Here is a 57671-nt window from a genome sequence, read left to right on the forward strand (position 1 = left end):
GAATAGACGTAATATTAAGGATAGCAAACTTTCAGATAGTGAGATAATTACTATTAGTATAGTTGGAGAACTTTTAACTATTGACTCAGAGAAATCATTTTTTAGTTTATTAAAAAGAGAATATAAAGAACTATTTCCAAGATTAGGAGATAGAACTAGATTTAATAGAACTAAAAGAAATTTACATTTAGTAATATCTAAAATAAGAGGATATATATCTGAATTTATGCAACTTTACTCTAACAATATAAGAGTTATAGATAGTATGCCTATTCCTGTATGTGAGTTTGGAAGAGCTCATTTTAGTAAATGTTTCAAAGGCGAAGCCTCCTATGGAAGATGCGCTTCTAAAAAAGAAACTTATTTCGGATTTAAATTTCATGCACTTACTACTGTAGATGGATTTTTAACTGATTATGTTATAACTCCAGCAAACATATATGATAGAAATGTGGTATAGGATTTATGCGATAAATATAGATCTATCTCTATAATCGGAGATAAAGGATATATTAACAAAAGGCTAACGCCTGAATTAAAAAGTGAAAGAGATATAGATTTACTATTCTTAAAAAGGGAAAATAGTAGAGATAACTATCCAAAAGAAGTAAGACAACTATTATTTAAAGTTAGAAGAAGGATAGAAACTAGTTTTTCTCAATTAACAGAGTAATTAAATTTAAATAAGGTTAAAAGTAAATCAATGCTAGGATTTATTACTAGAACCTCAATAAAAGTTTTGGCTCATAATATTTCATTTCTAATAAATAAATTGATGAAAAATGATGATTCTATGGCTAAGATAAAAAGATTAGTATTTGGTTAATATTTACAAATACTAATCTTTATTGGATATTATTTTTTGAAAAAAGCAATTTACTTTATTTGAAAAAAATTTTAACTAGCACAACAGATTAATTAATACAACTATTTATAATAGAAAATTCGCTTTACTCCAAAATATCATTTAAAGTCTTATTCTTCATCATCTACATATTCTAATATATCCCCTGGTTGACAATTCAATATCTTACATAATTCATTTAAGGTTGTGAATCTAACTGCTTTTGCTTTGTTATTTTTAAGTATGGAAAGATTTGCCATTGTAATACCAAGCTTTTGAGATAATTCTGTAGAACTAATTTTCCTCTTTGCCATTACTACATCTAAGTTTACTATAATAGCCATACTACTCTCCTTATATAGTCTTATCATTTTCTTCTTTTATTTCTATAGCCATATCAAATAATTTACTTAATACTAAACTTAAAAATCCTATAGCTAAAGAAACAAATGAAACTATAATTGCTAATATAATAGTTAGTCCATATAAGTATATATCAAATATATAATATAATAATACTTGTACAATATTATATATTAAAATTTCACTAAATGCACATATAGATATTTTTTTTAAATATTTAGGTATATCTCTTGAGAATGGTTGCTTTATCGCTACAATTTTACATAGTTTTTTTAATATAAATAGTGCTATTACATAAGGAGCTGCACATATGTAAATTACTATTGATATATTCATAGGTAAACTACTTCCAACTATTCCTAAACCACTTTTTAACATAGCAGTTAATATAAGTGGCATTGCTAAAAGTGCTATTAACGTTAAAATAATTCCTATAACCACAATACTATTTAATATGTTTGAACTATAGTCCTTTTTCATAAATCTTACCTCTGCTTTCTAAGTAAATATAAATATTCTAAATATCTTTTATTAGGCATTTCCTTTTTTTATTTTTTATATATAACAATATGTTTACTACAATGCCAATTAAGAAAAATAACCATGCTATTGGTATTAAATAAAAAGATTCAGAAAGTGTTCCATCTGGTAGTACTTCAGATCCTATAATGTTATAAGATATTATAGATATTACTGTAATAATAAATGGTATTAATTTAAGATATATTTTTTCATTTTATGACCTCCATCTATTTGTTCAATTTGAGTATATATTAGCATATTATTTTTTTAAAAGCAATATACTTTTATTGTTATTCAATAAATTTTTTTCTTTTTACAATATTTAGTTTTCGTTTTATATAATGGCTATGTTAGACAATTGTGTTATTAATTATATAGAAAATAGGTTATAATATAGGTAGAAACTATACTTCACCATATTATATAGAAAGGATTACTTATATTATGCAAAAAGCAGATATAAAAGCCATAGTTAAAAATTTAAATAAAGAAGAACTTAGAGACTTAATTTCGGTAGCACAAGGAGTTAATTTAACTAGATTTTCTATATCTCCAGTTTTAAGAATTGACTTAAACTCTTCATTTCTTTTTCTATCATCATCTATCCAAATAGTTTCACTATTAGGCATACTATTTATTAATGTAGTCACCTCTCCTTTAGAAAGTATTTTTCTCATTGGAACTTTTTTATTATCTGTTGGTATTTTTATTATAGTATCATTAGAGTAGATATATTTTAATACATAATATTCCTTTTGTAAGTTATCTATAAAACTTTCTTTTGTTATATCTACAACTTGACATACTCCTGTCATTCCATACATAATATAGTCATTCACTTTAAACATTAAAATCTTTCCTTTCTAAAAGAATAGTTTTTGATTTATAATAAAAAAAGTAGCTTTGACAACAGGACTTACGTTATCAAAACTACACGTTGTATATTTATTTTATCACATTTCAAAATTTTAATGTAAGTAAAAACTTTTTATTTTTAAAAAGATTTAATTATATATCTATATTAAATACATATGAAATTATATCTTAAGCATAAAGTTTTATTTAGTATTAATAGTCACTTTTTGATGAGTTATCTCCACTTACTATAGCGATTGAAGCACTAGCCCCTATTCTAGTAGCTCCAACATCTATTACTTTAACTGCATCTTCTTCACATCTAACACCACCAGATGCTTTTACACCTATATTTTCTCCTACAGTTTCTCTCATAAGTTTTATATCATCTGGAGTTGATCCTCCTATTCCAAACCCTGTAGAAGTTTTTACATAGTCAGTTCCTGCTTTAACTGCAAGTTCACAAGCTATTTTCTTTTCTTCATCAGTTAAATAGCAAGTTTCTATTATAACTTTTACTAAAGCTTCTTTATTTGCTGCATCTACTACTGCTTTTATATCTTCATATACTAATTCATAATTTTTATCTTTTAATGCACCTATGTTTATAACCATATCAACTTCATCTGCACCTTTAGCTATTGCATCTTTAGTTTCAAATGCTTTAACAGCTGAAGTATTTGCACCTAGAGGGAAACCTATTACTGTACATACCTTTACATCGCTTCCTTTTAGTTCTTCTTTTGCTAATTCTATATTTGCTGGATTTATACAAACTGAGAAAAATCCATATTCTTTTGCTTCCTTACATATTTTAACTACATCTTCTTTAGTTGTTGTAGCTTTTAGTATTGTGTGATCTATCATTTTCGCTATTTGTGTACTATTCATATCTATCCTCCAAAATTAATATGTATAATATGAGTAATCGATTACTCAGCTAAATAAAATATAAACTATTTTGACATAAAAATTTTCCTTGCGTAATCGTTTACTCATTTCTTTATGACTTGATTATCGCAGAATTATTTCTAACTGTCAATATTTTTTCAAACAAACTCTATGATTATTTACTTTATATCTTAACTTTGATATTATAACTTTATGATTACGGATAATTTCTTACCTAATGAAGGAGAACCTATGAAACAAAACAAAAATATTTCTATAAAGCAAATTGCAAAACTTAGTGGAGTTTCTGTTGCTACAGTATCTAGAGTTATAAATAACAATGGTCGCTTTTCAGAAGAAACGCGTGAAAGAGTTATGAAAATAATAAATGAATACAATTATACAACTAACATGGCTGCTAAAAGTCTAAGGGTCAGCAAGTCAAAAACTATTGGTGTAATAGTACCTGATGTTAATAATGGTTTTTTCTCTGAATTAGTTTTAGAAATAGAAAAATACTTTTTTAGTCATGGTTATTCTGTGTTTATATGTAATACCAATCAAGATGAAGCTAAAGAAAAAAGCTATTTTAGAAGTTTAGATTCTAAGTTAGTAGATGGTATCATTTGTATTTCTGCTATTTCTATTGATCCGGCTAAGTGTATTAAAAGAAATATACCTGTTGTATTTATAAATAATAAGGATTATAAAGACTACTATTGTGTTGAATCAGATCACTATAAAGGTGGATTTTATGCAACTGAAGAACTTATAAATAATGGTTGTAAGCACATAGTTTTACTTACTAATAATAGAAATTCATCTTCTGTTGATAATAAAATTAAGGGTTTTAAAAGTGCTATGGAAAAGCACAATATACCTATATATAAAGATCTTACATTAAGGCTTGATTTAAAAAATGGAAGCTTTGAAGATGCTATGCAAGCTATAAATAACTTAATTGATAATAATATAGAATTTGATGGCATATTTGCTACTAATGAATGGAGGGCTCATGGTGCTTTAGTCGCTTTACAGCACCATAACATTTCAGTTCCTGATAAAGTTAAGATTGTTGGATATGATGGTACTTATGTATCTAAATACTGTAATCCTCCTATAACTACTATTTATCAAGATAAAAAGGAATTAGCTTTTAAATCCTCTGAGTTATTGCTTAACTTAATCAATGAAGAAACTGTAGATAGTAAAAAGGATATTATAATTCCTATTAAACTTATAAAGCGAAAAACTACTTAAAAAAGATGAAAGTAAATTTATTACTTTATAATTTACTTTCACCTTTTTATTACTATATTTTATATATTTGACTTTATATATTTTGTCAATATTTTTGCTATAGGTACTCCTATAACAAGTCCTATAACTATCTGAGTTATATTACCTGGTATTGAAAGCATTGCTTTTGCATGATTTCCATAAAGTATCATTTCTGTTACATAGTAACCAAATATCATCCATACTCCAGATATTATTATTGCAAATATATTAGTTTTAATACTTTCACCTTTTTTGTTTCCTGACCAAGCTATACTACCTATTATATATCCCATTACCCCTCTTACCACAAATGTAAATGGTGCCCATATTGCCCATTCTGATAATAAGTCAAATAGTCCCATACCAAAAGCTCCAGCTATAGCACCTTTTCTTTTTCCAAATACAATAGCTGCTATAAATAGCATTGTATTTCCTAGATGAACAAGTCCTCCTGTTGAAGCCAGTGGTAATCTTATATTTATAAATCTAGTTGCTATAAATACTAATGCTATTAACAGTGATGTTTCTGCTAAGTCTCTTGTTGTAAATTTATTTTTTTTATATGAAGTTATATCTTTAGCCATTGTCGAATTACTTGGTATTTCTATAAATTCTTTATTATTTGATTTAGTTGTAGTATTCATTTTATCCCCCTAATTCTCTTAAATTACCTATTTTTTGATGTATGTTTTTATACAAAATCTATATCTAATAGATTTAAGTAGTGTTTATTAAATAATTCAACCAAACTTCCGTTTCCATCAAATCCAAGATCTTTTAAACTTTTATCTATAACATTTAATACATATATTATAAATTCTAAGTTTGCATTTTCCCCCATATGTCCAATTCTTAAAAGCTTATCTTTGTAATCACATAAAGATGTAGAAACTAATGTGTTGTATTTTTCTAACATATGCTTAGTTAAATTTAATGCACCAATATTTTCTGGTATTTCTACTGCTGTTACTGTATTTGAATAACCACTTTCTAAATATAACTTAAGACCATATTCAGTAAATGCTTTTCTTGTTGCACTTGCTATTTTTTCATGACGAGCTAGTACATTTTCTAGTTTTTCTTCTAATATATTATCTATAGCTCTATCTAGTCCTATTATTTCATTAATTGGCATAGTATATGGGAACCATTTATTTTCATAGTAATTTTCCCATATAGTTAAATTTAAATAAAATCCTACTATAGGCATTTTTCTATTTTTCATAGAATTTTTAGCATCTTCACTTATACTTACTATAGTAAGTCCTGCTGGTGCAGATATTGCTTTTTGTGAACCACCTAAAGCTATATCTATTTGCCAATCATCTACTCTTATTTCTTCTCCAACCATAGCCGCTACTGAATCTACCACAGTTAATATGTTATATCTTTTAAGTAATGGACATATTTTACTTAGATCATTTAATACTCCTGTTGGAGTATCACAATGTACTACTGTTGCGTATTTAAAATCATTTTCTTTTTGTAGAAATTTTTCTAATTCTTCTATATCTATCTCCTTAGTATAATCTCCTGAGAAATATACAACTTCTCCACCATACATTTTTACAAAATCATCAAATCCTCTTCCAAATATACCATTATCTATAACAAGAACTTTATCTCCTGGCTCTGTCAGTGATGCACATGCAGCTTCAAGTCCTAATATTCCTTCTCCGCTTAATATATAAACATCTTTTTCTGTGTTTAATATAGATGACATCTTTTTACAAGTATTTTTATAAAACTCACAAAACTCTACATCTATATCTGGATTAGTTGTAGACTTAGATATTGCTAATCTTACGTTTTCTCTTACTCTAGTAGGTCCCGGTGTATAAACAAATTTATTATTCATATGTATCCCCCTCTTTATAATTAACTTTTATAAAGCTTATTATATATTAATATTGTTTTGTATGGTATAATTTGAATTAATTTTAAAATTGTATGGGTACATTAATATATACAATCTAAATTATAAAGCTAAATTGTTTATAGTCAATTAAGTATTTCAAAATACATACTAGACTACGAGTTATTCACATAATAAAAGAGTTGTACTATATACTTTAATACAACTCTTCATTATCTGATACTACTCTTAATAATTTTCTTATTTTATTTAAATAATTCTGAAATACTATATCTATCTTTAGCTATAATTATTTTTGCATATGGTTTTAATATTTTTAATATTTTTACCATAGTATCTTCATCAACGCTAACACATCCATGAGTCGGTCCATTAGTTGATACATGAAAAAATATAGCTGATCCTTTTCCCTTTATTATATTTTCAGTATTGTAATTTATAACTAATCCATACTTATACGCTATTTTATGGTCATATAAATGTTCTGCACTTTTAAAGTCTTTATCTACTTCCATTATATCTACCCATTTATTGTAATATTTTGAATTTGGATCATCAACCCAATAATCATTTTTATTTATTTGTTTGTATATTATATTTGTACCTGGATTTTCAGCTAAACAAAATGCTATATCAAATCCATATATTCCCGATGGAGTTTTCCTATCTCCTTCTTTTTTATTATCTGTTATACCATTTTTTCCAACATATCCATCTACACTTAATCTTTTCGTCCAAGTTTTATCATCTTCTTTATCATATAAATATATTTTTGCATTGTAGCCCTTAGTACCTACTACAAATATTATTTGATTACTATCTTTAGTTTCTTCATTTGTAATTATCTCTTTATTTAAATACCTTTTCAATAATGTAGACAAAGGTATCATTTTATCTATTCTATCTAATAATTTATACATTATTAATCCTCCAGCTGCTAAGTGTACCTCTGCCTTTTATATAGTATAATAAAAACTTACATATTAACAATAAAAAATACTTATTATTACATATGTATTTATTTCAAGAACAGTGATTAAATGTAAAAATTTTATTTATAAAAAATTCGCTTCGCTCATGTCGCCAACGACTTCGTCCGTTGCTCAAAATCTTTTTTACGCTCAAAACCAGTTTATTGATCTTACTTACATTCAGAAGTTATCCACATTTTTTAAATATTATAATATCCTTAAGCGTAAAAAATACACCAGATATTTTACTGGTGTATTTTTTATTACTTATTCATATTTTCTTGTTGTGCTTTTTTTACACCTTCTAGCTCTTTTACAAATTCATTTCCTTGATTATAGTCTATGTATAAAATACATGATATATCATCATTTTTTTCACTTATTCTTGTTGTTATTCTTATGTGATCTTCAAGCTTTTTTGTTTCAAACTTATATATTAAATCAAGGTGTGCACTTTCACCATTTATAATTATATTTATATCATCTTGAGGTATTTCTACTTCTACATCTCTTTGTGTGTCACTCTTTGATATATTTCCAAATTTAGTATATTTATATGAATGACCTTTATAATCAAATCTATTACTTTTCTTTATTTGTTCTAATATATAATCTCCCTCTTCTACTTCTTGTGAAAATTTATCTTCTTCATAAAAATAGTACTTTGAAAAATAATCTAATCTATATTTTCCCATAGCTTCCTCCTAATTTTAATATAAATTAGTATTTACAAAATAAATATATTTAACACAAATATATTTATTTATAGCGTTAAAAAGTATACTTCATATAAATATCTTTCTTAGCATAAATTTTAATTATAAATAATTTGTTAATATATCTATGGATTGTGGGGTGACATAGTATGTTTCATATAGGTATTGATATTGGCTCTGTAACAGTCAAAACAGTTATTTTTGATACTAATAATAATATAGTATATAAAGAATATAAAAGGCATTTTTCTGATGTAAAAAAAGCTTTAAGTGAGGTTTTGGTTAATATATATAATAAACTTAAAAATTCAAAAGTTACTATAGTTATAACGGGTTCTGGTGGTATTGATATATCACAAAAACTTAATATAAAATTCATTCAAGAAGTTATTGCATCTACTCATGCTATAGAGTATTTTTACCCTGAGACAGATGTTGTAATTGAGCTTGGTGGAGAAGATGCTAAAGTTACATATTTAACAGGTGGAATAGATCAAAGAATGAATGGAATATGTGCAGGTGGAACAGGAGCTTTTATTGATCAGATGGCTTCTCTTTTACAAACTGATACATTTGGATTAAATGAATTAGCAAAAGACTATAATGTAATTTACCCTATTGCGTCTAGATGTGGTGTATTTGCTAAAACAGATATTCAACCTCTTATAAATGACGGTGCTAAAAGAAGTGACATTGCCATGAGCATATTTAATGCAGTCGTTGTTCAAACTGTAAGTGTTTTATCTTGTGGTAGAAAAATCGAAGGTAAGGTTGCTTTTTTAGGAGGTCCCCTTCATTTTTTACCTAGTCTTAGAGATCGTTTCAAAAGCGTATTAAAGTTAGATGATAAAGATATAATATTCCCTAAAGATGCACAATTATATGTTGCTATGGGAGCTAGCTTGTTATCAAAAAAAGAAGAAGCCATAAAGTTAGATGATTTAATAAAAAAAATACAAAGTTTAAATATTGATGACTTAAATACTACAGATAAATTAGATCCATTATTTAAAGATGAAAATGATTATAATGAATTTATAAAAAGACATAATAAAAACACTATAAAAACTTGTGATATAAGTAAATTTAATGGAAATTGTTTTTTAGGAATAGATGCTGGTTCTACTACAACTAAGGCAGCCCTAATAGATGACAAGGGTAACTTATTATATACTCATTACAGTAGTAATGAAGGTAAACCATTAGAGGTGGTTATAGATATAATGAATAAAATATATAATATTTTACCATCTAATAGTAAAATAGTTTCTTCTACTGTAACAGGATATGGAGAAGGGCTTATAAAAAAGGCTTTAAAAATAGACTATGGAGAAATTGAAACAATTGCACATTTTAAAGCTGCAAAATTCTTTAATAAAGATGTAGACTTTATCTTAGACATTGGCGGTCAAGATATGAAGTGTCTAAAGATAAAAAATGGTGTTATAGATAGCATAGTTTTAAACGAGGCCTGTTCTTCAGGATGTGGATCTTTTTTAGAAACATTTGCCACTTCTCTATCTATGGATATTAAGGAATTCTCACATATAGGTATTTACTCTAAGTCTCCAGTAGATTTAGGTTCTAGATGCACAGTATTTATGAATTCTAAAGTAAAGCAAGCTCAAAAAGAAGGAGCAAATGTTTCTGATATTTCTGCTGGTCTTTCTTATTCTGTAATAAAAAATGCTTTATTTAAAGTTATAAAAATAAGAGATATAAACGATTTAGGAGATAATATAGTCGTTCAAGGTGGAACTTTCTACAATGATTTAGTTTTAAGAGGCTTTGAAAAATTAACTAAAAAGGAAGTTATAAGACCTTCTATAGCAGGTATTATGGGTGCTTTTGGCGCAGCATTAATATCTTTAGAAAAATATAGCGATGGATATAAAACTACTTTATTGAAGCAAGATGAATTAAGTAATATAAATTTAAATGTAGAAGTAGATAGATGCCGTGGTTGTTCTAATAATTGCTTATTAACCATAAATAAGTTTTCAGAAAATGAAATATTTGTATCTGGAAACAGATGTGAAAAAGGTGAAATGATTTATAATAAAGAAAAAAAGCCAGCCAATCATATAAATTTATTTAAATATAAATATAATAGATTATTTAAGTACAAATCATTATCTAAAGAAAAAGCTATAATGGGTGAAATAGGTATTCCAAGAGCTTTAAATATGTATGAAGATTATCCATTTTGGCACACTTTCTTTACTGAACTTGAATTTAGAGTTGTATTATCAGATAGAACCTCTAAAAATCTATATGAAAGTGGAATAACTTCAATAGCTTCAGAAACTGTATGCTACCCTGCTAAACTTGTTCATGGTCATATAGAAAACTTAATAGAAAAAGGTATAAAATATATTTTCTATCCTTGTATTGTAAATGAGAAAAAAGAAGATATGTATGCTAATAATAATTATAACTGCCCTGTTGTAATATCATATTCTGAAGTTATAAAAAATAATGTTGATGGAATAAGGAAAAATAATATAACATACATAAATCCATTTTTAAGTTTAAATAATAAAGAAAAATTAAAATCTAGATTATATGATGAACTTTCAATATATTTTAATATTTCAAAATCAAATATTAATAATGCTGTAGATAAAGCAACAATCGAACAAGAAAACTTCAAAAAAGATATTCAAACTCAAGGAGAAAAAGCATTAGAAAAAATAAAAGAAAATAATTTAAAAGCTATTGTTTTATGTGGAAGACCATATCACCTTGACCCTGAAATAAATCATGGAATCCCTGAACTTATAAATTCTTTAGACATGGAAGTTCTTACAGAAGATTCTATATCTCATCTAGGAAGCGTTGAAAGACCTCTTAGAGTTGTTGATCAATGGGTATATCATACAAGACTTTATAATGCAGCTAGCTTTATTAAAGATCAACCTAATTTAGAATTAGTTCAGCTAAACTCTTTTGGGTGCGGGCTAGATGCAGTTACAGTTGATCAAGTTCAAGAAATATTAAATCAAAGTTCAAAGATGTATACTGTTATAAAGATAGATGAAGGAAATAATTTAGGTGCAGCTAAAATTAGACTTCGTTCCTTAAAGGCTGCAATACTAGAAAGAGATACAAATAATAAAACTGAAATTATTAATAATGAAAAAATAGAATATAAAAAAGGTACTTTAAATAAAAATCACACTATCTTAGCACCTCAAATGTCTCCTATGCATTTTCAGTTTTTCGAAAAAACTGTAAATTTAAGTGGTTTTAAATTAAAGGTTTTAGATAATACCAAAAGAGATATTATAGATACAGGACTTAGATATGTAAATAATGATGCATGTTATCCTGCAATAATTGTAGTAGGGCAAATTATAAGTGCTCTTCAATCTGGAGAATATGATTTAGAAAACACATCAGTTGTAATAACTCAAACAGGTGGTGGCTGTAGAGCTACAAACTATATAGGATTTTTAAGAAAGGCAATGTATGATGCTGGATTTAAAGATATACCAGTAGTATCTTTAAGTATTAATGGTATCGAAAAAAATGGAATTATGAAAAATGTCACTCTACAACTTATAAATAGATTATTTATGAGTGTGATTTATGGAGATTTATTAATGAAGGTATTATACAGAGTAAGACCTTATGAAAAAGTTAAAGGTAGTAGTAATGCCCTTTATAATAAGTGGATAAAAATATGTTTAGATTCTTTAGATAAAGCTAATATATTTACTTTTAATAATAATATAAAAGAAATAATACACGATTTTGATACCTTAGAAATGAATGATGATATAAAACCTAAGGTTGGATTAGTGGGCGAAATACTAGTTAAGTTTCATCCACTTGCTAATAACTCTTTAGTTGATATTATAGAAAAAGAAGGTGGAGAGGCTGTTGTCCCAGAACTTATAAACTTCTTCTATAGCTGTTTCTTTAATACTTTGTATAAGTATAAGTATCTAGATGGCAAATGGATAAATAAAGAATTTGGAAAATCTGCTATCTGGATTATGGAAACTTATCAAAAAACTTATAAAAAGTATCTTGATAAAAGTAGTCGATTTAGTTCTCCTAAAAGCATAAATGTTCTAGCTCAAAGTACTCAAAAGGTTATCTCACCTTGTAATCAAACTGGTGAGGGTTGGTTATTAACTGGTGAAATGATAGAGCTTATTGAGGATGGAGTTAAGAATATTATATGTATGCAACCTTTTGGATGTTTACCTAATCATATAACTGGAAAAGGTCAAATTAAAGAACTAAAAAGAATTTATAAAGATGCTAATATAATTCCAATTGATTATGACCCGTCAGCTAGTGAAACCAATCAGTTAAATAGAATAAAATTAATGCTTTCAACTGCATTTAAAAATATATAAAAAGACTCTCTTTTGAGAGTCTTTCGAAGTCTAAACTGTCTATAATTATAATATAGTTATGTTAGCTGCTTGAGGTCCTCTAGCACCTTCAACTATATCAAAGCTTACTTTTTGTCCTTCTTCTAAAGTTTTGAATCCATCAAGATTTATAGCTGAGAAATGAGCGAATACATCATCTCCACCTTCAACTGATATAAATCCAAATCCTTTTTCACTGTTAAACCATTTTACTATTCCGTTAGTCATTTTAAAATTCTCCATACCTTAAATATAAGGCTTTCTTTAATATTTAGTGCTTTTTAGCACAAAATAATTATATACTATAATAATAAAAAAAGATACATTTTTTTGATTTTTTACTTAATTTTAACTATTACAGTTCCATAAAAACTATTATTTTCATATACTAACAGACCATTGTTAAATTGAAAAGTGGTATTATGAGGTAGTTGTAAATCACTCCATTTTATAATATTTCTTTCTTTATCATAGATTCCAGTATTTAAGTTTGTTATATTTATCTTATTATCATTTCTATCTTTTAATAAATTTAAATCTAATTCATAAGTATTTTCTGATGTAGCTTTGGCATTAACAATTATAATTTGATCCCAAGGAAAAAATCCACCTTCTAAGTTTAATTCTGATAACTTAGATAAATCATTTATCATATTTTTACTTATACCTAACATTTTTAAATTTTTTAAGTTTTGTAATACTTCTACATCTTTTATTTTATTATAATTAAGTCCAAGGTACTCTATATTAACTAAATTCTTTAATGAATTTATGTCTTTTATTTTATTATTATTTAGGTATAAATATTTTAGATTTGTCAAATTTTCTAAAGCTTTTATATTATCTATATAATTATAGCTAGCCCAAAGTGTTGTTAATTGATTTAGATTTTTTAATGGTTCTATACTTATTATTTTATTATCATCTAACTCTAAGTGCTTTAGGTTTTGTAAATTACCTAATGGACTTATATCTTCTATTTTATTATGCCATAAGATAACTTTTTCTAATTTGCTTAAGTACTTTAATTCATTTATATCACTTATATTATTATATGGAAAATTTATATAATTTAAATTTTTTGCATACCTTAATCCTGTTAAATCATTTATTCCACAACTATCAATATATAAAGATGTTATATTTAATATTTCATCGTCTGTTATATCTTGAAGCATTTCTCTCTTTCCTAGTAATTTAACTAATTCTTCATTTATAGCTTTTTTTAATTTAATGTCTGGTATATATATATACTTCATTGTATCACCTCATTAAAACCCTATATTCAAATTAATATCTTAAACTATATATCCTTGCTATAGCTTTAGATAAATCTGTTACTCGAAACTCTATTTTCTGTTATTAATTAAGTTATGTTACTTAACATATAAAGTTCTTTATAATAAAAAATTTACTTCGCTTGAGAGACGTGTCGGCGAAACGCTTCATTTCGCCAATGATATATCCTTGCTTACACTACGGATACATCCATTGCTCAAAATAAAAATTCTAAATTTTATAGTGCATTCTATTTTTATCAATTAAATATTGATAAATTTTGCTTCTCCATATATAGTAAAACGTTTCCCTTGTCATAAGGTGTAATTTATTGAATGATACAACATATTTTAATTCATTTAATTATTTTATTTTGTTTATAATTATTGTAATATAAATAATATATAATACTTATATTTAATGGAGAGATTTAATATGGAAGATATAACTGTTTCAGTAGAAGAAATGATAAATTTTATATTCAAAAAATGTGGTGAATCGGTGGATAAAGATACTATAGCTATGATCCTTGATATACAAGAAGAATTTTTAGCTTCTTACGGTCTTATTGATATAGATGAAGATGATATTTACTAAAAAATTCACTTCGCTCATGTCTCCAACGATATAACATACTTTATCTAAATAAATTTTCATATCTTAGTTTTCTTATACGTAAAAAATAAGGTGTCGGAATTTCCGACGCCTTATTTTTTATTTTATAATTTTAATTAAATTATACTCTCTTTAATTTTAAATACTCTTCTATTGAATTTGCAACTTTTTTAGCATTAGCTACTGCTTCAACTACAGTTTTTGCTCCTGTAACAACATCTCCTGATGCAAATACACCTTCTCTTGTTGTATGACCTTCATCATCTGTAACTAAAAGACCATATTTATTAGTATCTATATTCTTAGTATTTGATACTATATTATTTTTAGGACTTTGGCTAATTGCAATTATAACTGAGTCTGCATTTATCAACTTCTCTGATCCTTCTATATTAACCATAGTTTTTCTTTCATCATCTAGCTTTTTAGTGTCTATAAATATAACACCTTCATCAATTATTTCAACTGGAGCTTTAAATAATTCAAAGTTTACTCCATCTTCTTTTGCATCCTTTATTTCAGCTTTTGTAGCTGTCATATCTTCAAAACCTTTTCTATATACAACTGTAACATTACTTGCTCCATGGTTTTTTGCAGCATCCATTGCAACATTTCCTGCACCAATTATAACTACATTATCACCTAGTCTATATGAGTTTGGTGATTTTAAATAGTCAATTGCATAGTGTACATGTCCAAATGTTTCCCCCTTTATATTTAAAGGCTTTGGATTCCATACACCTGTACCTATAAATATTGCATCATACCCATCTTCAAATAATTTGTCTATTGTTATTACTGGCCCTACTAGCGCATTATATCTTATTTTTACATTTAAATCTAATAACATATTTTCTATGTCATCTAAAACTCCTACTGGTAATCTAAACTTTGGAATACCATATCGTAAAACTCCACCTATATGTGATCTTTTTTCAAATATAGTTACTTTGTATCCCTTTTTAGCTAATATTAAAGCTAATGATATTCCAGCTGGACCTGAACCTATTATAGCTATTCTTTCATTTAACTTATTTTCTTGTTTTAATTTAGTATTTTTTAAATACTCCCTAGATATAAAGCTTTCTATTTCGTAAAAATTTACTGGTTCATCTTTTATTCCTCTTATACAGTTTCCTAAACACTGATCTTCATGTGGGCAAACCACTCCACAGATTGCTGATAATGGGTTATTATTAAATAATATCTCCCCTGCTTCATCTATTTTATTTTCTTTAAATAATTGTATTACTGCTGGTATTTGTGTATCAATTGGACAGTATTTTTTACATTTTGGAACTTTACATAAAAAACATCTATTCGCTTCTTCCTTTAATTTATTAATGTCTATTGCTTTCATGGTTACCTCCTATAAATCAAAGTAAGATTTAATATATATCTTTCTTTAATTCTTATTCTTTTGGCTACATTTTATTAGCATTAACCCACCTAAAAACTTATATTTCTATATGCTTATAAAGTTTTTAAGTGTTTTTCATTTTACTCAACCAAATATACTTGATTTTATATATTAAGTTTTATTTTGTAATTTATTGTAATATTTTAATATTATTTATTATACTATCTCTTTTATAAAAAGTCTTTAATGTATATTAATTTTGCCTCAATTATATTTATATAAATTATTTTCATTAAAAAAGTTATGGGTTATCCCATAACTTTATATACTATATATATCAGAAAATTCTATATTACATTTCTCAACGTGATAGTCCTTATTGTCACATGTTAGTATAACATTTTCTTCTTCTAAAATTTTAATAGGTATATTAAATACAAATTCACTTCCCTTACCTATTTCACTAAATACTTCTATTTTACCACCATGCATTTCTACAATTGATTTTACAATAGATAGTCCTATCCCACTTCCTTCACATCTTCTAGAAAGAATATCATTTGCTTGTCCAAATCTATCAAATATCAATTCTAACTTATCATTTGGTATTCCTACTCCACTATCTTTTACAGATACAACTACATCTTCATTTACTTTATTTAAAGACACATATATATCTCCATTATCGTCTGTATACTTAATTGCATTTGATAATAAATTTAACATTACCCTTTCTATTTTATCTGGATCACAAGCTAATGTTATTTCTTCAACGTCTGTATTAAATATCAGGTTTATTTTTTTATGTTTAACATATTCCGCTATTGATAAAGTTATATCTTCTATTACTTTTACTATATTGTAGTTAGAAGGTTGTAAATTATAATATCCTATGTCAATTCTACTTATATCTATTAAATTATTTACTAGTCTTAGTAGCCTATAAGAATTTTGTTTCATAATATCTACATGTCGTATTAAATTCTCTTTAGTTATATTATCTAACTCTATATTTTTATCTATTAATTGAACAATTCCAAGTATTATATTTAATGGTGTTTTAAATTCATGAGATATATTTCCAAAAAATTCATTTCTTATACTTTCTAGTTGAATAGTTTCTTCTAATTTTTTCTTTTCTTCTTCTACTTCTTTTCTTTTTGTAACATCTATGCCTGTAAATATAAATACATTTTTATCTTTTACATACTTTGCACTTAGTTCTATCCATTTATAACTATTATCTTTACATAAAAATCTAATAGTTAAATGCTTTATTTCTTCTACTATATAATTTGGATCATATAAATATTCCAATATAGAAATATCATCAGGATGTATTAAGTCACTATAGTGCATAGCTTTTATTTCCGCTTTACTCCAACCAAGTACTTTTTCCCACGAATCATTAGCTTTAATAATATACCCATGTATATTTGATGTTGCTTTTAAATCTGCTGACACATCTAAATAAAGACTCAGTTCTTCTTCTGATTCTTTACGTTTTTGATTTTCTAATTTTAATTCTTGAGATAATCTATAATTTTTTATAAGCATTGCAATTTTATATGCAATTTCTTCAAATAAAGTATCTTGATTATACTTTGGTGCGTCTTCCTTACTATAAGTCATAGAGAATGTACCTATTAATTCATTTCTTACTATCATAGGATATATACAAAGATATTCTAAACCATTTATAGCATCTATATCTACATCTATTTCTTCTATGTCAGTCTTTGTTCTTATTTTATTTATTCCTTTAAACCCTCTATAAGTTTTTCCATCTAAAATAGCCTTTTCTTCATTTTTACTAATCCTTATTTTATCAACTCTAGCAAGTACTTTAGCTGCATTTTTTAGTGTTATATACGGTTTTAATTCTAGATTACCTTTATCATAAAGACTTATAGCTAAGCCTTTAGCATTTGAATGTTCTATTATACTATTTGATATACGATTTAATAACTCATATAAACTATCTTGCCTTTCATCAGCATTAATAGCAATAGCTTTACTATAATGTTTAAATATTTCATCTTTAGCTATATTTTGTAAACTAGTATCTTTACATGATCCTACTATATATTTCAAGTTATTATTTCCATCATATATAGGAAGCTTATAAGTTTCATATGTAACTTTTTTTCCAAATATATTTATTTTATCCTCATATAATTTACCCACTTTACTCTCTATTACTATTTTATCTGTTTCTTTGAAAGTTTCTACAATATTTGATGGAAAAATCTCCTCATCACATTTACCTATAATTTCATCTCTAGATTTACCAAAGAATTCACATAAAGTTTTGCTAAAATATAGATATTTTCCTGAAGCATCTTTAATAAATGCTCCTGTATATATATTATCTAATAATAATTCTATGTGTTCTTTTGTAAAATTAGATTCATTTATACCTTTTGATATTATAAATAAACTTCTTTTACTTTTAAATTCATCTATAAATATGTTACTTTCTAATTTTATTTTTTCACTATTTTTTGTTATAATTTCTAGTTCTTTACTTACTCCATTTTTATAAGCTGATATTTTATCTATTTCTAAATACTCATTAGCTATAACTTCATTTATATTTATATTACATAATTCATTTTTTTTATATCCGAATTTTTTTAGAAATTTACCATTAGCAAAAATTATTTTTCCATTGTAATCTACTATTAAAATATACTCATCCACTTTTTCTAATAAAATTTCCATTTATTCCCCCTAAATTTGCACACAATAATTAAAATTATAACATATTTTTCCCTTTTTTTCATTTTTAGATATAAAATTAACATAAAAATTCGCTTCGCTCATGTCGCCAACGACTTCGTCCGTTGCTCGAGCCACTGCGTGGGCGAAGCATTTCAAAATCTTTTTTACGCTCAAAACCAGTTTATTGATATTACTTACATTCAGAAGTTATCCACATTTTTTTAAATATTATAATATCCTTAAGCGTAAAAAAGTTATGAGAAGATATCTTCTCATAACTTTTACATTTTTTAATAAAATTTACTTTTTAAAATACCTACTGCACAACCAATTATTCTTACATCATCTATTGGCATTACAATTGGTTCGTACTTATTATTTTCTGGAGATAATATAGCATATTTTCCGTCTATATTTATTCTTTTTATCGTTGCATATCCATCTATATCGACAGCAACTATTTCTCCATTATATACTGCATCTTGCTTTTTTATAACGACTAAATCACTATCATGTATGTTGGCATTTATCATACTATCTCCATTTATCTTTAGCATAAATGTATCTTTTGATGATTTTACTAACCAACTTGGAAGATAAAAGTTCCCTTCTATTTCGTCATTTATATAAATTGGCATACCTGCTGCTATTTCACTATATACAGGTATTTTAGTAACATCTTCTTCTATTTCATTATCTTCAAATATTATTTCTTCTATTTTACTAGGGTCTCTTTGAAAATTAATTTTTCTTCCCTTTTTTAAATCTATATACTCATAACTTTCAATAAATAATGAAAGTTCCATTTGAAAACTTTTCATCTATTAATCCCCTTTCTTAAATTTATTTATACCTATTTATTTATCTATTTAAACATATATCATAATCAAATTCTTATTATATACATATTAATACTTCTATTATACCTATAAATACATTTTCTGTGGTAATTTATTTATATTTGATCAAGGATATATCGTTGGCAAAATGAAGTGTTTCGCCGACACGTCGCTCAAACAAAGCGAATTTTTTATAAATAATTATTAATATGATTAAAAATATCACCTTTGGTGTATATACCATATGTAGTGTTTAAACTGCAAACAAACTACTATATATAGTTTTAAAATAACTTGACAAAAGGTGGATTAATATGAATTGGATAAAATTGAATAATCAAGTAATAATTAAGGATAATGAGGGTAAGTATCAACTAGATAAAGATAAAGAAGCTTTAAATAGTTATTTAGATGAATATATTTCTCCAAAGATAAAAAAATTTAATAATTTAGAAGAAAAATTGCAATATTTAATAGAAAATGAATACTATTGCAAAGATACATTAAATAAATATAGCTTAAGCTTTATAACAAATTTATTTGACTTTATAAAAAAACATAATTTTGAATTTAAGTCTTATATGAGTGCAAACAAATTCTACCAAAATTATGCATTAAAAACTAATGACGGTAAAGAAATATTAGAAACTTATAATGATAAAGTATTAATAGTATCTTTAGCATTAGCTGATGGTGATGAGAGCTTTGCATTTGATTTAGCTGAAAAATTAATAAAACAAGAGTTTCAACCTGCTACTCCAACATTTTTAAATGCTGGTAGAAAAAGATCTGGTGAATTAGTTTCATGCTTTTTATTATCTGTAGAAGATAGTACAGAAGGTATATCTTATGCAATTTCATCAGCAAACCATTTATCTAAAATAGGTGGCGGTGTTGCTTTAAACCTTTCAAGATTAAGAGCATCAAACGAACCTATCAAAAATATTGAAGGAGCTGCTGGTGGTGTAGTTGGTGTAGCTAAAATGTTAGAACAATCATTTTCATATTTTAATCAAATGGGTGCTAGGCAAGGTGCTGGAGCTGTTTATTTATCAGTATTTCATCCTGATTTTGAACTTTTGATGGATACTAAAAAAATAAATGCAGACGAAAAAATAAGACTAGCTTCTCTTTCATTAGGTGCCATTATTCCTGATAAGTTTATGGAACTTGCTGAAAAAAATGAAAAAGCTTATGCCTTTTATCCTCATTCTGTATATAAAAAGTATGGTATCAACTTTGATGATATTGATATTAATGAGTGGTATGATAAATTAGTAAATGATAATGATATACGAAAAAAAGAAATAAATCCAAGACAAATGTTAACTAAAATAGCTCAAATGCAACAAGAAAGTGGATATCCATATGTTGTATTTTTAGATACTGCAAATAAAGAACATACTTTAAAGGATGTTGGAAGAATAAAAATGTCAAATTTATGTTGTGAAATATTCCAATATCAAACTCCATCAGATATTAATGGGTACTGTGGTAACAATAATTGGGGCCAAGATATAAGTTGTAATTTAGGCTCTTTAAATATAGCAAATGTTATGGATAATAAAGATATAGAAAGAACTGTAAAAACTTCTATTCGTGCATTATCATTTGTATCTGATAAAACTAGTATAGATAAAGTTCCAACTGTTAAAAATGGAAATGATTCTTCTCATTCTATTGGATTAGGTGCTATGAATTTACATGGGTACTTAATGAGAGAAAATATATTATATACATCTGATGAAGCTATAGATTTTTCAAATGTATTTTTCGCTATAATAAGATACTACTCTATAAAAGCATCTATGGAATTAGCTATAGATAAAAATGTTAAATTTAAAGGCTTTGAGAAATCTGAATATGCAAAAGGAAATAAAAGTAAAGTTCTTTCAAAATATTATAATGAATCTTTCTTACCAAAAACAGAAAAAGTATCTAAATTATTTGAAGGTATATATATTCCAACTAATAAGGATTGGGCCGACCTTTTAGATAAAGTTAAAATAAATGGTTTATATAATGCTTACTTATTAGCCATTGCTCCTACTCAAAGTATTAGTTATGTTCAAAATGCAACTTCAAGTATAATGCCTATTATGGAACCTGTTGAAGTTAGAACTTATGGTGATTCAACTACTATATACCCTATGCCATTTTTAACTAATGAAAATATGCTATACTATCAATCAGCATATAGAATGGATATGAGAAAGGTTATAGACTTAGTAGCTACTGTTCAAAAACATGTTGACCAAGGTATATCTACAACATTATTTGTCACAGATGATAAAACAACTAGAGATATAGCAAGGTATTATATATATGCATATAAAAAAGGTCTTAAAAGTTTGTATTATACAAGAACTAAAATGACTAGAGAGAATAATGAATGTTTAAGTTGTTCAGTTTAAGGGGGTAAAATATTATGACATTTAATTTAAAAAGAATTCACAAGGCAGTTAACTGGAACAAAGAAGATGATGGCTTTACACAAGCGTTTTGGGAACAAAATGTTAAGCAGTTTTGGCTTCCCGAAGAAATATCTGTATCTAAAGACTTAAAATGTTGGAGTATGCTAAGTGAAAAAGAAAAAGAATTATATAAAAAGGTATTGGCAGGGCTTACATTATTAGATACAAACCAAGGAAATAATGGAGTACCATCTATGATGAATTTAACAGAAAACTTACAAAGAAAAGCTGTTTTATCATTTATGGGTACAATGGAAGAAATTCATGCAAAGAGTTATTCATCAATATTTATGACATTACTTTCTAATGATCAAATAGATGAATTATTCAATTGGATAGAAAATGAACCAACTTTACAGAGAAAAGCTGATTTAATATTAGCTCAATATGAAAATACTAATGACAATGAAAGCTTATATCTTTCTATGGTAACTAGTGTATTTTTAGAAAGTTTCTTATTTTACTCTGGATTTTTCTATCCTCTATACTTAGCAGGACAAGGAAAAATGGTTGCTAGTGGTGAGATAATATCCTTAATACTTAGAGATGAGTCTTTACATGGCAAATATATTGGACTTTTGGCTCAAGAATTATTTAATTCTTTTGATAAATATAAAAAAAGTGAATTAAAAAATAAAGCTTATTCTATATTTGAAAGTCTTATGGAAAATGAAATTAACTATACTAAGACGATTTATGATGGAACTGGTTTTACTAATGAAGTTATAAACTTCTTAAAGTACAATGCTAATAGAGCTTTAGAAAACTTAGGCTTTGAAAGCTATTATGAAGTTTCAGATATAAATCCAATAGTTTTAAATGGTTTAAGTACAGAAACTAAATCTCATGACTTCTTCTCTACTAAAGGTAATGGATATCAAAAAGGTATTTATGAAGAGTTAGAAGATGAAGATTTTATAATATAAATTACATTAGATAAATAAAAATCCTAAAGATTTACAATAAATCTTTAGGATTCTTATTTTATCTGTATTATAAAAATTAAATAAGCTAATGATTCTATTATATTATTATATCCCTACTTGTTGTTTTTTAACCATGTTATAGCACTGTGAGCATGTATAGCAGCTCCAGTTGGTAATATATCTTCATTGAATACTACTTTTGAGTTATGCATTGGAACACCGAATTCTTCATTTTCATTCTTAGCTCCAGCACCTAATATGATGTATAAGCTTGGCACTTCATATGAATAAGATGCGAAGTCCTCAGAACCCATTCCGCCACCTTCAAATACGAATACTCCTCTTTCACTTACTATGTCTTTTACATATCCAGTGATTTCGTTTAATAAGTCGTTATCATTAGTTAATGGTGGTACAGAAGATAATTCTATTAATTCAGCTTCTCCTCTGTGAGCTTTAGCAGTAGCAGTAACTATTTCGTTCATTCTTGCTATTACCATATCTCCCATTTCTTTATCTAAGTATCTGAATGTTCCTTCCATAACAACTTCTCCAGGTATTATGTTAGGAGCATCTCCACCTACAAATTTACCTATAGTTATAACAGCTGGTTTTATAGCAGGTATTTCTCTTGTTAATATACTTTGAAGACCTGAATATATGTGGTGAGCTATGAATATTGGGTCTACTCCTGTTTCAGGCATAGCTCCGTGACATCCAACTCCTTTAACAACTATTCTAAATCTGAAACATCCTCCTATACTAGTACCTTTACCAGCTACTACTAAGTTAGATGGTGTTCCTGAATTTACGTGCATAGCCATTGCTGCATCTACTTTAGGATTTTGTAATACCCCAGCTTCTATCATAGCTTTTGCTCCAGTGAATCCTTCTTCATCTGGTTGGAATACTAATTTAACTGTTCCTTCTATTTGGTCTTGGTTTTGCTTTAATAATTTAGCAGCTCCAAGTAACATAGCACTGTGCATGTCATGTCCACATGAATGCATATTTCCGTTTTTAGCAGCAAAATCACAAACTGTTGTTTCTTCCATTGGAAGTGCATCCATATCAGCTCTTAATAAGAAAGTTTTTCCTGGTTTTGGTCCTGATATAGTAGCTACTATACCACTTTCACATATTTCTTGTGGTTCATAACCAAATTCTTTTAACTTATCCATAACAAATTTCTTTGTCATTGGTAATTCAGTACCAACTTCTGGATTAGCATGAATTGTTCTTCTATATGATACTATATCATCTTTTATAGCTATTGCTTGTTCCATTATTTTGTTCATAACTATACCTCATTCATTACTTGATTATTTTATACAACGTTTAATATATTTATTTCTTACCTATTTATATATACCTATTTATATATTAATCACTTTATATATTAATCCTATTTTAAAATATTAACGTAAAATATTAAAGTTCAAATTTCTTCGTCATATTTCATATAAGTCATATAAGTCATATTCAATATAATAATAACAAATGTAGACATATATAGTCAACATTTGTTATTTTTTAAATTTTGTTATTTTTTAAATAATGAATTATATTGAATTTTTTTGTAGGTTTTTGATTGTTTTTGAAGAAATTTATTGACTTTTTACCCCTTATAGTATTACAATTTATAACATAATGCTACAATTGATATATTTTATTTCTTACTATGTATAACTAGATAAAAATAATCATATTCATATAAGTTCTAAGTCAAATTTTAAATAGTTATTAGTATAGGAGAAAAAAATGGATTTAGTTTTAATACAATTAGAACACCTTATAACAAAAACTTCTGATGTTATATGGCCTGTGTTCGTACCGTTTATGTTAATATTAGGTGCATATATGGCATTTACAACTATATTCAAAATACAACCTAAATTAACAAAACCATCAAAATTAAAATTTAAAAACATGATAGGACCTGCTTCAATATCATTAGGAGCAATGGTTGGGACAGGAGCTATAGTAGGAGTTCTTGGAGCATTATCTAAATTATATGGTGGAGGACAACATCATGTAGAAGCTATAGTTGCTTGGGCTTTAATAGGAGCATGTGTAATGATACCTGTTTCTTATTCTGAGACTGTAAACTCAAAAATAATGAAGCAAGGTCCAAGAGAATATATATCTAACTTAATAAGTCCTAAGTTAGGATTATTCTATGGATTAGCAATGGTTGCTTTAATGGTATTTGGGTTTGGTGGATTCCAATTCAGCGGAATAGACTCTGTATTTACAATAGTAGCTTCTCAATTCATGGGCGTTGAACTTACTTTAGTTCAAAGATATATGTTTATAGTAATACCTGTAATAGCTATAGTAGCACTTGTTGTATTATCTAAAAAAGACGACATATTCATGAACGCTATGACTTACATGATAGGAACAGCTTTAGCTGGATACTTATTATTTGCTGCTATATTTATAGGAAAAACTGCTGGTTATATACCAACTTACTTCTCTGGATTAATAGAAGGAATGATGAACCCTGTAACTGCTATGGCAGGTGTACCTCTAGGATTTGTTTTAGGTATGCAAAAAGTTTTACAAACTGTTGAAACTGGACTTGGATGTTTAGCAATGTCTGCTCAACAATCTGATTCTGAGCCAAGAGAAGCTGGTATGATATCTTTAATACCAAGTATAATGACTTTATTCATAGCTATATTTATAACTTCTTATATAGCAAGTTATGGTATAGATGCAGGAATAATAGACTATAGTACTCCAAATGACGCTATTTACAGATTATCTACTTTCTTCCAAACAGCATCTAGTGTTACAGGAACATTTGGTTTAGTAGTAATGTCATTATTCACAGTATTATCTGCAATGACTACTATATTAGGTTCATACTACTATTTAAGAAAATTATTCAAAAACAACGCTGTTAATAAAAATATCGTTATATACTTAACTTTAATAGTATCAGCTGGAACATTAGCTATATTTGGAGCTAACGTTGTATTTGAAGCAGTTGACTTATTATTATTCGTATGTTCAGGTATAAATTTAATAGCTTTAACTGTATTTGCTTACAAAACAAATAAAGCTATAAAGAATGGCGAAGTTAAAGATGTTAATAAAGCTGCTTAATAAAAAGGCTGCTTAATAATGATTCGTACAAGTTATTTTATATTACTTGTACGAATCATATAAATTTTTTTTAAGGAGAAATTATAAAAATGACTAATTCTATTAACAAGAGAAAATTCTCAAATGCATGGCTAATAGTAGTTGCATGTATGCTTATTCAAGCAATACCATTTGGTGTAGCATCAAATATACATCCTCAATTCTTAAAGCCTATAATGGATACAGAAGGATTTGGATTAGGTGCGATATCACTGATGTTTACATTTGGGACAATAATATCTGCATTATTCTCTCCAACAATTGGAAAGTTATTCAATAAATTCCCAGCTAAAATAATATTTACTGTAGGTGCAATAGTATCAGCAAGTGGAATATTTATGTTAAGTATAGCAGGGAAACAAATCGTATTATTCTATCTTGGGTATGGAATAGCTCAAGTAGGAGCTGCTACAATGTCATCTATAGGGATACCAGTTATAATGATGTCTTGGTTTGATGATAGTTTAAGAGGTAAAGCTACAGGTCTAGCATTTGCTGGAAGTGGTTTAGGTAATATATTCTTACAACAATTCTCAGTAAACTGGATAGCTCAATATGGATATGCTGCTGCGTATCAAAGATTTGCATTATTATCACTAGTAGTTGGGTTAGCAGTATCTTTACTATTCATTAGAACTGCAAAGGATAATTCTGAAGTTGCAGTAGGAAAAAATAAAGAAGTAAACACTAATACAGAAGAAAAAGTTGAATCAAAAGAAGGATATACGCTTGCAGAAGCTACAAAAATGAAGGCATACTGGATATTTGCTATAGCATTCGCATTCATAGGGATATATGTATCAGCTTTAGCTACTCAATATTCAGCATTCTTAGGTTCTAAGGGATTTGATAAAGCAGTTTTAGGAACAGTAGGATCAATATTTGCCGCATGTTCTTTATTCGGAAACTTATTAGGAGGAACTTTCTACGATAAGTTTGGAACTACTAAAACTACAGTAATAGGATTTGTTTTAGCTTTAGTAGCTTGTTTATCACTAATGCTTGCTCCACAAATACCAGCTTTAGCATATGTATATGGAGTTTCTAAAGGAGTGTCAGTATTTGCTTACATCTTAGCGCCATCAATGTTAGTTGGGGCTTTATTCGGAAGGAAAGATTTTGGAGCTATATTAGGTATAACTCAAGTATTCTTTGCTTTAGGATTTGCTTTCGGATCATTCGTATTCGGAGTTATAGTTGATAAAGCTGGATACATGATAGCTTGGTCATTCATATTAGTTGCTATATTGGTTGCTTACTCAATGTTATTAGTAGCTATAAAAGCTATGAGCAAAGCAAAGAAAGAAAATTTAGCTAACTTTGATTCTAATGAAATGAAAAAAGCTAACTAAAAATATATTTATATTATAAAAAAGCGTAGATTTTATCTACGCTTTTTTATTGTTTTAATACAAAATATAATCTATTTATTATTTTTTAACCACATTATAGCACTATACGCATGTACAGCAGCTCCTGTAGGTAATATATCTTCATTAAATACAACATGTTGATTATGCATTGGTGCTCCAAATAAATCATTTTCTTGTTTTGAACCTGCACCTAACATAATATATAAACTTGGAACTTCATATGAATAAGAGGCAAAGTCTTCTGATCCCATTCCTCCACCGTTAAATAACACAACTGCTTTTTCTCCTACTATATCTTTCATATAGTTAGTAACTTCATGAGCTAGTTTATCATCATTAGTTAGTGGAGGTACTGAAGATAACTCTATTAACTCTGCTTCTCCTCTAAACAATTTAGCAGTAGATGTAATTATATCATTCATTCTTTCAACTATAAATTCTCCAACTTCTTTATCTAAGAATCTTACTGTACCTTCCATAATAACTTCTGATGGTATTATATTAGGAGCATCTCCACCTGCAAATTTTCCTATTGTTATAACAGCAGGTTTTGTAGCTGTTACTTCTCTACTTGTTATTTCTTGTAGTGATAAATATATATGTGTTGCTATATTTATTGGGTCTACTCCTAATTCTGGCATAGCTCCATGACATCCTGTACCTTTTACTGCTATTCTAAATCTATAACATCCACCTATACTAGTTCCTAATCCACATAATATTAAGTTTGAAGGTGTGCCAGAATGTACATGCATTGCCATTGCTGCATCAACATCTGGATTTTTAAGAACTCCTGCTTTTATCATTTTCTTAGCACCAGTAAATCCTTCTTCATCTGGTTGGAACACTAATTTAACTGTACCTTCTATTTCATTTTGATTTTGTTTTAATAGTTTTGCAGCACCTAAAAGCATAGCTGTATGCATATCATGACCACATGAATGCATAGAACCATTATTTGATTTAAAATCAAGACCAGTAGCTTCTGCCATTGGTAAGGCATCCATATCTGCTCTTAGTAAGAAAGTCTTCCCTGGTTTGCTTCCTTCAATTGTAGCAACTATACCACTTTCACATATTTCCTTAGGTTCATATCCAAATTCTCTTAACTTATCCATAACATATGCTTTTGTTTTAGGTAATTCAGTTCCAACCTCAGGGTTATTGTGAATAGTTCTTCTATAAGATATAATCTCATCTTTCATCGCTATAGCTTGTTCTAAAAGTTTATTCATAATACTACCTCACTTATTTCTTAATTTACTTTATTTTTAACCTATATAAATACATTAATTCACATAATATATTTTTTCTTATCAACTATATTTTGTATAATATTAAAAAAAATATCCGCTCAGATAAAAATATATTAATAATATTACTTTTGAATTTAATATGTACTTTTACCAATGCATTTATTAACTAATATAGGACATAATATATAAATCATTAATATTCATATATTAAAAGGTGAATTTTATGAAAAGTAGCAATAAGACAAAACAAAAAACTCCTCCTTGGGAAAATCCTATCTTTTTAACGATAATGACCTTTGTTGGAGGTTATATGAATGGATATACCTATATTACTAGAAATAATATATTAGCAAATATGCACACTGCTAATATGTCTAAATTAGGAATTAATATTGCACTTGGTAATTGGCAAGAAGCATTAAGATACTTTATTCCTATTGTTGCTTGTATATTAGGTGCTGTATTTAGTGAATTAGTAAAATCTATGATTATAAAATGTAAATACATTGGAGATTGGAGAAAAATAGCTTTAGTTATAGAATCAATTGGATTATTTTTTATTGGTTTAATTCCAACTTTTTTTCCAGATATTTTTGTTACTAATCTAGTTTCTTTTTTTATGGGATATCAGTTGTGTTTATTTAAAGAATGTCTTGGAATTGGGTTTAATACAACTATATGTACTGGAAATATTAGAAATGTTGGTCTATTACTATATAATGTATTAGATGAAAAAAGTAAAAATTCTATTAAAAAGCTCCTTACTTTCACAATTCTTACTTTTTCTTTTGCAGTGGGTGCCATTCCTGGAACTCTAGTATCTCTTGCTATAAGTACTAAAGCTGTTTGGATTTGTAGTTTTATATTATTAATACAATCATTTTGGATAAATAGCTATGAAAATAAAAACTGCCTCAAATAAATATTTGAGGCAGCTATAATATATTATTTTAAAAATTTAACAACAACATTACTTACTATTATATATCTAAATCTAGGCTACATTCATCTCCTACTTTGACAATTCCACCATTTAAAACTTTAGTAAATATACCATTCTTAGGCATTATACATTCTCCAACTTGATAATATATCTGACATTTATCATGACATTTTTTACCTATTTGAGTAACTTCTAATAATACATCCCCTATTTTTATTTTTTGACCTATAGAAAGTGTATTTAATTCAATGCCTTCTATTACTAGATTTTCTCCAAAAGCACCAAAGTCTACATTTGCACCTTTTTTTCTAAATTCATCTATTTTATTAAATTCTAATAAACTAACTTGTCTATGCCATTTACCTGCATGTGCATCATTTTCTATACCAAAGTCTTCTATAAATTTAGCTTCATTTATTTCATTTTTTAATGTTCCTTTTTTCTCACTTATGCAAATAGCTAATACTTTCCCCATGTATCTATCCTCCGATTTGGTTCATATATTTATTTTCTTTATTGTCACAGTCCTCCATAAAAAGATGCTCTTGAGGTTTATCATAAATATTTGAATAAATTAACTCATTTAAATCTTTATCACTTATGTTACTTCGTATATGTTTTTTTAAATCTACTCCATAATTATAATGTAAACATTTTTTTAAAAATCCAGTAGAAGTTAATCTTATTCTATTGCAGTCCTCACAAAAACAACTTGATATTGGGCTTATAAATCCTATTTTTCCTTTATAGTTATCTATTCTTATATATTTTGCAGGCCCACTTCTTTTACTTTTATTTTCGACTTTAATATTTTTAAAATTTTTATTTATTATTTGATTTATTTCTTCATTGCTTGTACCTTTATAGTTTTTTGCTGCACCTATTGGCATAAGTTCAATAAATCTAATATCTAAATTTTTATCTTTTGTTAAGTTTACAAAATCTATTATTTCATCTTTATTTATATCATCAACAATAACTGTATTTATCTTTACTTTAAGACCTAGTTCTAATGCCTTATCTATAGAAAGTAATACATCTTGTAATTTATCAAACTTAGTAAGCTTTTTAAATCTGTCTTTATTTAAAGAATCTAAACTTATATTTACTCCGGTTAATCCATTTTTCTTAAGATCTTCTATTTTAGTATGTAATAATACACCATTTGTTGTTATATATATCTCTTCCATTCCATTAATACATTTTAGTTTATATATTAAACTTTCTATATTTTTTCGAACTAAAGGTTCTCCTCCTGTAATTCTTATTTTTTTAATACCTAGTCTTTCACATTCTGTTGCAATTTTTACAATTTCATCATCTGTTAAAATATCATTGTTACAGGAATTTAGTATGTTATTTTCATCAATACAATATATACACTTTAAATTACAATTTTCCGTGACAGAAATCCTAAGATAGTCTATTTTTCTTCCAAATTTGTCTATCATAACTTTAGTGGCTACTCAAAAAAGTTAAATTCTCCACTTTTACCTCCTGTTTTATTTAATAAAAATGTATTTTCAATGACCATTTTTTTATCTATTGCCTTACACATATCATAAATTGTTAATGCACATACACTTACTGCTGTTAAAGCTTCCATTTCTACACCTGTTTTGCCTACAATTTTTACCGTAGCTAATATTTTTATATTACTATTAATTTCATCTATTTCATAATCTATATTACAACTTGTAAGCATTAATGGATGGCACATTGGTATTAAGTCAGATGTTTTTTTAGCCGCCATTATACCAGCTACTCTAGCTACACCTAATACATCACCTTTTCCTATTTGGTTATTTTTTATGCACTCTAGTGTTTCCTTACTTAGAGAAATACTAGAACAAGCAGTTGCTATTCTTTCTGTCTCATTTTTTTGTGATACATCTACCATTACTGCATTCCCATTTTTATCAAAATGTGTTAACTTGTTCATATTTAATTTCCTCCTATTTACCAAATGAGCAATGTGGGAAAGAACATATTTCACAGTTTAAACACATTCCTCCATTACCAAATCTTGCTATATCTTCAAATGATAATTTTTCATCGGCTAAAATCCTTGGTAGTACTAAGTCAAATATAGTTCTTTTAGAATACATAGCACAACTAGGAACTCCAAGTATAGGTATGTTTTTATAATATGCTAATAAAAACATTGCTCCTGGTAAAACCGGTGCACCATAAGTTACAATTTCTCCATTACAATCTTTTATTGCTGATGGTGTAACATCATCTGGATCTACTGACATACCTCCAGTACAAATTATCATATCTACTTTATCTTCTTCTATGGCTTTTAATATATTTTCTGTTATCATTTCTTTATTATCTGGAAGAATTACTTGCTTAACAATTTCACTTCCATAATACTCTAACTTTTCTTTCATAACTGGTAAGAATGCATCTTTTATTCTTCCTTTATAAACTTCATTACCAGTAGTTATAAGTACAGCTTTTTTAGGTTTTATTTCTTCTACACTTATTATTTTTTCTTTTATGATTTTTTCAGCTTCTAAGATTTTTTTCTCATCTATTATTAAAGGAATAACTCTTGTTGCTCCTATTTTTTCACCTTTTTTTACTGGAGTATTGTTGTGTATAGTAGATACTATTATTTCTCCTAGTAAATTAAGCTTTAAAAGTAAGTCTTTATTTATTTTTACTATTCCTTGAGTATTTGCAAAGAAATCTATTTTACCTTCTTTTATTTCCTCTGATATATAACACCCTTGTCCTAATACTAAGTCTTTTACCCTTATTGCAGCATCATTTTCGTGAAGTTGCCCTTTTTTAGGTTCCCAAACATATATATGTTCCTTACCTATATCTAAAAGCTTAGGTATATCTTCTTCTCTTATTACATGACCTTTTTTAAATAACCTTCCTTTAAATTCTCCTGGAACTATTTTGGTAACATCATGAGATAAAATGCAACCTACAGAATCTTCAATTCTTATTTGTTTCATATTCTACTCTCCTAAATTTTGTCTTTATTCAAATTGTGATAAATAATTATAAGGAATATTGATATACTAAGTATAACAAATAATATAATTATAGTAGTTTTCGTTTGATTTGCTTCTATTGCATTATACATTGCCATTGGTAGAGTTTGTGTTTTTCCAGGTATATTTCCTGCTACTAAAATAGTTGCTCCAAACTCTCCTAGTGATCTTGCAAATGATAATAATATTCCACTATAAATTCCATTTTTACATAAAGGCAATATTATCTTAGTAAATATTTTAAAATCACTTGCTCCATCTAATTTACTTGCATTAATTATATCTTGGTCTATAGCAAAAATAGATGTTTTTATACTTTGATACATAAGAGGCAAAGTTACTATAACAGATGCTATAATACAAGCTTGTATTGTAAAAATTATTCTTATATTAAAATATTTTTCTAAAATTACACCTATAAAACTATTTTTCCCTAAGGTTATTAGTATAATATACCCTATGGCTGATGGTGGTATAAACATAGGTAAAAGTATTAATATATCCATAATACTTTTCTTTTTATTTTTTTTATAACTGTTAAAGTATATAAAGGTTATAGATATAAAAAAAGTAATTAAAACAGATATTAATGAAACTTTTATAGATGTAATAGTTGAGTTAACTATAATATTATTCATTAATTAAAAATCCGTACTCTCTTAAAATTTCCTTTGAATATTTAGAATTAATAAACTCAATTATTTTCTTCCCATCTTCACTACTGTTTATAGGCGCTAATGTATAATTTATATTTTCATGTAAATTTTTAGGAATTTCTAATACAACTTGACTACTTTTTAAGTCTAAAGAGTCACTTTTATAAACTATACCTAAATCTACTTCTGATGTTTCAACATAATTTTTAACTGCTGATACATCTTTACCATATACTAGTTTATCTTTTATTTCATTAAATATATTTAGCTTCTCTAAAGATTCTTTTGCGTATTGTCCCGCTGGAACTGTATCAATTTGACCTATGGCCATAGTTATATCATATTTTAATAAATCTTTTAAACTTTTTATATCATATTTACATTTATCACTTTTAATTAATACTAATGAATTACTTATTGGAACATTTATTTCATCTTCCTTTACCATATTTTTTTCTACTAATTCATCCATAAATTTTTCATTAGCAGAAAAATAAGCACATACATCTGCTCCATTTTCAATTTGACTTTTTAAAGTTCCAGATCCTCCAAAGTTTATATTAACTTTTACATTATTTTCATTTTCATATTCTTTAATTATTTCATTAATTGGATTTAAAAGACTTGTAGCCACACTTATAGTTAACTCATTTTGTGATGATTTATTGCATCCAGTAAGTGCTAAAACACAAAGTATGACACTTAATAGTTTTATTTTCTTGCGCATTCTTTTGCCTCCCCAAGCAATATTTCAATTCCATGTTTTACATCGTCTAGTACAAAATCTAGTGCTTCTTTACATGCTTTAGGGCTTCCTGGTAAGTTAATTATTAGTGTATTTTGTCTAATTCCTGAGGTTGCTCTTGATAGCATAGCTCTTTTTGTAATTTGTAGACTATAAAATCTTATAGCTTCAACAATACCTAAGGCCTCTCTTTCTATTACAGATTTTGTTGCTTCTGGAGTTATATCTCTTTTAGAAAATCCTGTTCCACCTGTTGTTAAAAGTAAGTTTACATTTAAATTGTCACACATATTTATCATTTCTTTTTCTAGTAAATCTTTTTCATCTGGTAAAACTACTTTTTTTATAACTTTAAATCCATTTTGACTTACTATTTCTTCAATTACTTGTCCGCTTTTATCTTCTCTTTCTCCCCTGTAACCTTTATCGCTACTTGTTATAATTCCTACTGTAAACATTATTTACCTCCATGATGTCGACTTTAATAAATGCATATTAATTTTAGTTATAATTTATATAAAATATTATTTTATTTTATTTTTTCTATGAGTTAAACTTCCATTATTTTTAACTAATAGTATCTCTGCCATTATTCCAAATGCTATTTCATCAACACTATTAGATGAAATATTTATGCCAACAGGTGCATATACACTTTCTAATTTTTCTATATTTATATTTTCATTTATTAAAGTTTCTTTAACTTTAATCCATTTTTTCATACTCCCTATCATACCAATATACATTGGATTTCTATCTATTACACTTCTTAAACTAATTAAATCTCCTTCATAACCTCTAGTAGCTATAACTATATATGTATTATCATTAATAGATATATTTTTAATTATATTAGGTATATCTCCGCTATAAACTTCATCAACATTTTCAAATCTTTGTTCATTTGCAAATTCTTCTCTATCATCTATTACTATTGTATAAAAATCTAAATTCTTAGCAATTTTAAAAAGTGCTAGACCTATATGACCTCCACCTATGATTATAAGTTTAGGTTTTGGTTTAAATACTTTTATATATCCAAATGCAGTTCCTCCACATTGCATACCTAAATTCCCATTGTCGTTTAAACTATACTCAAAGTTATAATCTTCTCCACTTTTTAGGCACTCAACGCATTTATTTAGAACTTTATGTTCTATCATTCCTCCACCAACACTTCCTATAGTATTCCCATTTTGAAATACCGCCATAGTTGCTCCCATTTTTCCTGGTGTTGATCCAATTGTTTTGGTTATTGTTGCTAAAGCTACTTTGTATCCATTTTTAACTTGGTTGTAAATTTCTTTTAATATTGTTTCGTCCATAATTTATCTGTCCTCATGTTTTTGTTTCATATATAATATAGCTTCTAATACTCCACCAGCTATAGTTCTAGCTTTATCCGATATTGTAAAAGAGTTCTTTACTTCTTCTTTTCTTGGATCTATATCAGCTATTTTAAGCTTACTTTTTATATTACTTTTATCTCTTATTATACCTCTTAAAACACCGTCTATTGAAGCCTTAACTTCAGTGTTATCTATGTAAGCTATTGTTTCACCTTTTTTAACTATATCACCTATTTGTTTAACATTTGATATAGTTCCACTAATAGGTGAGTATATAACTCTTTCCTTACTTACTCCTTTTATCTCTCCTGGTATTCCCGTATTTTCTTTTGCATATCCTTTTTCTATTATTCTACCTAGGTTATGTCCTCTCATAGTTTCTATTACTATATCTACATCACAAGATGCACAAAATCCAGGTCCTAAAGCTATAGTTATAGGTGCCATAGATTTATTTGTTCCTAAGTTTTTCTTAGCAAGTATTGCATCTACTACTGCTAATGGTTTTAATGTTTTTATGTACTTTCCATAAGGGTCTATAATTATTGGAATATTTCCTTTATCTAATATGTTATATATTTCATCTATATTATTAGCTTTTTCACATACAACACCTTCTACTATAGATTTTTCATCATATATTGCTTCGCTAAAACATACTGCACGTCTTATAGACGATGGATTTTCTATCTCAAGTATTACTACTTTAAATCCGCATCTATAAAGCTTATGTATTGTACCAGTAGCTATGTCTCCACCACCTCTAACTACTATTATGTCATTTTTCATATAATATCTCCCTTTTTTAAAAGATTATTAAAATCATCTATATTATCTATATCAAATAGAGTATTTTCACAAACATCAACATATTTTATTTTATCAGAAGATTTTATGATGCTTTTTCCACCTTTATCTCCTTCTAATTTTAAAATATCTTCTTTATATTTTTTAGGATATATAACTGGATTTCCAAAACGATTTTTATATTTGGGAATTACTATAAAACTTGTATCTTCATTAAATGCATCTATTAGTTTTTCTATATCTTTTTTATCTAAAAGAGGCTGGTCTCCAACAAAAAACATATATCCTTCACTTTCTTCACAATTTTTTATTCCTAATTTTATCGATTCACTTATGCCCCTATTAGGATATTTATTTTTCACTACTTTAAAATCTAAATTTTCTCCAATTTCTTTTATTTTTTCATATTGAGTTACTATTAATTTATCTTTAAAATTACATTTAGATATGACATCTAAGGTGTACTCAATTAAAAATTTGTTATTATACTTCATAAGAAGCTTATTCTCACCCATGCGCCTAGAAAATCCAGAAGCCATTATTATCGCTGAAATCAAACTCATCATCCTTTTATATATTCATTTGTAAATATACTACCATATATATACCTATTTATATATGATGAGCTTTTACATTTTATATTTTTTATAAGATTTAATGCATTTGTTTTGTTGTTAATATTTTCTACCTTATTAATAAATAAAATCTTTTCTCCTTTATAAATCTTAAAAAGTCCATTTTTATTTAAAATAAGTTTTTCTAAATGCTCTATATTAACTTTATTAGTTGAATAATCATTTATAATATCTAAAAATCTATCAACTCTATGAATATTTTCTTCATTAATATCTAATCCTATTGAACTTATATCTACTACACCTATTGTTTTTGTTGTCTTAGGATATATTACGGGCTCTAAATCATTCCATCCTTTAAGACTTTTTTCCTTTGATCCATCACCTTCTATTATTACTATATCAAAGTAATGTATTATTTTATCTAACATCTCAAAGGTTAGTCCTTTTATTTTTAAGTTATTTACTATATGATTTCCTATTACATAAACCCCATTTTTATTATTTTGTAGTATACTATGGTAATTTTCGTTTGGAAAATCATTTAACATAATTATTTCATCATAAATACTTTTGTCTGGTATATATATATGAGTTGTTGTTGTAACTAACACCTTATAGTCTTTTCTAAGTAAAGAAGAAGCAGAGTACATCAAAGATGTTTTCCCCCCTGCTCCAACTATTGTTATTATATCTTTCTTACTTATTTTAAAAGTATCAATTAAGTTCATTTTATTATTTATTAGTCATAGCCATAAATACTTTTTCTGGTGTCATAGGTAAAGTATTTAAGTTTATTCCTAAGCCATTGTATATAGCATTTTCTATAGCTGGAGATGGTGTATTAACAACAACTTCACCTACAGATTTTGCTCCAAATGGTCCTGTTGGCTCATAACTTTCTTCAAAATCAACTATTATATTCCCTACATCTTTTCTAGTAGGCATCTTATATTGCATAAATGTATTAGATGCTAATTCTCCCCTTTGTGTATATACAACATCTTCATACAATGCCATACCTATACCTTGAACTATTCCACCCTCTACTTGTATTTTTGCTAAATTTTTATTTATAACTGTTCCACAGTCAACTACAGCTACATAATCTATTATTTCAACTTTCCCTGTTTCTTTATCTATTTCAGTTTCTACAAATCCTGCTATAAATGGTGGTGGTGAAACTGGACTTCCGTGAGTCGCATATCCTATTAATTGATTTTTATTACATCCTACAGACATATCTATAGCTAAATCTAATACTGATATTTCTTTATCTTTATTTATAGATTTTACATATTCTCCATCAAACTCAACAAAATCTTCACTTAATTCTAATCTCTGTGCGCCTAAGCTTACTATCTTATTTTTAAGCTCTGTTGCAGCTTTTACTACTGCCATACCTGTAACATAAGTAGTACTAGATGCATAAGAACCTGGATCATATGGAGATGAGTCTGTATCAGCTGAGTTTACTACTATTTTATCCATTGTAGTTTCAAGTACTTCTGCACACATTTGAGCAAGTATAGTATCACTACCTGTTCCCATATCTGTAGAACCTGTAAGTAATGTATAGTTACCATCATCATTTAACTTTATTTCTATAGATGCAGTGTCAATTCCAGCTATCCCCGAACCTTGCATAGTAAGAGCCATACCAACACTTCTTACTTTAGTAGGTGATATTTCTTTGTATGGATATTTCTCATCCCATTTTATAAGTTCCTTACCTTTTTTAATACATCTATCTAATGCAACACTATTTAATTCTTTATTGTAAGCAGGAGAAGTTTCTCCCTCTTTTATTATATTTTTTAATCTAACATCTACTGGGTCCATATTTAATTTAGCTGCTAGTTTATTTATAGTAGATTCAACTGCAAAACATCCTTGAGTAGCTCCGTATCCTCTAAATGCTCCTGCTGGTGTTTTATTTGTATATACTACATTTCCTTTAAATCTAGCTGCATTTAACTTTCCATACATAGGCATAGTTTTCTCTCCTACTAGTCCAAATGTAGTAGAAGCATGTTCTCCATATGCACCTGTATCTGATAGGGCATCTATATCTATAACTTTTATAGTTCCATCTTTGTCAGCTCCAACTTTTACATTTAATTTCATAGCATGTCTACTAGTTGTACATGTAAAAGTTTCTTTTCTATCATATATTATTTTTGCAGGCTTTCCTGTTTTTAAAGTAACTAATGCAGTAAATATTTCAACACATGCAGTTTGCTTTCCACCAAAACCGCCACCTATTCTTGGCTTTATAACTCTTATCTTACTTGATGGTATATCTAATGCTCTTGATAAATGTCTTCTTACATGGAAAGGTATTTGTGTAGAACTTACTACTACTAATCTTCCAGCATGGTCTAAGTAGTTATAAGCTCTGTAAGTTTCCATCATTCCATGAGATTGTGCTTGTGTATAATATGTATCTTCTACAACTACATCACATTTTGATAATTCCTCTTCTACATTACCTTTTTCATATAAATGTTTAGATACTATATTTCTTTCTCTTTCCATTCCTATATCGAAATTACAATGTACATCTTCAGTATGTATTATACTTTCATTATCTATAGCTTCTTCCATATCTATTACTGGTGTTAATACATTGTACTTAACTTTTATCATCTTCATAGCTTTTAAAGCTATTTTTTCATCTATTGCAGCTATTATTGCTACCTCATCACCAACATATCTTACTGTTTTATCAAGTATTAATCTATCATAAGGAGATGGCTCTGGATATGATTGTCCAGCTAATGTAAACCTATTATTTGGCACATCTTTGTATGTTAATATACATTCTACCCCAGGCACCATTAATGCTCTTTTTGTATCTATTTCTTCTATAATTGCATAAGGATGAGGACTTCTTAGTATTTTTACAACTAATGCTTCTTTAGCTGCTAAGTCATCTGTGTATACTGGCTTACCAGTAGCTATTGACATTCCATCTATCTTTGCTATGCCTTTACCTACTATATTCATATTACTTTACCCCCATGTATGTTTTAATTGCTCTAAGTTGTCCCATATAACCTGTACATCTGCATAGATTTCCAGTTAAGTAATGTATTATTTCTTCTTCAGTTGGATTTTCTAGTTCTTTTTTCATTGCAAGTACTGTCATTATAAATCCAGGTGAACAGAATCCACACTGTTCTGCTCCTTCATTTACAAGTATTTGTGCAAATTCACTTGCTTCTTTTTGTAAACCTTCTATTGTAGTTATATTCTTTTTATTAGCTCTTATAGATAGTGTTGAACAAGATAATGTAGGTTTTTCATCTATCCATATACTACATAGACCACAACATCCTGTATCGCATCCTCTTTTTACACTTAGATTTCCTATTCTTCTTAATGTATCTACTAAATACTCATCATAAGAAACATCTATATCTACTTTTTTTCCATTTACATTCATTGTGATTAACATGATGATACCTCCATTAAAGCGCTTTTAACTAATGATTTACATATAGCTTTTCTATATTCTTTACTAGCTCTCATATTTGAGCCAAAAACTAATTCTTCACAAGCTATTTCACTTGCTTTTAATATATTTTCTTCATTTAATATATTATTTGATATAAACTCACTTGCTTCTTTAGCTATTGTAGCCCTTTGAGGTCTAGCACCTACACATATTTTAAAGTTGTTATCATCTTTTGATATTGCTATATTTAATATCGGATAATCACTTCTTGAATTTCTCATACATTTATATATAGATTTAGAATTATTTTTCTTTATATGTACTTTAACTAATATATCTTTTTCGTATTTTTGATTTAAAAACTCTTCTAATTTTACTCTTCCACCTTTATATAATTCTACCTCTGTATCTAAAGATAATAATGCTACTATTAAGTCAGAAAATCCATATTTAGAAAATACACTTGCCCCAACTGTAACTACATTTCTAAATTGAACTCCAATTATATCCTTAACGCAATTTCCTATAACTCCATTAAAGTATTTATTTAATATCGGGCTAACTTCTAAATCTCTTAATGTAGTCATAGCACCTATTTTAATATAATCTGAAGTTTCTTCTATAAGGTTTAAATTTAAATTTGATAAATCTATACCAGTGCCTATTCTTTTTTCACCCATTCTAAGAAAAGCACTTCCCCCTATAACTATATTATTTTTCCTCTTCATAAGTATTTCATAAGCTTCTTCAAGTGACTGAGGTTGCACTAATTCCATTAGTGTAAACATAATATGTCCTCCTATAAACTATATTTTGTCATTATTTATATACAATAACTAATCTGAATACTTTATAAAATGCATGTATTAAATATTAAACAACATATCTAACGCATGCATATCATTTTTAAATATAATATTAATTTAAGATAAATATTTTTACATTTATGCTTTAACTAAGTCGTCAGATAAGTCAATGTTTTCTGATATAAATTCTTCTTTAGGTAATACTATATTAAGTATTACTGCTAATATTGCAGGTAATACAGTTTTAGATTCACCAAATATCAATTGAATAGATTCTGGGAAAGAATCAAAAAATCCAGGTACATAAGCTACCCCTAATCCTAGCCCTAATGATACTGCAAGTATCATAGTATTTCTTTCTGTTAATTTATCAGTAGTTATTAATTTTATACCACTTACAACTATCATAGAGAACATAACAATAGAAGCTCCCCCTAATACACTAGATGGCATTAAAGATAAAAGTGCGCCAACTTTAGGGAATATTCCTGCTAGTATCAATATACATGCACCTGTTGCAACAACGAATCTATTTACTATCTTTGTCATTGATACTATTCCTACATTTTGACCAAAAGATGTATTAGGTAATACATTAAATATTGCACCCATAAGACTACCTAAACCATCAGCAAGTACTCCGCCTATTATTTCCTTCTCCTTAGCTTCTCGATTAAGCCCAGAGTTTGTTATTGCTGTTATATCTCCTATAGTTTCTACAGTTGAAACCATATATACAAATATCATAGCGATTATAGCATCTATATGAAATGCAAATCCTAGCTTAAATGGTACTGGTACAGATAAAAGTGGTGCTTGTGATAAAGAAGAAAAATCTATTTTCCCCATAGGTATAGCTACTATGTAACCAACCACTAATCCTATAAGTACTGATGATATACTAAGCATTCCTTTAGTGTATTGCTTAAAAAATATTACTGTTATTAATACTATTGTCCCTAATAATAAATTTGATGGTGATGCAAAATCACTTGCTCCAACTCCACCTGCAAAATAGTTAACTCCCGTTGGTAAAAGGGAAATCCCCATAGTTAAAACTACTATTCCTGTAACTACTGGTGGAAAATACTTTCTTATATGTTTAAGTACAACTCCTCCTACTAACATTTGAAAAATCGCACCTACTAAACAAGCCCCTAATATTCCTTGAATACCATATTTTGTTCCTATTGCTGTAGCTGCTGGAACAAATCCAAAACTTGTTCCCATTACTATAGGTAACTTTGCTCCTATTGGTCCAACAGGATAACATTGTATTAATGTTACTATACCAGATACAAACATTGCACATTGAATTAATGATGTTTTAGTTTGTACATCTAAGTTTAATATATTTGAGATTATTATAAGTGGTGTAACATTACCAACAAACATAGCTAATATGTGTTGTAATCCCAATGGTATTGCTTGTGTTAAACTTGGTCTTCCATCTAACTGATAAATAATTTTTTTGTTCATAAAATTCTCCCCATTAAAAATTAAAATATTTATTAGTCCCTTTTAGTTGTTTGTTATATTTTTAATTATATATTTATTGTTATATTTTTACAATAGTTTATCGAACATTTTTATTTTTTTTAATGTTTTTATACGCTACTTTACCGTACTATTGTTATTAAACATAGTTTAAAAAAAAAGAAAATAAGTAAAATCACTATAACTCCAATTTAATCCTGTCTATAAAATTAACAATCATTTTTTAATTCAAATAAAAATATTAAATTTAATACTAGTATATTTTCTAAAACAAGCCAATAATTTATAATTTATTTGCATTATTATTTTATAAAAAATTCGCTACTCTTGAGCGACGTGTCGGCGAAGCACTTCATGTCGCCAACGATATGACACTCGCTACCGTTTCGGTAACATCCGTTGCTTGAGCCACTGCGTGGGCGAAGCATTTCAAAATGTCATTTTTTATGTTTCTGAAGTTATTGATATTATTTATATTTATAAGTTATCCATAAAAATTTTCATATCATAATTCCTACGAAAATGATTCTAGCCGTAGGCTATTTTTTGCAACACTAAAGTAAACCTATCTTTTATAGGCCTAATTTAGTGTTATTTTTACATTTTACGCCATTTGTAAACTACCTTTTTCTNTTAACTTTGATTTTCCTCTTCCTTCATACAATGAATAAATAAATTCTTCTGTGATACATTGATTACCTATTATTTGATTTAAAATAGATTTTCCAGTTTCTCCAAATACATCTGAAAGTACACTTGATATTTTTATATTTGCATCTTGTAACACCTTATGGATTCTATTTTTATTTCTATTAACTTCACCTAACAATTCTTTTCTTAACCTAGTTAAATCCCTTAAATCTCGAATTCTCTCTGGTGGTACAAAGCTTTTTTCTATTAAACCGCATCTTAATAAGCTAGCTATCCATTCTGCATCTTTGACATCTGTTTTTCTTCCCGGTACATTTTTTATTTTTTTAGCATTTGCTACTATTAAGTCAAAAGCTCCGCTTTCAAGTATATTCCATACAGGCTTCCAATAGATTCCTGTACTTTCCATAGCTACATGAGTACATTCTTTCTGATTTATGAAATCCAATAATTCTAACAATCCTTTAGTAGTTGTAGAAAATGTCTTTACTTCTTTTTTAGGTTTTATATCTAATTTACCATATAAAACACATGCTACCACTGTATCCAAATGAACATCTAACCCAGCACATCTTTCTACGATTGCATCCATAGTTACCTCCATAACAAGATATAAAGCGAATTTATAGTAACTGTCCTAAAAAAATTCCTACACGTGCTATTTGCACAATATCTTGTTCTTATCAGCTACTATTCCTAGTTTCCTTGTAAGAATCGTATTACTACATTATATTCAAGGTTTATTACTCGCTTTATATTGATTATAGGCGAAGCCATTACAAAACAATCATTTTCATTATAGCTTGTGAAACAAAGTTTAATGTTTTTTCCTTGTACATAAAATAAAAAAACACATCAATTTAATAATCAATGTGTTTTTACTTCATTCTTTAAATTATTATACCTTCAAAATGATCTACTTCATGTTGAATAATTTGTGCTGTAAATCCAATAAATACTTGTTTATGTTTCTTAAAGTTTATATCAAAGTATTCAACTTCTATCTTTTCATATCTTATAGTTTCTCTAAATCCTGTTAATGACAAGCAACTTTCTTCTGTTTTGTATGGCATTTCTTTTTTTAATATAATTGGGTTTATCATAGGAATTATTGTATCCCCTACAGTAAATACTAATATACGTTTTTTTATTCCTATCATATTTGCAGCCATTCCTACACATGAGTCTAAATTTGCTCTTAATGTATCTATTAAATCATTTACAACTTCTATATCATCTTTTGTTGCAAGCTCTGATTTTTGCTCTAAAAATACTATATCTTTTACAATTTCTTTTATCACTTTAATGACAACCTTTCTAATTTTTATATTATTCTTTTCAAATTTTAATTATATATTATTTAACACATACTTACTATCTTTATCAAAAACTTATTTTTAATAAAATATTTTTGAATATACTTTTTATATTGTCTTGATACTTTACTTTCCTCTAAGACATATAATATAAATAGAAAAAGTGATATTACATAGAATAACATTTATAAAGTATATCAACTTATATAGAGCCCTATATTTATACTTTTGGACATTTGTCCCTAACTTTAGTTTCATATCTTGTATATGATAATTAATGTGATATAATTAATTTACTTTATTTATTTAACTTACTTAATAAGGAGAATTAAAATGAACAACTTATCTTATTTTTTAGATACTTGTCCTAATTATATAAAAAATAATTTTATAAACATCTCTTTTAATACATTTGACAAAATTCTTATACAAAATGAAGCTGCAAGGTATGTATATATAATAAGAAAAGGAAAAGTCAAAGTTTATTCACTAACACATACTGGAGTTAAATATCTAGAGAGAATTTATTGTGAAAATGATTTATTTGGTGAATTAGAAGTATTTGCTGATAAGCCAATATTAAACTATGTAGAGGCACTTGAGCCTTGTGATGCAATTAAAATTTCTAAAGAATCTTTTTTAGAATGGATTAAATCTGATAGTGAGTTTTCTTTATATGTACATGTTCAGCTTTCTAAAAAAATGTATCATACTTCTATTAATAGTAAGGCAAATATTGCTTATTCTTTAAAATATAGACTACTCTTCTTTTTATGGAAGTTTTTAGATGAACACAATTTAGATACTGTCCATAAAGACATACTAGTAGAGGGTGTTGGTTCAAATATTAGAAGTGTTAATCGAATTATTAAAGAGTTAGTAGATGAAAATTTTGTTGAATATAATAAAGGATTTGTTAAAGTAGTAGACATGAATAAGCTTGTTGATATAATTTTCTCCTCTAATGATAATAATTTATTAGGTGTTGTTAATGAAAAACATGGAGGTAAACTATGATAGATACAAAATTATTAATAGAAAAAGCATTCGAAGCTCAAAAATTTTGCTATACACCATACTCAAATTTCAATGTAGGTGCAGCTTTACTTGGTGCTAACGGCAAAATTTATCAAGGCTGTAATATAGAAAATGCTGCATATACTCCAACAAATTGTGCTGAAAGAACTGCTTTCTTCAAAGCAATTTCTGAAGGTCAAAAAGAATTTACTGCAATTGCAGTTGTAGGAAATAAAGAAGGTGTAAAACAAGGAGAAGGAGACTTCTGTGCACCTTGTGCTGTATGTAGACAAGTTATGGCTGAGTTTTGTGATTTAAAAACTTTTAAAGTGATTATTGCAAAAAGCACAGAGGAATACTTAGAATATACATTAGAAGAACTTTTACCATTAGCATTTACAGGTAAAGATTTAGATTAAAATAAAAAAAGTAGTTATTAGTTATAACTGATAACTACTTTTTTATTTTAAATCAAACTCTTATGTAAATAATAATATTATTTAATTTACATACCATTTCTATAAATGCTAAGACTATATAGATTTATAAAGTTATTATTAGATTTAGTTTTTTAAATTTAATTATGTATTTTATTTAAAAATATATTAATATTTTTCTATTTTTTACATTTTTATATATTTTACTACTTTTAAAAATCGTTTTTTTAGTGTATCTTTATTATGTTAAAATAAAATTGTAAGAGGATAATGCAAAATGAACGAAACAAATTTAGTCCAATCAGTGGATCGAGCCTTAAGGATTATAGAGTTTTTAGCTGAGAATCCAACAGGAGCTGGTATTACCGAGATTTCAAAGTCATTAGGATTAAGTAAAGGTACTGTGCATAGGCTAATATCAACCCTTAAGGAAAGGGATTTCGCTTACCAATCTAGTAATACTGAACTGTATAGATTAAGCTATAAAATATTATACTTATATAATTGTATAAGTAATAATATTGATATGTTTAAGGTTTCAAGACCTATAATAAGAAAATTTGCAGATAAAGTTGATGCCACAGTTCATTTGGCTACTTTAGATGAGAAACGTTCTAATATAGTTTACATTGATAGAATAGAGCCAATGAATTCTCAAAAACTATTTGTAATGTCATCAAGAGTTGGAAAAAAAGCACCTTGCTATTGTACTGCTGCTGGAAAGATGTTACTTTCTCAATATAGCGATGATGAAATTCGAGATATAATGAAGGGCGAAGAATATAAAACTTATACAGACAAAACTATAAAAAATATTGATGAATTTTTAGAAGAAATACATAAAGTAAGAAAACAAGGATATGCACTTGATGAAAATGAGTATGACCACGGAATAATATGTATATCGATTCCTATTTATAACTCAAATGGTAAAATTGATTTTACTATGAGTGTTACAGACTTAATTCTATATACTAAGGTTGAAGAACTTATTAACTTAAAAGGTCAACTTGATGAAGTTTCTAGAAAAGTAAGTAATGCTATAAACTATATTTAGAAATTAAAAATAGACCTTTAAGGTCTATTTTTAATACTCTATAAACTCTTTATATTCATTTTAAAGTCATTTATAAAAATTTTTCTTAACAAAATATCTTAAGATAAATATTTTAAATTAGTTTTTATATTTTAATTTTGATAATTTATATCTTGAGTTTCTAAATATGGGAATACTTTTATTTCTGTTGCATCTAAATCTTCTTTATGCATATCAATAGCATTTATTCTATTATTATTATAGTTTCTGTAATAATAAATACCTTTTTCTTGATCCATACATGAAGAATATCTAGTTAAGTCTTCCATCCCATCTCTTGTTATAACTCCACCTTTTACCATTTTTACATAATCAAGCATATGGAAAAATTGAGTAACAGCAGTTGTGTCATTTTCTATAGATGGCATATGAGCTCTAATATATGCTATTCTTACAAATCTTGAAACAGATTCAAAATCTCCAGGAATTCCTAATGTACCTGCACCAACTCCTAAAGGTGTTAATTCTTGATTACTCCATTTAACATCTTTTGGATGATTTGGAGTTATATACATGTATTCGTTTAAATTTGTTATATGCCAATCAAAGGTTGGATTATTAGTCATTACTCCAACAGTGTTATCATGAACTGCAAACTTTTCTTTAGTTTTTTCAACAACTATTGATTTACCAGTTTTATCAACAATCATCCAATGAAGTGTTGGTAGTGGTGTTTTTTCATTTATAGGTACTTTTACTAGTTCTAAATCCTTTATAGCATCTTTAACTTCATCTACTGTTTCATGATTAGCTAACACCCAATGTATAAAGTCATAAGGTGCAATATTTTTTTTGCCTGGTACTATTTCTTCTTCTACATAAGAATATCCATCAAAGTTTAACCCTGCACAGGCTAGTCCTTTTTCATTCATAGCATCAGCTATTGCTGGATGATTATCAATTATTGCACCTATTCCAATAATAGCATATTTAGTTTTTACCATATCTTTAGTTACTTTATCTTTAAATTGATGATTTCTTGGAATAATTAACACTGATTGGTTGAAATCATAAGCTAAATCCATATTTCTCCCAAAAAAATTATGTCCTTCATTTGATTTTATGCTTAATGATGTACACATATTTTCACCTCATATTCATATTTATGTTTATACTTGTTATTTATTATCTATATTTTTTATTTAAATATTCATATCTAAATTCAATTAATCATTTCTTTGTGCTAGTTAAAATTAATAAAGACCACTTACTCTTAATAAAAGTAAGTGGTCTTTATTAAAATTTAAAAATATTCATTTTCAATTCCTTCTTTATATTTTTTCTCTCTATAATCCTTGTTATAAGCAGTGTCTTTAAACTCATCTACTTTTTCAATATCAAAGAATATTTCTCTATATTTTTTTCCATCTGTAATAGATACTATCCAACAACGTGTTACTTCATGTGAATCTGATAGTTCTACACAATAAGCTTTAAGCTCATCTTTTATATTGCTCATATATTCACATACTCTTGGTATATAGTATTTAAAATTATGTTTATCTAAAAAATTTATTGCCTCTTCTCTTGTATCGAAATTATATTCTTTCATATATTTCTCCTTCTAAAATTATATATTTTTTATTTATATATTTATTATGGCTTATTTTCTAAAATATTTTCACGGTTAATCATATTAAAATTATTAGTTAAGTTATTGAATTTATATATGTGAGAATTTATAAATAAAAACCATATTGACTATCTAATCAATATGGTTTTCATTTATTTAATGATATATGCTATTTATGCAAAACATATTGTTTCAAAGTAATCTTCTAATTTTACTGGACCATTTAAAACTTCTTTTCCTACATACATACTATTATCTTCTTTTGTCATAATACTCCATTTAACTAAACTAATACAACCACATTCAATCTCTATAGCTGTAATAGCTGCTGGATGTATACAACTCCCTGAGTTGAAATACATTGCTTCATCTAAGTTAGCAAAACTAGGTCTATGAGTATGACCTGTAATTAACATTACGTTATTATCTTTTGACCATGTAGTAAGTTTTTGTTCTATTTTATTTTTCTTTTTATAATTTTTAGCTGCTCTTGTAGGATCATTAAATCCCCATATCTCTAGTGGTCTCCATATATATCTAACTAAAAATCTACCTACTTTCCATAGTCTATCATTAATCAAATCTCCTTGATGCCCATGTACAAGAAATATTCGTTGTTGACTATTATATTCATTTTCTAGGATTATCCCTTCATAGGCTTTTATACAATTAAATAATGGAAAATTGTTTTTTCTTGTTCCACAATAGTATCCATTATAATGGCACTCTAAAAATTTTTTATTTCTTTTTTGCATATCATGATTTCCATAAATCATATACATTCTATTTGATTTATAAAATTTAGATAGTAACTCAAATACATTACTGTGTACCTCAATAATTTGTTCCATACATCTATTTTCCCAAAGTTCATCTCCATCACCTAGTTCTATATAAGTAAATCCTTTTTTATACCTGAATTGTATAATTAAATCAGACAAATATATAAACAAAAAAAGACACTTATGATATACTTAGTTAACCTACTAAAATCAACAAAAGGAGTACCAAAAATGTCTTTTAATCATATTAACATAAATCAGCTAACAAATCTAGAAGCAAATTACTATTTAGGCGTGAAAGCAAGAGCTTGCGCTCAAAGAATGAAAATTGGAAAAGATAAAGTTTACAGATATTACAAGCTATTTATGCAAGGACTTACTGTTCAAGAAATATATAATCAATACCTAATAAATAAATCTAGATGTGGAAGAAAGCCCATTGTATTAAGCAAAGAAAAATTAGATGATATCAATAATAAGCTAGAAAATGATTGGTCTTTAGATGCTATCGCAGGAAGAGATAAAATAGATGGAAAAGATGAAAAAATATCAACAAAAACATTATACAAATTAGCAAAACAAGGTGTAATAGATATAAATAAGTTGAGACGTAAGGGTAAAAATAACCCGAAGGGTCATAACGAAACAAGAGGTAAAATTAATACATGTAAAACAATTCATGAAAGAGATGAAAAGTATCCTAATGCTAAAACTAGTATAGAATATGGCCATTTTGAGGGAGATACTATTGTAGGAAAAGCTAGAAAATCAGCTATAGTTACTTTAGTAGAAAAGTATTCAAAATATATTGTATTACTTAAAGCAAGTAGAAAGAGTGAGGATGTTAAAGAAGCAATTTGCAAATGGCTATCATCTTTACATAAGTCGTGTATATCTACTATTACATTTGATAGAGGTAAAGAGTTTTCAAAATGGTCAGACATAGAAAAAGATAGTTCAGTTAATATTGAAATCTACTTTGGAGACCCTGGATCACCAGGTCAAAGAGGGCTAAATGAGAATTCAAATGGAATAGTTAGAAAAGATTTACCTAAGTCTACAGATTTATCTGCATATTCTCAAGAAGAATTAAATATGATTGCGTATAAATGGAATTCTATACCTAGAAAATCACTAGACTATAAAACACCAAATGAGGTTATAAAAGAAGCAACTGGATTTGAAAGCTTACTTACATTTGCTTAGTGATTCATAAGTAATTTGTCTGATTTAAATTGACAATTCAGGATAATAATCGTTAAGTGCTGCAAAAAATATATTTTGATTTTTCAGAAAATTATCTCCAGAGTTTCCACTACCTCTATGACAATCACTCATTATAACGAATTTTGAAGAATAGTCATAGGGGATAACTTTTGAATTTTCATAGATATTAGATAAACGTCTATAAGTGTTCATTACTGCTCATCTCCATTTATATAAAATAAATTTAATTTATAATATTTTTGTAGGTTTTATTAATAAACTATATAAAAGATGTTATTAATTTATTATAAATATAATACATTCGTTTTCCTTAAACTCAACACCTTTCTACAATATGTCTTATATTATTATATTTATATACGTAACTTTTTGTTACATTTTTAATTTTTAAGTTGTAAAATATTCATGTGTAGAATAAAACAGTGAAAATTGTAAATCATATTTGTTTTTATTAGTATATTTTTTGCAAATTTTAAAAGTGGGCATAATTATTAACAATCATGACCACTCTTATCTAATATTTATATAAATCTTTTTCTGTCTAATTTAAAAATTATTCCTAGTGCTACATAACATATAGCTATTACTAATACTCCATAGGCCATAGATATTCCTATATTAAATTCTTGCATATTAGTTATAATAGAAATTGAAATAGGTCTATTATAAACACCATAAAGTAATGCTGACATTGTATACTCTCCAATTGTACGAATAAATACAAGTATAGCTCCTGAAATTATTCCTGGCATCATATTTGGAATTATTACATTATAAAATGTTTTTAACTTTCCAGCACCTAAACTCCTTGATGATTCTTCTAAACCTAAATTTATTGATTTCATAGCAACCTCATTAGATGAAAATAATAGAGGTAGAGCATAAATTGTATATGCTATAGGTAAAATATAAAATCCACCTATTAATGATTTATTAAAGGCAAATATACTTTTTTGATTAAATGTATTAATAAGATTTACTGCAATTGCACTTGCTGGCATACTCCAAGGTAGCATTATAATAAATTTAGCTAATCTATTATGTATATTATCATTTTTAGTTACCACGTATGCTACTGGTACTGTAATTATTAATCCTGCTATAACTGCCATTAAAGACATTTTCAAACTATTTAACATAGGCTTAAGTACACGCGATTTTTCAAAAATCATCTGATAGTTTTCAATTGTAAACTCTCTAGGAAATATATCTGTCATAATTGAATGAGTAGTTACAAATGATAAATATACAATAGTTATTATAGGAAGTATAATCATAATAATTTGTATACCAATAATAATCTTACATACAAATGTAAATAGGGTATTTTTTCTGTTGTTAGTTCTAAAACTCTGAGCTTTTAAAGATGCCACTACTCCATATTTTTTACCATAATACTGTAATAACATCATAAATGAAATACCCATTAATAGTAAAATAATTACTTGTACAGATGCTATGTCCATATAATTATTGGCTTTAGATCTAACAATTTGAGTACTTAATACTTTAAATCCTCCACCTATAAGGTTTGGTGCTGAGAAAGAACTAATTCCTGATGCAAATGTTACAATTGTTGATGTTATTACAGCAGGTGTTATAACAGGCCATATTACATCAAAGAAAACTCTTATTTTAGATGCTCCCATCCCTCTTGCTGCTTCAACTGTTGAGTAATCAACATACTTAAGGGCAACATATACATTTAAGTAAAAGTATACATACTGAGTATATGCAACTACAAATAAAATTCCTTTTAATCCACTAAAGCTATAAGGTATTTTTATAAATGGAAATAGCATTTCTATAGCTTTTGTAACTATTCCAGTTTCTCCATATAATTGAATACATGCAATTACTAAAATTACTCCTGGAATCATCATTGGACTCAATAATAAAATATGTATTAATTTTTTATACTTATCACAAATAAAAGTCATATATAAAGCAAGTGCTATTCCCATAACTGAACATACAATAATAGAGCCTAATCCTAAGATAAAAGTATTACTAACTACCCTTATATTATTGCTATTTGAAATATATTCTTTGAAAACATCAAAAGAATATGCACCTTCACTTTGGAAAGCTTGTATAAATGTATTACATATTGGTAAAACAATATATCCTATTAATAACCAAAATAATATACTGTATAAAATAAAAGAAAGTATGTTTTTAATTGTACATTTATAGTTTTTTATTCTTTCTATCATACTACTCACCTTGTAATACTCCTAAGTATCCCATATCCCCTATTTTAAATTTATCACTATTGTTAAGTCTATTAAGTTCAGTTACTTCATATTTTTTACCATTATTACATACTGTGTATTCTATAATTGGTCCTAAGAATTTTTTATTTTCTATTTTTACTTTTATAAATCCACTTTCATTAGTATTCTGTAATAATACCATTTCCTCAGGACGTTTATAAATATAAGGTTTTTCTTCTTTTTCAAGTCCAAAGTTAGCATAGTCCTTTTTTTCAATACAATTAGAAGTACCTACAAAATTTGCTACAAAATCATTTGTTGGATTTTTATAAACTTCCATTGGAGTTCCAATTTGAAGTACTCTGCCTTTATCCATAACTGCTATTTTATCAGAAATAGCTAATGCCTCTTGTTGGTCATGAGTTATAAATAAAGTTGTGATACCTATTTTTTGTTGTATCTCTCTAATTTCTTCTCTCATCTTTACTCTTAAAGCTACATCAAGATTAGACATTGGTTCATCTAATAAAAGCATTGTAGGCTCTGTAGCTAATGCCCTAGCTATTGCTACTCTTTGTTGCTGTCCCCCAGATAACTCATCTATTCTTTTCTTTCTATAATCTTTCATTCCTGCTAACTCTAAGTATTTTTCACATTTTTCTGCTATTACTTTTTTAGGTAGCTTTTTTATCTTTAATCCATAAGCTACATTTTCTTCTACAGTCATATTCGGAAATAGTGCATAATTTTGAAATACTGTTCCCATATTTCTATGCTCTGGTTCTAAATTTGTAATATCTTTATCACCAACATATATACTTCCAGATAAAGGTTTAATAAATCCACCTATTATTCTTAAAATAGTTGTTTTTCCACAACCAGAAGGACCTAGTAAAGTAAAAAACTCACCTTCTTTAATTGAAATATTAACGTCATGTAATACTTGTTCTTTTCCATAATAATGATTAATTTCTTTTAACTCTATATTTTTCATTTTGTATTCCTCTTAATTTAACTAATTATTTATAAATATCTAAATATACACATGATGAATCATCATGTACTTTAAATCTAGGATATTCAACTCCATTATCATCTGATTTTTCAAATTCTCTAACTTTTTTATAAATATAGTCTATACCGTCTGTATTAGCTAAGTTTATTATTTCTTCCTTACTAAATATACCATATCTGTCATATGCACACGAGAAACCATCACTTGTCATCATAATTTTGGTATTATCCTTTATATCAATAAATCCACTTACACAGTTATCAATAGCTTCTTTAGAAAATTCTAATGACCAGTATCCTCCTATAGTATTTTTCTTAAGTCTATTTTCTATTATAATGTGCATTACCTTAGCTTTTCTCTCGTTAAAAGTCATATTTTTAGAGTTTTCTATTTCTGCCATATAGTCATATACTTTTTTATCAAGTTTAGATATTGCATCATCTTTAAAAGTTTCAACTATACCTTTACTATTAACAAGTAAAGTACAATCTCCTAAAATTAGATACTCTATTTTATCTTCATAAAACTTTACTAAAGAACATGCACAAGAAGGAAAATCTAATGATTCTACTTTATTATCACCTATTAATTTGTAATACTCTTTTGTTATTTCATCAATACCATCTTTCATAATTTCTTTTAAACTATCATTTCTCTTCATATTTTCATGAAGATATTTATTCCACCAGTTTACATACCATTTAGCATCACTTTCATTTGAAACTAAATTTTTATTATTTAATCCTGTAGCTCCATCAAGGACCCATGCTCCATAAGGTGATAAACCTATAATATCTTCATTAAAATTTGCACTACCCTTGTTACATAATAATTTATAGTCGTTTATCTTTAATTCCATTTTTATCTCCTTACTTTTATTAATTATATTTTTAATTTTAACTTAATTGTAAGAAATTCGATACTCTCATATCATAATTTCCTTATACGTAAAATAGTGAGGAAAAACTCCTCACTATTTATATATAATATTAAATTATTGTTTTTCTACTTTATTATTATCTATTATATCAGTTTCCCACTTTTCAATCCACTTAGATTGATTTTTTCCTATTACATCCCAATCTACATCCATAGCTTTGTAATCTGTTGCCATCCAAGCTGGAGAATCTTTTAATGCTGAGTCTAATGTTGGTATACGGTTAAAGTCATTAGCTATCATAGCTTGTACCTTAGCACTTCCAACAAAATCTACAAATTTAGCTGCTGCATTTGGATGTGGTGCATTTTTTAAAGCTGCTACACAGTCTGTTATTACTACTGAACCACTTTCTGCATCTACAATTTCTAGAGGCATTTTATTATTTTCTTTATTATCTATTATATCACTTAATACTGCTATAGATATAGCTGCTTCACCCTTACCTATTGCTGAATACATAACACTTCCACTATTGTAGTAATTTTTTATGTTTTTATCTAAATCTGTAAGATACTTCCAAGCTGCATCTTCATTTTTAGTTTTTATATTATTTTCTATTAAAGCACAAACTGTAGAACGCATAGATGAAGATAATGAATCTCTAGTAACTATTAAGTCCTTGTATTCTTCTTTTGTTAAATCGCTCCAATCTTTTGGTGCTTTGTCAGCTGATAATAAGTCCTTGTTATAGAACATCATTACTGGGGTTTTTATAGTTCCATACCAATATCCTTCTGAATCTTTGAAAGATTTATCTAACTCATCTTTCCATTGAGGTTCAGTTTTTTCATATAATCCTTCTTCTTTTAATTGCATATATGTAGATGTATCTCCTCCAAACATTACATCAGCTTGTGGATTATCTTTTTCACTTCTAACACGATCTGCTAGTTCACCTTTTAAGTTTATAAATTCAACATTAATACCTGTTTCTTTTGTAAATTCATCCGATATTGCTTCTAGCATTTCTTCTTTATGTGTAGTGTATACTACTACTGTATCTTCTAATTTTTCATTTTTTGATACATTTTCTTTATTACTACAAGCAACAAGTGATAAGGACATTGCTGCTGTTAATAACGCAACTGTTATTTTCTTTTTCATATTGATTCCTCCATTAATATTGTACTTACCTATTTTAAATATTATTATTTTTATGGTCAACCAGTTAATGCCAATTCATGTTATCATTTTTTTCTATAATTATTTATATTATTATTGTTTTTTTCTATATTAATTTGTTATTTTTAAAATATTTATTCATAAATATTAAATAATCCTTTAACTCTTTTATAGTTTTCCAAAACCTTATTATTTCAATATTTTTATTAATTTATTTTTAGTTTATATAAGTTATATATTTTTTTAAATTTAAAATATTTATTTGGTAATATATCATCTTTGTGAACCTAGCTAAATACAAAGTTTTGTATAGTTTAACTAATTACAGTTAAATAAAGATATAAAACTTGTTGCAAACTAAAATAAAATCTACTACTATCTAATAATATAGAAATTAAATATTAATGTAATAGAGGCGCAATTAAAAAGAGTAGTATTTTGGAGATAGACAAATCTGTGAAAACTTATGAAAGGGTTAATTGCCGAAGCAAATACATGTCAAAGTATTTAGCTGGTACTTAATTTAATAAATTAAGTACTCTCACTTTTTTAAGTGGTGGAGCTATTATAATTTAAACCTAGGATTTTAAAGATCTTTCATGTCTTTTTATTGAACCTCTATTTACATTATAAAAAATAGGGGGTATTTTCATGTCTCAATTTATTAATGCTTTAAATGATTTTATCTGGGGTCCTCCTCTGATAATATTAATGTTAGGCACAGGTTTATATTTTACAATTGGTTCAAAGTTTTTCCAAATTAGGTATTTTAACTATATTATGAAGCAAACTTTAGGTAAAATATTTAAAAAGCAAGATGAAAATAATGCAGAAGGTGTACTTAGTCCACTTGAAGCAGTATCTACTGCAATAGGTGGTTCTGTTGGTTTTGGTAATATTGCTGGTGTTGCAACAGCTATAGCAATGGGTGGACCTGGTGCTACTTTATGGATGTGGATTACTGCCTTTTTAGGTATGATTTTAAAACAAGTTGAAGTAACTTTAGCTGTTTACTATAGAAAAAAAGATGAAAATGGAGATCCTTATGGTGGTCCAACTTACTATATGGAAAGAGGTTTAGGAGAAGAAAGAAATTTTAAATATTGGAAAGTACTTGCAACAGTATTTGGTTTTGGAATATTCTCTACTTTCTTTATAACTGCAAGTAACTATACTATTTCTGAAGTTGTAGCTTCTACATTTAACATTAATCAAATGGTGGCTAGTTTATTAATTGTTATATGTACATACCTAATGATTTGGAAAGGTATGAAATACTTAGGAAAAATATTTACTAAACTTATTCCAATAATGAGCATAAGTTATCTAGTTTTTGGATTAGTAATAATATTTATAAATTATAAAAATATACCACAAAGCTTTATGCTAATATTTAAAGGAGCTTTTACTGGAACTGCTGCTGTTGGTGGATTTGTTGGTGCAACTATTTCCAAGGTAATATCTACAGGTATGGCAAGAAGTGTATATTCTAATGAAGCTGGTTGGGGAACTTCTCCAATGGTTCATGCTTCAAGTCAAACAGTTCATCCTGTTGAGCAAGGTCTATGGGGTTCTTTTGAAGTATTTGTTGATACTTTTATAGTATGTACTATCACTTCTTTAGTTGTAATTGTTACTGGTGAATGGTCTAGTGGTGTTGAAAGTGCTACTTTAACACTTAATGCATTTTCTACAGGCTTAGGTGTATTTGGTACTTACTTC

Annotated in this window: 54 protein-coding genes, 1 pseudogene and 1 riboswitch (1 of these 56 only partly in view); of the genes and pseudogenes, 14 read left to right on the top strand and 41 right to left on the bottom strand. The window is 27.1% G+C overall.

Features of this window, described 5'->3' with window-relative positions; translation table 11 throughout:
• Window positions 1-826: pseudogene (locus BN7997_RS16070) on the top strand (IS982 family transposase); the annotation flags it as partial.
• Between the two features lie 149 nt (window positions 827-975).
• On the opposite strand, the gene BN7997_RS10585 reads toward BN7997_RS16070, so the two are convergent.
• The 5 genes from BN7997_RS10585 to deoC form a co-directional block, all read right to left on the bottom strand.
• Window positions 976-1188, bottom strand: a complete 213-nt coding sequence (locus BN7997_RS10585; protein ID WP_071120749.1) for a helix-turn-helix domain-containing protein — start codon at window positions 1186-1188, stop codon at window positions 976-978.
• Between the two features lie 10 nt (window positions 1189-1198).
• On the bottom strand, window positions 1199-1687 hold the full coding sequence (locus tag BN7997_RS10590; protein ID WP_071120750.1) for a DUF2975 domain-containing protein: 489 nt from the start codon (window positions 1685-1687) through the stop codon (window positions 1199-1201).
• 37 nt (window positions 1688-1724) lie between these two features.
• A complete protein-coding gene (locus BN7997_RS16405) occupies window positions 1725-1934 on the bottom strand; it encodes a DUF3955 domain-containing protein (protein ID WP_074010990.1) in 210 nt (69 codons plus the stop codon).
• 232 nt (window positions 1935-2166) lie between these two features.
• On the bottom strand, window positions 2167-2577 hold the full coding sequence (locus BN7997_RS10595; protein ID WP_071120751.1) for a CarD family transcriptional regulator: 411 nt from the start codon (window positions 2575-2577) through the stop codon (window positions 2167-2169).
• Between the two features lie 220 nt (window positions 2578-2797).
• Window positions 2798-3475 carry a deoxyribose-phosphate aldolase gene (gene deoC / locus BN7997_RS10600; RefSeq protein WP_071120752.1) on the bottom strand — a complete coding sequence of 226 codons (678 nt, stop codon included), beginning with the start codon at window positions 3473-3475 and terminating at the stop codon, window positions 2798-2800.
• A 252-nt stretch (window positions 3476-3727) separates the two neighbouring features.
• Between deoC and BN7997_RS10605 the strand changes: the two genes are divergently transcribed.
• The gene (locus BN7997_RS10605) at window positions 3728-4735 is read left to right on the top strand and encodes a LacI family DNA-binding transcriptional regulator (protein WP_071120753.1); all 1008 of its coding nucleotides are present in this window, start codon (window positions 3728-3730) and stop codon (window positions 4733-4735) included.
• Window positions 4736-4794: 59 nt separating this feature from the next.
• Here the strand turns inward: BN7997_RS10605 and BN7997_RS10610 are convergent, their stop codons facing one another.
• The 4 genes from BN7997_RS10610 to BN7997_RS10625 all read right to left on the bottom strand — a co-directional run bounded on the left by BN7997_RS10610 (window position 4795) and on the right by BN7997_RS10625 (window position 8298).
• Window positions 4795-5400 carry an ECF transporter S component gene (locus BN7997_RS10610; protein ID WP_330385878.1) on the bottom strand — a complete coding sequence of 202 codons (606 nt, stop codon included), beginning with the start codon at window positions 5398-5400 and terminating at the stop codon, window positions 4795-4797.
• Between the two features lie 47 nt (window positions 5401-5447).
• Window positions 5448-6614 carry a pyridoxal-phosphate-dependent aminotransferase family protein gene (locus tag BN7997_RS10615; RefSeq protein WP_071120754.1) on the bottom strand — a complete coding sequence of 389 codons (1167 nt, stop codon included), beginning with the start codon at window positions 6612-6614 and terminating at the stop codon, window positions 5448-5450.
• Between the two features lie 263 nt (window positions 6615-6877).
• Entirely contained in the window at window positions 6878-7552 is a 675-nt protein-coding gene (locus BN7997_RS10620) for a L,D-transpeptidase family protein (RefSeq protein ID WP_071120755.1), read from the bottom strand.
• Window positions 7553-7866: 314 nt separating this feature from the next.
• A complete protein-coding gene (locus BN7997_RS10625) occupies window positions 7867-8298 on the bottom strand; it encodes a hypothetical protein (RefSeq protein ID WP_071120756.1) in 432 nt (143 codons plus the stop codon).
• A 170-nt stretch (window positions 8299-8468) separates the two neighbouring features.
• On the opposite strand from BN7997_RS10625, the gene BN7997_RS10630 reads away from it, so the two are divergent.
• The gene (locus BN7997_RS10630) at window positions 8469-12689 is read left to right on the top strand and encodes a 2-hydroxyacyl-CoA dehydratase (RefSeq protein ID WP_071120757.1); all 4221 of its coding nucleotides are present in this window, start codon (window positions 8469-8471) and stop codon (window positions 12687-12689) included.
• Window positions 12690-12734: 45 nt separating this feature from the next.
• Here the strand turns inward: BN7997_RS10630 and BN7997_RS10635 are convergent, their stop codons facing one another.
• Complete coding sequence (locus BN7997_RS10635; protein ID WP_071120758.1) at window positions 12735-12935, bottom strand: cold-shock protein; 201 nt, start codon at window positions 12933-12935, stop codon at window positions 12735-12737.
• 110 nt (window positions 12936-13045) lie between these two features.
• On the bottom strand, window positions 13046-13966 hold the full coding sequence (locus tag BN7997_RS10640; RefSeq protein WP_071120759.1) for a leucine-rich repeat domain-containing protein: 921 nt from the start codon (window positions 13964-13966) through the stop codon (window positions 13046-13048).
• Between the two features lie 454 nt (window positions 13967-14420).
• Here BN7997_RS10640 and BN7997_RS15815 point away from each other — a divergent pair, with 454 nt between their 5' ends.
• Window positions 14421-14582, top strand: a complete 162-nt coding sequence (locus BN7997_RS15815; RefSeq protein ID WP_195906821.1) for a hypothetical protein — start codon at window positions 14421-14423, stop codon at window positions 14580-14582.
• Window positions 14583-14721: 139 nt separating this feature from the next.
• Here the strand turns inward: BN7997_RS15815 and BN7997_RS10645 are convergent, their stop codons facing one another.
• The 3 genes from BN7997_RS10645 to lexA all read right to left on the bottom strand — a co-directional run bounded on the left by BN7997_RS10645 (window position 14722) and on the right by lexA (window position 19505).
• Window positions 14722-15960 carry an NAD(P)-dependent oxidoreductase gene (locus tag BN7997_RS10645; protein ID WP_071120760.1) on the bottom strand — a complete coding sequence of 413 codons (1239 nt, stop codon included), beginning with the start codon at window positions 15958-15960 and terminating at the stop codon, window positions 14722-14724.
• A 321-nt stretch (window positions 15961-16281) separates the two neighbouring features.
• A complete protein-coding gene (locus BN7997_RS10650; protein ID WP_071120761.1) occupies window positions 16282-18684 on the bottom strand; it encodes a PAS domain S-box protein in 2403 nt (800 codons plus the stop codon).
• Window positions 18685-18974: 290 nt separating this feature from the next.
• Window positions 18975-19505 carry a transcriptional repressor LexA gene (lexA, locus tag BN7997_RS10655; protein WP_071120762.1) on the bottom strand — a complete coding sequence of 177 codons (531 nt, stop codon included), beginning with the start codon at window positions 19503-19505 and terminating at the stop codon, window positions 18975-18977.
• A 332-nt stretch (window positions 19506-19837) separates the two neighbouring features.
• On the opposite strand from lexA, the gene nrdE reads away from it, so the two are divergent.
• The gene (gene nrdE / locus BN7997_RS10660; protein WP_071120763.1) at window positions 19838-21937 is read left to right on the top strand and encodes a class 1b ribonucleoside-diphosphate reductase subunit alpha; all 2100 of its coding nucleotides are present in this window, start codon (window positions 19838-19840) and stop codon (window positions 21935-21937) included.
• A gap of 14 nt (window positions 21938-21951) precedes the next feature.
• On the top strand, window positions 21952-22923 hold the full coding sequence (nrdF, locus tag BN7997_RS10665; protein ID WP_071120764.1) for a class 1b ribonucleoside-diphosphate reductase subunit beta: 972 nt from the start codon (window positions 21952-21954) through the stop codon (window positions 22921-22923).
• Window positions 22924-23036: 113 nt separating this feature from the next.
• Here the strand turns inward: nrdF and BN7997_RS10670 are convergent, their stop codons facing one another.
• Complete coding sequence (locus BN7997_RS10670) at window positions 23037-24221, bottom strand: M20 metallopeptidase family protein (RefSeq protein WP_071120765.1); 1185 nt, start codon at window positions 24219-24221, stop codon at window positions 23037-23039.
• Window positions 24222-24684: 463 nt separating this feature from the next.
• Here BN7997_RS10670 and BN7997_RS10675 point away from each other — a divergent pair, with 463 nt between their 5' ends.
• Window positions 24685-26037 (top strand): ACGS family protein, encoded by a 1353-nt coding sequence (locus tag BN7997_RS10675; RefSeq protein WP_071120766.1) that lies wholly within the window; start codon window positions 24685-24687, stop codon window positions 26035-26037.
• Between the two features lie 89 nt (window positions 26038-26126).
• Entirely contained in the window at window positions 26127-27428 is a 1302-nt protein-coding gene (locus tag BN7997_RS10680) for a conjugated bile salt MFS transporter (protein WP_071120767.1), read from the top strand.
• Between the two features lie 71 nt (window positions 27429-27499).
• Here BN7997_RS10680 and BN7997_RS10685 read toward each other — a convergent pair whose 3' ends face one another.
• Window positions 27500-28684, bottom strand: coding sequence for a M20 metallopeptidase family protein (locus BN7997_RS10685; RefSeq protein ID WP_071120768.1), 1185 nt, complete (start codon window positions 28682-28684; stop codon window positions 27500-27502).
• A gap of 244 nt (window positions 28685-28928) precedes the next feature.
• Here BN7997_RS10685 and BN7997_RS10690 point away from each other — a divergent pair, with 244 nt between their 5' ends.
• Complete coding sequence (locus tag BN7997_RS10690) at window positions 28929-29627, top strand: YoaK family protein (RefSeq protein ID WP_071120769.1); 699 nt, start codon at window positions 28929-28931, stop codon at window positions 29625-29627.
• 58 nt (window positions 29628-29685) lie between these two features.
• Here BN7997_RS10690 and BN7997_RS10695 read toward each other — a convergent pair whose 3' ends face one another.
• The 17 genes from BN7997_RS10695 to BN7997_RS10775 all read right to left on the bottom strand — a co-directional run bounded on the left by BN7997_RS10695 (window position 29686) and on the right by BN7997_RS10775 (window position 44509).
• Window positions 29686-30123: an MOSC domain-containing protein gene (locus BN7997_RS10695; RefSeq protein WP_071120770.1), complete on the bottom strand. Its 438-nt coding sequence runs from the start codon at window positions 30121-30123 to the stop codon at window positions 29686-29688.
• Window positions 30124-30127: 4 nt separating this feature from the next.
• Window positions 30128-31099: a GTP 3',8-cyclase MoaA gene (gene moaA, locus BN7997_RS10700; protein WP_071120771.1), complete on the bottom strand. Its 972-nt coding sequence runs from the start codon at window positions 31097-31099 to the stop codon at window positions 30128-30130.
• A gap of 11 nt (window positions 31100-31110) precedes the next feature.
• A complete protein-coding gene (gene moaC / locus BN7997_RS10705; protein WP_071120772.1) occupies window positions 31111-31590 on the bottom strand; it encodes a cyclic pyranopterin monophosphate synthase MoaC in 480 nt (159 codons plus the stop codon).
• 13 nt (window positions 31591-31603) lie between these two features.
• On the bottom strand, window positions 31604-32623 hold the full coding sequence (locus BN7997_RS10710) for a molybdopterin-binding protein (RefSeq protein WP_071120773.1): 1020 nt from the start codon (window positions 32621-32623) through the stop codon (window positions 31604-31606).
• An 11-nt stretch (window positions 32624-32634) separates the two neighbouring features.
• Entirely contained in the window at window positions 32635-33300 is a 666-nt protein-coding gene (gene modB, locus BN7997_RS10715) for a molybdate ABC transporter permease subunit (RefSeq protein ID WP_071120774.1), read from the bottom strand.
• Window positions 33293-34045 carry a molybdate ABC transporter substrate-binding protein gene (modA, locus tag BN7997_RS10720; protein WP_071120775.1) on the bottom strand — a complete coding sequence of 251 codons (753 nt, stop codon included), beginning with the start codon at window positions 34043-34045 and terminating at the stop codon, window positions 33293-33295. Before modA ends, modB begins: the two co-directional genes overlap by 8 nt.
• A complete protein-coding gene (locus BN7997_RS10725) occupies window positions 34030-34521 on the bottom strand; it encodes a MogA/MoaB family molybdenum cofactor biosynthesis protein (RefSeq protein ID WP_071120776.1) in 492 nt (163 codons plus the stop codon). Before BN7997_RS10725 ends, modA begins: the two co-directional genes overlap by 16 nt.
• A gap of 66 nt (window positions 34522-34587) precedes the next feature.
• Window positions 34588-35388 (bottom strand): XdhC family protein, encoded by an 801-nt coding sequence (locus BN7997_RS10730; protein ID WP_071120777.1) that lies wholly within the window; start codon window positions 35386-35388, stop codon window positions 34588-34590.
• Window positions 35389-35391: 3 nt separating this feature from the next.
• Window positions 35392-36201: a selenium-dependent molybdenum cofactor biosynthesis protein YqeB gene (gene yqeB, locus BN7997_RS10735; protein ID WP_071120778.1), complete on the bottom strand. Its 810-nt coding sequence runs from the start codon at window positions 36199-36201 to the stop codon at window positions 35392-35394.
• Window positions 36198-36776: a molybdenum cofactor cytidylyltransferase gene (gene mocA, locus BN7997_RS10740; protein WP_071120779.1), complete on the bottom strand. Its 579-nt coding sequence runs from the start codon at window positions 36774-36776 to the stop codon at window positions 36198-36200. The genes yqeB and mocA overlap by 4 nt, the downstream gene beginning before the upstream one ends.
• Window positions 36777-36781: 5 nt before the next feature.
• Window positions 36782-37525, bottom strand: a complete 744-nt coding sequence (yqeC, locus tag BN7997_RS10745; protein WP_071120780.1) for a selenium cofactor biosynthesis protein YqeC — start codon at window positions 37523-37525, stop codon at window positions 36782-36784.
• Between the two features lie 4 nt (window positions 37526-37529).
• Complete coding sequence (locus tag BN7997_RS10750) at window positions 37530-39803, bottom strand: xanthine dehydrogenase family protein molybdopterin-binding subunit (RefSeq protein WP_071120781.1); 2274 nt, start codon at window positions 39801-39803, stop codon at window positions 37530-37532.
• Window position 39804: 1 nt separating this feature from the next.
• Window positions 39805-40254, bottom strand: coding sequence for a (2Fe-2S)-binding protein (locus BN7997_RS10755; RefSeq protein ID WP_071120782.1), 450 nt, complete (start codon window positions 40252-40254; stop codon window positions 39805-39807).
• Complete coding sequence (locus BN7997_RS10760) at window positions 40248-41042, bottom strand: FAD binding domain-containing protein (RefSeq protein ID WP_071120783.1); 795 nt, start codon at window positions 41040-41042, stop codon at window positions 40248-40250. The genes BN7997_RS10755 and BN7997_RS10760 overlap by 7 nt, the downstream gene beginning before the upstream one ends.
• A 156-nt stretch (window positions 41043-41198) precedes the next feature.
• Complete coding sequence (locus BN7997_RS10765) at window positions 41199-42539, bottom strand: uracil-xanthine permease family protein (protein ID WP_071120784.1); 1341 nt, start codon at window positions 42537-42539, stop codon at window positions 41199-41201.
• A gap of 622 nt (window positions 42540-43161) precedes the next feature.
• Window positions 43162-43812 (bottom strand): IS110 family RNA-guided transposase, encoded by a 651-nt coding sequence (locus tag BN7997_RS10770; RefSeq protein WP_083335094.1) that lies wholly within the window; start codon window positions 43810-43812, stop codon window positions 43162-43164.
• Between the two features lie 286 nt (window positions 43813-44098).
• Window positions 44099-44509 carry a peptide deformylase gene (locus tag BN7997_RS10775; protein WP_071120786.1) on the bottom strand — a complete coding sequence of 137 codons (411 nt, stop codon included), beginning with the start codon at window positions 44507-44509 and terminating at the stop codon, window positions 44099-44101.
• Window positions 44510-44857: 348 nt separating this feature from the next.
• Here BN7997_RS10775 and BN7997_RS10780 point away from each other — a divergent pair, with 348 nt between their 5' ends.
• The 3 genes from BN7997_RS10780 to BN7997_RS10790 all read left to right on the top strand — a co-directional run bounded on the left by BN7997_RS10780 (window position 44858) and on the right by BN7997_RS10790 (window position 47035).
• Entirely contained in the window at window positions 44858-45541 is a 684-nt protein-coding gene (locus BN7997_RS10780) for a Crp/Fnr family transcriptional regulator (RefSeq protein WP_071120787.1), read from the top strand.
• The gene (locus BN7997_RS10785) at window positions 45538-45960 is read left to right on the top strand and encodes a cytidine deaminase (protein ID WP_071120788.1); all 423 of its coding nucleotides are present in this window, start codon (window positions 45538-45540) and stop codon (window positions 45958-45960) included. The genes BN7997_RS10780 and BN7997_RS10785 overlap by 4 nt, the downstream gene beginning before the upstream one ends.
• 295 nt (window positions 45961-46255) lie before the next feature.
• Window positions 46256-47035: an IclR family transcriptional regulator gene (locus BN7997_RS10790; RefSeq protein ID WP_071120789.1), complete on the top strand. Its 780-nt coding sequence runs from the start codon at window positions 46256-46258 to the stop codon at window positions 47033-47035.
• A 131-nt stretch (window positions 47036-47166) separates the two neighbouring features.
• Here BN7997_RS10790 and bsh read toward each other — a convergent pair whose 3' ends face one another.
• The 3 genes from bsh to BN7997_RS10805 form a co-directional block, all read right to left on the bottom strand.
• Window positions 47167-48156, bottom strand: a complete 990-nt coding sequence (bsh, locus tag BN7997_RS10795; RefSeq protein ID WP_071120790.1) for a choloylglycine hydrolase — start codon at window positions 48154-48156, stop codon at window positions 47167-47169.
• A 161-nt stretch (window positions 48157-48317) separates the two neighbouring features.
• Window positions 48318-48626, bottom strand: coding sequence for an ETC complex I subunit (locus BN7997_RS10800; RefSeq protein ID WP_071120791.1), 309 nt, complete (start codon window positions 48624-48626; stop codon window positions 48318-48320).
• A gap of 194 nt (window positions 48627-48820) precedes the next feature.
• Window positions 48821-49588 carry a metallophosphoesterase gene (locus BN7997_RS10805; RefSeq protein ID WP_143023200.1) on the bottom strand — a complete coding sequence of 256 codons (768 nt, stop codon included), beginning with the start codon at window positions 49586-49588 and terminating at the stop codon, window positions 48821-48823.
• Between the two features lie 72 nt (window positions 49589-49660).
• Between BN7997_RS10805 and BN7997_RS10810 the strand changes: the two genes are divergently transcribed.
• Entirely contained in the window at window positions 49661-50635 is a 975-nt protein-coding gene (locus BN7997_RS10810) for an IS30 family transposase (protein ID WP_071119190.1), read from the top strand.
• 24 nt (window positions 50636-50659) lie between these two features.
• On the opposite strand, the gene BN7997_RS10815 is transcribed toward BN7997_RS10810, so the two are convergent.
• The 5 genes from BN7997_RS10815 to BN7997_RS10835 form a co-directional block, all read right to left on the bottom strand.
• Window positions 50660-50848: a hypothetical protein gene (locus tag BN7997_RS10815; RefSeq protein ID WP_071120793.1), complete on the bottom strand. Its 189-nt coding sequence runs from the start codon at window positions 50846-50848 to the stop codon at window positions 50660-50662.
• 329 nt (window positions 50849-51177) lie between these two features.
• Window positions 51178-52872, bottom strand: coding sequence for an ABC transporter permease (locus BN7997_RS10820; protein WP_071120794.1), 1695 nt, complete (start codon window positions 52870-52872; stop codon window positions 51178-51180).
• Between the two features lies 1 nt (window position 52873).
• Window positions 52874-53866, bottom strand: a complete 993-nt coding sequence (locus BN7997_RS10825) for an ABC transporter ATP-binding protein (RefSeq protein ID WP_071120795.1) — start codon at window positions 53864-53866, stop codon at window positions 52874-52876.
• 25 nt (window positions 53867-53891) lie between these two features.
• Window positions 53892-54746 (bottom strand): hypothetical protein, encoded by an 855-nt coding sequence (locus BN7997_RS10830; protein ID WP_071120796.1) that lies wholly within the window; start codon window positions 54744-54746, stop codon window positions 53892-53894.
• 135 nt (window positions 54747-54881) lie between these two features.
• Window positions 54882-55931, bottom strand: a complete 1050-nt coding sequence (locus BN7997_RS10835) for an extracellular solute-binding protein (RefSeq protein WP_071120797.1) — start codon at window positions 55929-55931, stop codon at window positions 54882-54884.
• A 420-nt stretch (window positions 55932-56351) separates the two neighbouring features.
• A riboswitch (Lysine riboswitch) is annotated at window positions 56352-56522 on the top strand.
• Between the two features lie 78 nt (window positions 56523-56600).
• Here BN7997_RS10835 and BN7997_RS10840 point away from each other — a divergent pair.
• Window positions 56601-57671, top strand: the 5' portion of a protein-coding gene (locus BN7997_RS10840; RefSeq protein WP_071120798.1) for an alanine/glycine:cation symporter family protein. Its footprint extends 390 nt past the window's final position; the window shows 1071 of its 1461 coding nt (coding positions 1-1071); it begins with the start codon at window positions 56601-56603; its stop codon lies off the right edge, out of view.

Source organism: Romboutsia timonensis, from assembly GCF_900106845.1.
GTDB lineage: Bacteria > Bacillota > Clostridia > Peptostreptococcales > Peptostreptococcaceae > Romboutsia > Romboutsia timonensis.

Excerpts from the sequence above, each read along its gene's own strand:
- moaA (WP_071120771.1), bottom strand. The coding sequence starts at position 31,099 with ATGATAGACAAATTTGGAAGAAAAATAGACTATCTTAGGATTTCTGTC.
- BN7997_RS10780 (WP_071120787.1), top strand. The coding sequence starts at position 44,858 with ATGAACAACTTATCTTATTTTTTAGATACTTGTCCTAATTATATAAAA.
- BN7997_RS10830 (WP_071120796.1), bottom strand. The coding sequence starts at position 54,746 with ATGGAATTAAAGATAAACGACTATAAATTATTATGTAACAAGGGTAGT.
- BN7997_RS10650 (WP_071120761.1), bottom strand. The coding sequence starts at position 18,684 with ATGGAAATTTTATTAGAAAAAGTGGATGAGTATATTTTAATAGTAGAT.
- BN7997_RS10760 (WP_071120783.1), bottom strand. The coding sequence starts at position 41,042 with ATGTTTACACTAATGGAATTAGTGCAACCTCAGTCACTTGAAGAAGCT.
- BN7997_RS10615 (WP_071120754.1), bottom strand. The coding sequence starts at position 6,614 with ATGAATAATAAATTTGTTTATACACCGGGACCTACTAGAGTAAGAGAA.
- yqeC (WP_071120780.1), bottom strand. The coding sequence starts at position 37,525 with ATGAACTTAATTGATACTTTTAAAATAAGTAAGAAAGATATAATAACA.
- BN7997_RS10765 (WP_071120784.1), bottom strand. The coding sequence starts at position 42,539 with ATGAACAAAAAAATTATTTATCAGTTAGATGGAAGACCAAGTTTAACA.
- BN7997_RS10590 (WP_071120750.1), bottom strand. The coding sequence starts at position 1,687 with ATGAAAAAGGACTATAGTTCAAACATATTAAATAGTATTGTGGTTATA.
- deoC (WP_071120752.1), bottom strand. The coding sequence starts at position 3,475 with ATGAATAGTACACAAATAGCGAAAATGATAGATCACACAATACTAAAA.
- BN7997_RS10695 (WP_071120770.1), bottom strand. The coding sequence starts at position 30,123 with ATGGGGAAAGTATTAGCTATTTGCATAAGTGAGAAAAAAGGAACATTA.
- yqeB (WP_071120778.1), bottom strand. The coding sequence starts at position 36,201 with ATGAAAAATGACATAATAGTAGTTAGAGGTGGTGGAGACATAGCTACT.
- BN7997_RS10800 (WP_071120791.1), bottom strand. The coding sequence starts at position 48,626 with ATGAAAGAATATAATTTCGATACAAGAGAAGAGGCAATAAATTTTTTA.
- BN7997_RS10670 (WP_071120765.1), bottom strand. The coding sequence starts at position 24,221 with ATGAACAAAATAATGGAACAAGCAATAGCTATAAAAGATGATATAGTA.
- modB (WP_071120774.1), bottom strand. The coding sequence starts at position 33,300 with ATGAATAATATTATAGTTAACTCAACTATTACATCTATAAAAGTTTCA.
- BN7997_RS10635 (WP_071120758.1), bottom strand. The coding sequence starts at position 12,935 with ATGACTAACGGAATAGTAAAATGGTTTAACAGTGAAAAAGGATTTGGA.
- BN7997_RS10810 (WP_071119190.1), top strand. The coding sequence starts at position 49,661 with ATGTCTTTTAATCATATTAACATAAATCAGCTAACAAATCTAGAAGCA.
- nrdE (WP_071120763.1), top strand. The coding sequence starts at position 19,838 with ATGAATTGGATAAAATTGAATAATCAAGTAATAATTAAGGATAATGAG.
- BN7997_RS10725 (WP_071120776.1), bottom strand. The coding sequence starts at position 34,521 with ATGTTTACAGTAGGAATTATAACAAGTAGCGATAAAGGTTACAGGGGA.
- BN7997_RS10730 (WP_071120777.1), bottom strand. The coding sequence starts at position 35,388 with ATGGACGAAACAATATTAAAAGAAATTTACAACCAAGTTAAAAATGGA.
- BN7997_RS10675 (WP_071120766.1), top strand. The coding sequence starts at position 24,685 with ATGGATTTAGTTTTAATACAATTAGAACACCTTATAACAAAAACTTCT.
- BN7997_RS10630 (WP_071120757.1), top strand. The coding sequence starts at position 8,469 with ATGTTTCATATAGGTATTGATATTGGCTCTGTAACAGTCAAAACAGTT.
- BN7997_RS10835 (WP_071120797.1), bottom strand. The coding sequence starts at position 55,931 with ATGAAAAAGAAAATAACAGTTGCGTTATTAACAGCAGCAATGTCCTTA.
- nrdF (WP_071120764.1), top strand. The coding sequence starts at position 21,952 with ATGACATTTAATTTAAAAAGAATTCACAAGGCAGTTAACTGGAACAAA.
- BN7997_RS15815 (WP_195906821.1), top strand. The coding sequence starts at position 14,421 with ATGGAAGATATAACTGTTTCAGTAGAAGAAATGATAAATTTTATATTC.
- modA (WP_071120775.1), bottom strand. The coding sequence starts at position 34,045 with ATGCGCAAGAAAATAAAACTATTAAGTGTCATACTTTGTGTTTTAGCA.
- moaC (WP_071120772.1), bottom strand. The coding sequence starts at position 31,590 with ATGAACAAGTTAACACATTTTGATAAAAATGGGAATGCAGTAATGGTA.
- lexA (WP_071120762.1), bottom strand. The coding sequence starts at position 19,505 with ATGAAAAGTTTTCAAATGGAACTTTCATTATTTATTGAAAGTTATGAG.
- BN7997_RS10645 (WP_071120760.1), bottom strand. The coding sequence starts at position 15,960 with ATGAAAGCAATAGACATTAATAAATTAAAGGAAGAAGCGAATAGATGT.
- BN7997_RS10690 (WP_071120769.1), top strand. The coding sequence starts at position 28,929 with ATGAAAAGTAGCAATAAGACAAAACAAAAAACTCCTCCTTGGGAAAAT.
- BN7997_RS10825 (WP_071120795.1), bottom strand. The coding sequence starts at position 53,866 with ATGAAAAATATAGAGTTAAAAGAAATTAATCATTATTATGGAAAAGAA.
- BN7997_RS10750 (WP_071120781.1), bottom strand. The coding sequence starts at position 39,803 with ATGAATATAGTAGGTAAAGGCATAGCAAAGATAGATGGAATGTCAATA.
- BN7997_RS10710 (WP_071120773.1), bottom strand. The coding sequence starts at position 32,623 with ATGAAACAAATAAGAATTGAAGATTCTGTAGGTTGCATTTTATCTCAT.
- BN7997_RS10790 (WP_071120789.1), top strand. The coding sequence starts at position 46,256 with ATGAACGAAACAAATTTAGTCCAATCAGTGGATCGAGCCTTAAGGATT.
- BN7997_RS10605 (WP_071120753.1), top strand. The coding sequence starts at position 3,728 with ATGAAACAAAACAAAAATATTTCTATAAAGCAAATTGCAAAACTTAGT.
- BN7997_RS10595 (WP_071120751.1), bottom strand. The coding sequence starts at position 2,577 with ATGTTTAAAGTGAATGACTATATTATGTATGGAATGACAGGAGTATGT.
- BN7997_RS10585 (WP_071120749.1), bottom strand. The coding sequence starts at position 1,188 with ATGGCTATTATAGTAAACTTAGATGTAGTAATGGCAAAGAGGAAAATT.
- BN7997_RS10820 (WP_071120794.1), bottom strand. The coding sequence starts at position 52,872 with ATGATAGAAAGAATAAAAAACTATAAATGTACAATTAAAAACATACTT.
- BN7997_RS10610 (WP_330385878.1), bottom strand. The coding sequence starts at position 5,400 with ATGAATACTACAACTAAATCAAATAATAAAGAATTTATAGAAATACCA.
- BN7997_RS10620 (WP_071120755.1), bottom strand. The coding sequence starts at position 7,552 with ATGTATAAATTATTAGATAGAATAGATAAAATGATACCTTTGTCTACA.
- BN7997_RS10815 (WP_071120793.1), bottom strand. The coding sequence starts at position 50,848 with ATGAACACTTATAGACGTTTATCTAATATCTATGAAAATTCAAAAGTT.
- BN7997_RS10685 (WP_071120768.1), bottom strand. The coding sequence starts at position 28,684 with ATGAATAAACTTTTAGAACAAGCTATAGCGATGAAAGATGAGATTATA.
- BN7997_RS10625 (WP_071120756.1), bottom strand. The coding sequence starts at position 8,298 with ATGGGAAAATATAGATTAGATTATTTTTCAAAGTACTATTTTTATGAA.
- BN7997_RS10680 (WP_071120767.1), top strand. The coding sequence starts at position 26,127 with ATGACTAATTCTATTAACAAGAGAAAATTCTCAAATGCATGGCTAATA.
- bsh (WP_071120790.1), bottom strand. The coding sequence starts at position 48,156 with ATGTGTACATCATTAAGCATAAAATCAAATGAAGGACATAATTTTTTT.
- BN7997_RS10640 (WP_071120759.1), bottom strand. The coding sequence starts at position 13,966 with ATGAAGTATATATATATACCAGACATTAAATTAAAAAAAGCTATAAAT.
- BN7997_RS10755 (WP_071120782.1), bottom strand. The coding sequence starts at position 40,254 with ATGTTAATCACAATGAATGTAAATGGAAAAAAAGTAGATATAGATGTT.
- BN7997_RS10785 (WP_071120788.1), top strand. The coding sequence starts at position 45,538 with ATGATAGATACAAAATTATTAATAGAAAAAGCATTCGAAGCTCAAAAA.